46 protein-coding genes, 1 other RNA gene and 1 pseudogene are annotated in these 56,461 nt (G+C 44.1%); 18 read left to right on the top strand and 30 right to left on the bottom strand.

Annotation, left to right across the window (positions count from 1 at the left end; translation table 11 throughout):
- Nucleotides 1-2,277 (top strand): ATP-binding protein (locus tag QUB44_RS18065; RefSeq protein WP_333369695.1); only part of this gene is annotated, 2,277 nt, incomplete at its 5' end.
- Nucleotides 2,278-2,340: 63 nt separating this feature from the next.
- On the top strand, nucleotides 2,341-5,553 hold the full coding sequence (locus tag QUB44_RS18060) for a PAS domain-containing protein (protein WP_333369694.1): 3,213 nt from the start codon (nucleotides 2,341-2,343) through the stop codon (nucleotides 5,551-5,553).
- Between the two features lie 22 nt (nucleotides 5,554-5,575).
- Here QUB44_RS18060 and QUB44_RS18055 read toward each other — a convergent pair whose 3' ends face one another.
- Together QUB44_RS18055 and QUB44_RS18050 are read right to left on the bottom strand one after the other, a co-directional pair.
- Nucleotides 5,576-7,393, bottom strand: coding sequence for an EAL domain-containing protein (locus QUB44_RS18055; RefSeq protein ID WP_333369693.1), 1,818 nt, complete (start codon nucleotides 7,391-7,393; stop codon nucleotides 5,576-5,578).
- A complete protein-coding gene (locus QUB44_RS18050; RefSeq protein ID WP_333369692.1) occupies nucleotides 7,390-10,284 on the bottom strand; it encodes a histidine kinase dimerization/phospho-acceptor domain-containing protein in 2,895 nt (964 codons plus the stop codon). The genes QUB44_RS18055 and QUB44_RS18050 overlap by 4 nt, the downstream gene beginning before the upstream one ends.
- A gap of 977 nt (nucleotides 10,285-11,261) precedes the next feature.
- Here QUB44_RS18050 and QUB44_RS18045 point away from each other — a divergent pair.
- Together QUB44_RS18045 and folB are read left to right on the top strand one after the other, a co-directional pair.
- Entirely contained in the window at nucleotides 11,262-12,629 is a 1,368-nt protein-coding gene (locus QUB44_RS18045) for a serine/threonine-protein kinase (RefSeq protein WP_333369691.1), read from the top strand.
- Nucleotides 12,630-12,781: 152 nt separating this feature from the next.
- Nucleotides 12,782-13,138 carry a dihydroneopterin aldolase gene (gene folB, locus QUB44_RS18040; RefSeq protein ID WP_333070833.1) on the top strand — a complete coding sequence of 119 codons (357 nt, stop codon included), beginning with the start codon at nucleotides 12,782-12,784 and terminating at the stop codon, nucleotides 13,136-13,138.
- Between the two features lie 105 nt (nucleotides 13,139-13,243).
- On the opposite strand, the gene nuoK is transcribed toward folB, so the two are convergent.
- The 15 genes from nuoK to QUB44_RS17970 all read right to left on the bottom strand — a co-directional run bounded on the left by nuoK (nucleotide 13,244) and on the right by QUB44_RS17970 (nucleotide 25,224).
- Nucleotides 13,244-13,549, bottom strand: coding sequence for an NADH-quinone oxidoreductase subunit NuoK (gene nuoK / locus QUB44_RS18035; protein WP_199292736.1), 306 nt, complete (start codon nucleotides 13,547-13,549; stop codon nucleotides 13,244-13,246).
- 79 nt (nucleotides 13,550-13,628) lie between these two features.
- Complete coding sequence (locus QUB44_RS18030) at nucleotides 13,629-14,252, bottom strand: NADH-quinone oxidoreductase subunit J (RefSeq protein WP_333070831.1); 624 nt, start codon at nucleotides 14,250-14,252, stop codon at nucleotides 13,629-13,631.
- Nucleotides 14,253-14,368: 116 nt separating this feature from the next.
- Complete coding sequence (gene ndhI, locus QUB44_RS18025) at nucleotides 14,369-14,944, bottom strand: NAD(P)H-quinone oxidoreductase subunit I (protein WP_333160607.1); 576 nt, start codon at nucleotides 14,942-14,944, stop codon at nucleotides 14,369-14,371.
- 101 nt (nucleotides 14,945-15,045) lie between these two features.
- A complete protein-coding gene (gene nuoH / locus QUB44_RS18020; protein WP_333075256.1) occupies nucleotides 15,046-16,164 on the bottom strand; it encodes an NADH-quinone oxidoreductase subunit NuoH in 1,119 nt (372 codons plus the stop codon).
- Between the two features lie 611 nt (nucleotides 16,165-16,775).
- Nucleotides 16,776-17,166: a transfer-messenger RNA gene (ssrA, locus tag QUB44_RS18015) on the bottom strand.
- Nucleotides 17,167-17,400: 234 nt separating this feature from the next.
- Nucleotides 17,401-19,161: a serine/threonine-protein kinase gene (locus QUB44_RS18010; protein WP_333369690.1), complete on the bottom strand. Its 1,761-nt coding sequence runs from the start codon at nucleotides 19,159-19,161 to the stop codon at nucleotides 17,401-17,403.
- Entirely contained in the window at nucleotides 19,149-19,292 is a 144-nt protein-coding gene (locus tag QUB44_RS18005) for a hypothetical protein (protein WP_333369689.1), read from the bottom strand. Before QUB44_RS18005 ends, QUB44_RS18010 begins: the two co-directional genes overlap by 13 nt.
- 4 nt (nucleotides 19,293-19,296) lie before the next feature.
- The gene (locus tag QUB44_RS31215; RefSeq protein ID WP_445299904.1) at nucleotides 19,297-19,566 is read right to left on the bottom strand and encodes a type II toxin-antitoxin system RelE family toxin; all 270 of its coding nucleotides are present in this window, start codon (nucleotides 19,564-19,566) and stop codon (nucleotides 19,297-19,299) included.
- Complete coding sequence (locus tag QUB44_RS18000) at nucleotides 19,563-19,781, bottom strand: hypothetical protein (protein ID WP_333369688.1); 219 nt, start codon at nucleotides 19,779-19,781, stop codon at nucleotides 19,563-19,565. Before QUB44_RS18000 ends, QUB44_RS31215 begins: the two co-directional genes overlap by 4 nt.
- A gap of 81 nt (nucleotides 19,782-19,862) precedes the next feature.
- Entirely contained in the window at nucleotides 19,863-20,885 is a 1,023-nt protein-coding gene (locus QUB44_RS17995; RefSeq protein ID WP_333369687.1) for a ParA family protein, read from the bottom strand.
- A gap of 127 nt (nucleotides 20,886-21,012) precedes the next feature.
- Nucleotides 21,013-21,465: an HNH endonuclease signature motif containing protein gene (locus tag QUB44_RS17990; RefSeq protein ID WP_333369686.1), complete on the bottom strand. Its 453-nt coding sequence runs from the start codon at nucleotides 21,463-21,465 to the stop codon at nucleotides 21,013-21,015.
- Nucleotides 21,452-21,694, bottom strand: coding sequence for a hypothetical protein (locus QUB44_RS17985; RefSeq protein WP_333369685.1), 243 nt, complete (start codon nucleotides 21,692-21,694; stop codon nucleotides 21,452-21,454). The genes QUB44_RS17990 and QUB44_RS17985 overlap by 14 nt, the downstream gene beginning before the upstream one ends.
- A 137-nt stretch (nucleotides 21,695-21,831) precedes the next feature.
- Complete coding sequence (locus tag QUB44_RS17980) at nucleotides 21,832-22,359, bottom strand: GNAT family N-acetyltransferase (protein ID WP_333369684.1); 528 nt, start codon at nucleotides 22,357-22,359, stop codon at nucleotides 21,832-21,834.
- Nucleotides 22,360-22,401: 42 nt separating this feature from the next.
- Nucleotides 22,402-24,366: a glycosyltransferase family 39 protein gene (locus QUB44_RS17975; protein ID WP_333369683.1), complete on the bottom strand. Its 1,965-nt coding sequence runs from the start codon at nucleotides 24,364-24,366 to the stop codon at nucleotides 22,402-22,404.
- A gap of 279 nt (nucleotides 24,367-24,645) precedes the next feature.
- Nucleotides 24,646-25,224 (bottom strand): hypothetical protein, encoded by a 579-nt coding sequence (locus QUB44_RS17970; protein WP_333369682.1) that lies wholly within the window; start codon nucleotides 25,222-25,224, stop codon nucleotides 24,646-24,648.
- 361 nt (nucleotides 25,225-25,585) lie between these two features.
- Between QUB44_RS17970 and QUB44_RS17965 the strand changes: the two genes are divergently transcribed.
- Entirely contained in the window at nucleotides 25,586-25,918 is a 333-nt protein-coding gene (locus tag QUB44_RS17965; protein WP_333369681.1) for a DUF565 domain-containing protein, read from the top strand.
- 75 nt (nucleotides 25,919-25,993) lie between these two features.
- A complete protein-coding gene (locus QUB44_RS17960; RefSeq protein WP_333369680.1) occupies nucleotides 25,994-27,139 on the top strand; it encodes a glycerate kinase in 1,146 nt (381 codons plus the stop codon).
- A 246-nt stretch (nucleotides 27,140-27,385) separates the two neighbouring features.
- On the opposite strand, the gene QUB44_RS17955 is transcribed toward QUB44_RS17960, so the two are convergent.
- Nucleotides 27,386-27,751, bottom strand: coding sequence for a hypothetical protein (locus QUB44_RS17955; RefSeq protein WP_333369679.1), 366 nt, complete (start codon nucleotides 27,749-27,751; stop codon nucleotides 27,386-27,388).
- Nucleotides 27,752-28,077: 326 nt separating this feature from the next.
- Here QUB44_RS17955 and QUB44_RS17950 point away from each other — a divergent pair, with 326 nt between their 5' ends.
- On the top strand, nucleotides 28,078-28,605 hold the full coding sequence (locus QUB44_RS17950) for an orange carotenoid protein N-terminal domain-containing protein (RefSeq protein WP_333369678.1): 528 nt from the start codon (nucleotides 28,078-28,080) through the stop codon (nucleotides 28,603-28,605).
- 528 nt (nucleotides 28,606-29,133) lie between these two features.
- On the opposite strand, the gene QUB44_RS17945 is transcribed toward QUB44_RS17950, so the two are convergent.
- Complete coding sequence (locus QUB44_RS17945) at nucleotides 29,134-31,002, bottom strand: PAS domain-containing sensor histidine kinase (RefSeq protein WP_333369677.1); 1,869 nt, start codon at nucleotides 31,000-31,002, stop codon at nucleotides 29,134-29,136.
- Between the two features lie 397 nt (nucleotides 31,003-31,399).
- On the opposite strand from QUB44_RS17945, the gene QUB44_RS17940 reads away from it, so the two are divergent.
- Both QUB44_RS17940 and QUB44_RS17935 read left to right on the top strand, forming a co-directional pair.
- Nucleotides 31,400-32,119, top strand: a complete 720-nt coding sequence (locus QUB44_RS17940; RefSeq protein ID WP_333057024.1) for a response regulator transcription factor — start codon at nucleotides 31,400-31,402, stop codon at nucleotides 32,117-32,119.
- Between the two features lie 484 nt (nucleotides 32,120-32,603).
- A complete protein-coding gene (locus QUB44_RS17935; RefSeq protein WP_333369676.1) occupies nucleotides 32,604-34,256 on the top strand; it encodes an alpha-amylase family glycosyl hydrolase in 1,653 nt (550 codons plus the stop codon).
- A gap of 115 nt (nucleotides 34,257-34,371) precedes the next feature.
- Here the strand turns inward: QUB44_RS17935 and QUB44_RS17930 are convergent, their stop codons facing one another.
- Complete coding sequence (locus tag QUB44_RS17930; protein ID WP_333369675.1) at nucleotides 34,372-37,005, bottom strand: EAL domain-containing protein; 2,634 nt, start codon at nucleotides 37,003-37,005, stop codon at nucleotides 34,372-34,374.
- Nucleotides 37,006-37,408: 403 nt separating this feature from the next.
- Nucleotides 37,409-38,212 (bottom strand): DUF2267 domain-containing protein, encoded by an 804-nt coding sequence (locus tag QUB44_RS17925; RefSeq protein WP_333369674.1) that lies wholly within the window; start codon nucleotides 38,210-38,212, stop codon nucleotides 37,409-37,411.
- Nucleotides 38,213-39,230: 1,018 nt separating this feature from the next.
- On the opposite strand from QUB44_RS17925, the gene QUB44_RS17920 reads away from it, so the two are divergent.
- Nucleotides 39,231-39,689, top strand: coding sequence for a response regulator (locus QUB44_RS17920; protein WP_333369673.1), 459 nt, complete (start codon nucleotides 39,231-39,233; stop codon nucleotides 39,687-39,689).
- Here the strand turns inward: QUB44_RS17920 and QUB44_RS17915 are convergent.
- The 3 genes and pseudogenes from QUB44_RS17915 to QUB44_RS31210 all read right to left on the bottom strand — a co-directional run.
- Nucleotides 39,658-40,074, bottom strand: a complete 417-nt coding sequence (locus QUB44_RS17915) for a DUF2294 domain-containing protein (RefSeq protein WP_333369672.1) — start codon at nucleotides 40,072-40,074, stop codon at nucleotides 39,658-39,660. The two genes, QUB44_RS17920 and QUB44_RS17915, sit on opposite strands and share 32 nt — an antisense overlap.
- Nucleotides 40,075-40,183: 109 nt before the next feature.
- The gene (locus QUB44_RS17910) at nucleotides 40,184-40,561 is read right to left on the bottom strand and encodes a BON domain-containing protein (protein WP_333160649.1); all 378 of its coding nucleotides are present in this window, start codon (nucleotides 40,559-40,561) and stop codon (nucleotides 40,184-40,186) included.
- 279 nt (nucleotides 40,562-40,840) lie between these two features.
- A pseudogene (locus tag QUB44_RS31210) lies at nucleotides 40,841-42,472 on the bottom strand (alpha-amylase family glycosyl hydrolase); the annotation flags it as partial.
- Nucleotides 42,473-43,327: 855 nt separating this feature from the next.
- Between QUB44_RS31210 and QUB44_RS17895 the strand changes: the two are divergent.
- On the top strand, nucleotides 43,328-43,576 hold the full coding sequence (locus QUB44_RS17895) for a hypothetical protein (RefSeq protein ID WP_333160654.1): 249 nt from the start codon (nucleotides 43,328-43,330) through the stop codon (nucleotides 43,574-43,576).
- A 161-nt stretch (nucleotides 43,577-43,737) separates the two neighbouring features.
- Here the strand turns inward: QUB44_RS17895 and QUB44_RS17890 are convergent, their stop codons facing one another.
- From QUB44_RS17890 to QUB44_RS17880, 3 genes are all read right to left on the bottom strand, one after another.
- Nucleotides 43,738-44,583 (bottom strand): cyanophycinase, encoded by an 846-nt coding sequence (locus tag QUB44_RS17890; RefSeq protein WP_333369671.1) that lies wholly within the window; start codon nucleotides 44,581-44,583, stop codon nucleotides 43,738-43,740.
- A 233-nt stretch (nucleotides 44,584-44,816) separates the two neighbouring features.
- Nucleotides 44,817-46,004: a transposase gene (locus tag QUB44_RS17885; protein ID WP_333369670.1), complete on the bottom strand. Its 1,188-nt coding sequence runs from the start codon at nucleotides 46,002-46,004 to the stop codon at nucleotides 44,817-44,819.
- A 484-nt stretch (nucleotides 46,005-46,488) separates the two neighbouring features.
- Nucleotides 46,489-46,686, bottom strand: a complete 198-nt coding sequence (locus QUB44_RS17880) for a hypothetical protein (RefSeq protein ID WP_006632734.1) — start codon at nucleotides 46,684-46,686, stop codon at nucleotides 46,489-46,491.
- A gap of 381 nt (nucleotides 46,687-47,067) precedes the next feature.
- Here QUB44_RS17880 and QUB44_RS17875 point away from each other — a divergent pair, with 381 nt between their 5' ends.
- The 6 genes from QUB44_RS17875 (at nucleotide 47,068) to coaBC (ending at nucleotide 54,365) form a co-directional block, all read left to right on the top strand.
- Nucleotides 47,068-48,978, top strand: coding sequence for an ATP-binding protein (locus QUB44_RS17875; RefSeq protein ID WP_333369669.1), 1,911 nt, complete (start codon nucleotides 47,068-47,070; stop codon nucleotides 48,976-48,978).
- Between the two features lie 377 nt (nucleotides 48,979-49,355).
- The gene (locus QUB44_RS17870) at nucleotides 49,356-51,443 is read left to right on the top strand and encodes a CHASE domain-containing protein (RefSeq protein ID WP_333369668.1); all 2,088 of its coding nucleotides are present in this window, start codon (nucleotides 49,356-49,358) and stop codon (nucleotides 51,441-51,443) included.
- Between the two features lie 536 nt (nucleotides 51,444-51,979).
- The gene (locus tag QUB44_RS17865; RefSeq protein WP_333369667.1) at nucleotides 51,980-52,603 is read left to right on the top strand and encodes an alpha/beta hydrolase; all 624 of its coding nucleotides are present in this window, start codon (nucleotides 51,980-51,982) and stop codon (nucleotides 52,601-52,603) included.
- A 45-nt stretch (nucleotides 52,604-52,648) separates the two neighbouring features.
- Entirely contained in the window at nucleotides 52,649-52,861 is a 213-nt protein-coding gene (isiD, locus tag QUB44_RS17860) for a protein IsiD (protein WP_006632739.1), read from the top strand.
- 131 nt (nucleotides 52,862-52,992) lie between these two features.
- Nucleotides 52,993-53,136, top strand: coding sequence for a hypothetical protein (locus tag QUB44_RS17855; protein WP_333369666.1), 144 nt, complete (start codon nucleotides 52,993-52,995; stop codon nucleotides 53,134-53,136).
- 29 nt (nucleotides 53,137-53,165) lie between these two features.
- Nucleotides 53,166-54,365: a bifunctional phosphopantothenoylcysteine decarboxylase/phosphopantothenate--cysteine ligase CoaBC gene (gene coaBC, locus QUB44_RS17850; RefSeq protein WP_333369665.1), complete on the top strand. Its 1,200-nt coding sequence runs from the start codon at nucleotides 53,166-53,168 to the stop codon at nucleotides 54,363-54,365.
- A gap of 16 nt (nucleotides 54,366-54,381) precedes the next feature.
- Here coaBC and QUB44_RS17845 read toward each other — a convergent pair whose 3' ends face one another.
- Together QUB44_RS17845 and QUB44_RS17840 are read right to left on the bottom strand one after the other, a co-directional pair.
- The gene (locus tag QUB44_RS17845) at nucleotides 54,382-54,777 is read right to left on the bottom strand and encodes a transcriptional regulator (RefSeq protein ID WP_333369664.1); all 396 of its coding nucleotides are present in this window, start codon (nucleotides 54,775-54,777) and stop codon (nucleotides 54,382-54,384) included.
- Nucleotides 54,749-55,093, bottom strand: a complete 345-nt coding sequence (locus QUB44_RS17840) for a type II toxin-antitoxin system RelE/ParE family toxin (protein ID WP_333369663.1) — start codon at nucleotides 55,091-55,093, stop codon at nucleotides 54,749-54,751. The genes QUB44_RS17845 and QUB44_RS17840 overlap by 29 nt, the downstream gene beginning before the upstream one ends.
- Before the next feature lie 151 nt (nucleotides 55,094-55,244).
- Between QUB44_RS17840 and QUB44_RS17835 the strand changes: the two genes are divergently transcribed.
- On the top strand, nucleotides 55,245-55,718 hold the full coding sequence (locus QUB44_RS17835; protein WP_333369662.1) for a hypothetical protein: 474 nt from the start codon (nucleotides 55,245-55,247) through the stop codon (nucleotides 55,716-55,718).
- A 102-nt stretch (nucleotides 55,719-55,820) separates the two neighbouring features.
- Here QUB44_RS17835 and QUB44_RS17830 read toward each other — a convergent pair whose 3' ends face one another.
- Nucleotides 55,821-56,378 (bottom strand): HNH endonuclease family protein, encoded by a 558-nt coding sequence (locus tag QUB44_RS17830; RefSeq protein WP_333369661.1) that lies wholly within the window; start codon nucleotides 56,376-56,378, stop codon nucleotides 55,821-55,823.
- Nucleotides 56,379-56,461: the final 83 nt, after the last annotated feature.

Here is a 56,461-nt window from a genome sequence, read left to right as displayed (position 1 = left end):
TTTCAAGATGGTAAAGGTATTGATTGGTTAATTGTCATTGCGATTCCCGAAAATGATTTTATGGAACAAATTAACAGTAGTAGACATACGACGATTTTATTATGTCTTTTGGCACTATTTTTGGCAACGGTTTTGGGAATTTTGACTTCTGAATGGATAGCTCGACCGATTCGGCGTTTGGGTAAAGCCACAAGTGCGATCGCTGGCGGCGACTTCGAGCAAAAAGTAACGGCTTCCTCCGTTAAAGAAATCAGCGCTTTAGCGACTGCTTTCAATTTAATGAGCCAGCAACTCAAGCAGTCCTACGCACAATTAGAAGATTATTCGCACTCCTTAGAACAAAAAGTCGCAGAAAGAACTCAAGAATTAGAGCAAGAAATACGCGACCGCCAACAAATACAAGAGACCCTCCGGGAAAGCGAAGAAAGGTATCAATTAACTCTAGAAAGCGTTAATGAAGGCATCTGGGACTGGCAAGTCCAAACAAACGCCATCTATTTTTCACCCCAATGGAAAGCCATGCTAGGCTATCAAGACAGCGAAATTCCTAACGAGTTTAGTTCTTGGGAAACACTCGTTCACTCCGAGAATTCACACCCGATATTAGATTTTTTAAAAGACTATTTAAAAAGTGGAAGTAACGAATCTTATAGTTGGGAATTTCAGATGCGACACAAAAACGGTAGCTACAGGTGGATACTATCACGAGGTCGGGTTGTGGAGCGGGACGCCGAAGGCAAACCCCTACGTTTAGTCGGCTCTCACACCGATTTTACCGATCGCAAACAAACGGAAATAGAATTGCACATAGCCAAGGAAGCTGCCGACGGTGCGAACAAAGCCAAAAGCGAATTTTTGGCAAACATGAGCCACGAACTTCGCACGCCACTCAACGGTATATTGGGCTATGCTCAAATCCTCATGCGTTCAAAAAATTTAGACTCTCAAAATCTCAACGGTCTGAAAATTATTCATAAGTGTGGCTCTCATTTACTCACTTTAATTAACGACATCCTCGACTTTTCTAAAATCGAAGCTAGGAGAATAGAACTTTACCCGACGCAATTTGATTTTCGGGCATTTTTAGAAGATGTCAGCCAAATCTTTCGCCTCAGCTCGGAACAAAAAGCCATCAGTTTTATTTGTCAATTTGACTCGGGGTTACCCACCAACCTGCAAGCGGACGAAAAACGCCTAAGACAAGTGCTAATTAATCTTGTAGGTAATGCTGTAAAATTTACCGATCAAGGGGGCGTTACTTTCAAAGTTCAACTCATAAAATCAGTAGCCTTAGAACCTAACCCGAAGGAATTAAACGCCATCAACACTATCCGCTTTCAAATTGAAGATACTGGAGTTGGTATCGGCGCAGAGCAAATGCAGAAAATTTTTAAACCTTTTGAACAGGTAGGTAGTACCGATAAGATGGCTGAAGGGACAGGTTTGGGATTGGCAATTAGCTTAAAAATTATTGAAATGATGGGGGGTAGTATTCAAGTTAACAGTCAGTTAAATGCGGGTAGCCAATTTTGGTTTGATTTAGACCTTCCTTCTGCTAGTAAATGGGAATCGGCAATTCAGCTACAAGCTGCGATCGCGGGTTATCAGGGCAATAAACTGAAAATTCTCGCAGTTGATGATAAATGGGAAAATCGCTCGGTGCTGGTTAATTTGTTGACACCCCTTGGTTTTGAAGTCATAGAAGCCGCTAATGGCCAAGTCGCTTTAGAACAAATTAATTATCTCCAATTTAATGCCGTTATTACTGATTTGGTCATGCCAAAAATGGATGGTTTCGAGTTAGTGAGACGTCTCCGCTCTCAAACTAAATTTAAAGATTTAGTCATTATTGTTTCTTCAGCCAGCGTATTTGAAGCTGAACAGCAGAAGAGTTTAAATGCGGGAGCAAATGCTTGTTTAACCAAACCCGTACAAGCTGACGAGTTATTTGCATTACTCCAAAAGCACTTAAGCATATCTTGGGTATATCAAGAGTCATCTCAACTTGATAAAAATGTCAATCAATCTGTAGACTCAGATTCAGTTTCTTCTTTAGTACCACCACCTGATGAAGAACTTGCCATTTTATACGATTTGGTAATGATAGGTAATTTAAAAGCCGTTACTAAACAAGTTGAACAGTTAAAAATTTTGGATGCAAAATATATTCCCTTTGCCCAACGAGTAGGAGAATTGGCGGGAAGCTTTCAGGAAAAACAATTACGGTTATTTATCAACGATTACAAAGCCGATCACAAAAATCAAATTGATGATTGACAATAACGCGATATTATTTCAATTATCAGCCTATAAACCGCGTGACGTTATTCCTAGAAAGTTATGTGTACAAATGTTTCTAAATTTCCAAAAATTCCGTTACGCCGTGTCTTAATTGTTCCTTTTGTTTTACAAATCTTTACAGCCGTAGGGTTAACCGGATATTTTTCGTTACAAAACGGACAGAAAGCAGTTAATGATGTAGCGGCACAGTTGCGCCGTGAAATCGCCACGAGAATTGAGCAGAATTTACAGACCTATCTTGCTGCTCCCGATTTAGTTAATCAAATTAATGCTGATGCTGTTAGGTTGGGCCTATTGAGCATGGAAGATATGAGAGTGTGGGAGCGTCATATTTGGCAACAAAAAAATCGATTTAATAGCGTAAATGGCATAGTAATAGTAAATGAAAAAGGTAAAGGTGTAGCTATTCAGACTAAGGATGAAGGAAAGCTAGAAATTCATGCACAATTGCCAACAAATACAAATCAGGTATATATTTATTCTATAGGCAGTCAAGGGGAAAGACAGAAATTACTCAAAGTTTTGAATAATTTTGATACGCGAAAAATGCAAGCTTACAAACAGAGCTTAAAAGCTGGCAAACCTATCTGGAGTCCAATTCATTTTGGCGAGGCTATTCACACCCCTTTAATGGCGAGAAGTCAACCAGTTTTTGACAAAAACGGAAAACTGCTGGGCATCTTATTTACCACTCTACGTTTATCTCTGATCGGTAATTTTTTGCAAACTTTAAAAGTTGGGAAAAGTGGACAAACTTTTATTGTCGAGCGAAGTGGAATGCTAGTGGCTAGTTCTACATCAGAACAACCCTATCGAGATCAGCAAAGATTTCAAGCCATTGATAGTAAAGATATTCTCACTAAAGATACTGCGAAATATTTAATCGAGCGATTTAACAATCTTAATGAAATTAAAAGTTCTCAACAGTTAGATTTTTTATTGAACGGGCAAAAACAATTCGTACAAGTTGTTCCTTTTCAAGATGGTAAAGGTATTGATTGGTTAATTGTCATTGCGATTCCCGAAAATGATTTTATGGAACAAATTAACAGGAGTAGACATACGACGATTTTATTATGTCTTTTGGCACTATTTTTGGCAACGGTTTTGGGAATTTTGACTTCTGAATGGATAGCTCGACCGATTCGGCGTTTGGGTAAAGCCACAAGTGCGATCGCTGGCGGCGACTTCGAGCAAAAAGTAACGGCTTCCTCCGTTAAAGAAATCAGCGCTTTAGCGACTGCTTTCAATTTAATGAGCCAGCAACTCAAGCAGTCCTACGCACAATTAGAAGATTATTCGCACTCCTTAGAACAAAAAGTCGCAGAAAGAACTCAAGCATTAGAGCAAGAAATGCGCGATCGCCAACAGATACAAGAGACACTCCGACAAAGCGAAGAAAGGTATCAATTAACTCTAGAAAGCGTTAATGAAGGCATCTGGGACTGGCGAATCCAAACAAACACCATCTATTTTTCACCCCAATGGAAAGCCATGTTAGGCTATCAAGACAACGAACTTATTAACCTATTTAGCTCCTGGGAAGCACTGGTTCACCCCGATAATTTACAGCAGATATTAGAATCTTTAGAAGACTATTTAAAAAGTGGAAGTAACGAACCTTATAGTTGGGAATTTCAGATGCGGCACAAAAACGGTAGCTACAGGTGGATACTATCGCGAGGTCGGGTTGTGGAGCGGGACGCCGAAGGCAAACCCCTACGTTTAGTCGGCTCTCACACCGATTTTACCGATCGCAAACAAGCAGAAATAGAATTGCAAATAGCCAAGGAAGCTGCCGACGGTGCGAACAAAGCCAAAAGCGAATTTTTGGCAAACATGAGCCACGAACTTCGCACACCCCTCAACGGGATTTTAGGCTACGCTCAAATCCTCATGCGTTCAAAAAACTTAGACAAGCAAGAGGTAAATAGTCTAAAAATTATTTATCAATGTGGCTCTCATTTGCTCACTTTAATTAACGACATCCTCGACTTTTCTAAAATCGAAGCTAGGAGAATAGAACTTTACCCGACGCAATTTCATTTTTGGGCATTTTTAGAAGATGTCAGCCAAATCTTTCGCCTCAGATCGGAACAAAAAGCCATCAGTTTTATTTGTCAATTTGACTCGGGGTTACCCACCAACGTGCAAGGGGATGAAAAACGCTTAAGGCAGATTTTAATTAATCTCTTAGGTAATGCTGTAAAATTTACCGATCGAGGGGGCGTTACCTTCAAAGTTCAACTTATAAAATCAGTACCCTTAGAAACTAACCCTAATGAATTAAATGCCATCAACTCTATCCGCTTTCAAATTGAAGATACTGGAGTGGGGATCGGCGAAGAGAAAATGCAGAAAATATTTCAACCTTTTGAACAGGTAGGCAATACCGATAAGATGTCAGAAGGAACAGGTTTGGGATTAGCAATTACTTTAAAAATCATCGAAATGATGGGTGGCAATATTCAAGTTAACACTCAGTTAAATGCTGGCAGCCAATTTTGGTTCGATTTAGATTTACCTTCTGCTAGTAAATGGGAATCGGCAATTCAGCTACAAGCCGCGATCGCTGGCTATCAAGGAACTCAACTGAAAATTCTCGCAGTTGACGATCAGTGGGAAAATCGATCTGTGCTGGTTAATTTGTTAGCACCCCTTGGCTTTGAAGTGCTAGAAGCTACGAATGCCAAAGAAGCTTTAAAACAAGTCGATTGTGGCCATTTTAATGCTATTATTACTGATTTAGTAATGCCAGAAATGGATGGTTTCGAGTTAGTAAGCCGTCTCCGCTCTCAACCTAAGTTTAAAGATTTAGTCATTATCGTTTCTTCAGCTAGCGTGTTTGAAGCTGACCAGCATAAGAGTTTAGATATGGGCGCAAATGCTTTTTTACCCAAACCCGTACAGGCGGCTGAGTTATTTGTATTGCTACAAAAGCATTTAGGGATATCTTGGGTATATCAAGAGTCATCTCACCTCAATCAAAATGTTAATCAATTCGTACAATTAGATTCAGTTTCTTCGTTAGTACCTCCACCAGATGAAGAACTGGTCATTTTATACGATTTGGTTATGAGAGGTAATTTAAAAGCAGTGACTAAACAAGTTGAACATTTAAAAAAATTAGATGCAAAATATATTCCCTTTGCCGAACGGGTAGGTGAATTGGCTGCAAGCTTTCAGGAAAAACAATTACGGTTATTAATTAACGATTACAAAGCCAACAACAACAATCAAATTGATGATTGAAAATAACACAAAATTATTTCAATTATAAGCCTATAAACCGCGTGGCGTTATGACTATCTAAGGGGCGAGAAAAAAAGTAACCTTGTCCGAAAATACATCCTAGTTCTCGAAGAATTTGTATTTGTTCTTGAGTTTCCAATCCTTCAGCAACAATTTCCATATTTAAATTCCTACCTAATAATATTATTGTTTGAATTAAACTTGTATCGTTGGGATTTCGAGCCAAGTTTTGCAAAAAGGAACGATCAATTTTTAAAGTATCAATTGGCAACTCTTTGAGTAAACTTAATGAAGAGTAGCCAGTACAAAAATCATCGATACATATACCAACACCCATAGCTTTTAAAAATTCAAAGTTAAAACTTGTTGTTTTTAATAGACAACTTTCAGTAATTTCTATATTTAAAGTGTTTCTATTTATCCCAGTTTCTTGTAAAATTTCTGCAATTTGTTCCAAGCAATTAACTTGCTGGAATTGAATAGGAGAAAAGTTAACGTTCAGTTTCAAAGGCAGGTCAGGCAATTCCTCTTGCCAACGTTTTAACTGGCTGCAAGCTTCCCGTAAAATCCACCAACCTAAAGGATTAATTAATCCTGTTTCTTCAGCAACAGGGATAAATTGATCGGGTGAAATCATGCCTTTGGGATGATTCCAGCGGATTAAAGCTTCAAAACCTTTAATTTCTTCAGTAATGAGGGAAACAATAGGTTGATAGTACAAGCAAAATTCTTGTTGAGCGATCGCTTTTCGCAAGTCTTGCTCTAGTTCGAGGCGTGCGATCGCATCTGCTTGCATCTGTGGATCGAAAACCTGATAGTTACCACTTCCCTGCTTTTTGGCTCGATACATTGCAATATCCACATCTCTAAGGATATCCATCGGGTGTTGATAATTTATTGCACTAGAAGTTATACCAATACTCGCTTGTACGATAGCTTCATATTCATTAAAATTAAATGGTAACTTAAACTGTTCTAATAATTTTTGAGCGACTAAAGTTCCGGTTTCTGTTTCTAGTAAAATAACAAATTCATCCCCCCCCATTCGCGTTGATATTTGGCAAGGTTTTAAACACCCTTGCATCCGCTTGGCTACGCACTTAAGTAGCTCGTCTCCTGCTAAATGTCCTAGGCTATCATTTATAACTTTAAAACGATCTAAGTCAACAAACAAAACAGAATAACTTGTATTTGCTGCAATTAACTCATGCAATTTCTTAATCAACCAGTCTCGATTTGGCAAACCTGTTAAGGAGTCATGGAAGGCATTATGCTCCAATTGAGCTTGACTTCTGTACAAGTCTTGCAGCGTTTGAGACAGTTCTGCTGTTCGTTCTTTGACTCGTATTTCCAATTCTTGATTTAGCTGTTTTAAGTCTGCACGAGCCTTGGCGTGTTCCGCAATTTCTTGCAATAAATGCTGATTTTTAACTTCAATAGTTTTAGTTAAATGCCGCAAATCTAAATGTGTTTTAATTCTCGCTAAAACCTCTTCTTTTTGAAAAGGTTTAATAATATAATCTACAGCTCCTAAAGATAAACCTCTGACAACATTATCTGTTTCAGAAAGAGCCGTAATAAAAATTACAGGAATTTGACTCCATAAAGGGTTTTCTTTCAAGCGTGTATAAGTTTCAAATCCGTCTATTCCGGGCATCATTATATCTAATAAAATTAGGTCGGGAATCACATAATTTATTTTTTGAATAGCACTTTCTCCATCTTGAGCGACCAAAACCTCAAAACTAGCTTCAGTGAGGAAATCCGCTAAGATTCCTAAATTAGCAGGGACATCATCCACTACCAAAATTGTATTTGAGTAAGAATTTAAATTGTTCATAAATTTATTTCCTTGTATTGAATGAGCATTTCCAAGATTTTTTTCTCTTGAAACTCTTTAGCTAACTGCCGCAATTTTGACGCAAATGACATATATTTCGGATCGGTTTTTTCAAGAGTGTCTGTCTGTTTTATAATTTCTTTCAAATTACCTCGCAACGCTAAATCAAACAGTTTATCCAATGCTTCTGAAGGAGGAGGAACAATTTTATCGTAATTGGGTTTCCTTACTGAAGACATCAATGATACAGCTTCATAAATCCACTCTATTTGTAAATGAAGTTCTAACTTTTCTAAAAGTTCTTCAGCTTGAACTGGTTTGGCTAAAAAATCAACTTCCCCAGCTTGTAAGCTTTGATTTTGGTCTGTTTCAAAAACACTCGCAGAAGAAACAATTATTTTAATATCTTTTAATTCTAAGCTTGTTTTCCAGTATTCCATTAATTGAAATCCATCCATTTCTGGCATAACTAAATCTGTAATCACTAAATCTGGTTTAGCCTGAGTTGCTATGTTCAATCCTTGTTTACCGTTAGTCGCTTCTATTACTTCAAATCCTAGAGGAGTCAGTAAATTAACAATGACCGATCGATTTTCCCAACGATCGTCAATCACGAGAATTTTTTGGGGATTTCCTTTAAATCCAATAATTTTACCTTTGTCAGTTTGAGAACTTGTATTAACCCATTCTGTTGCTTCTAATAGCTCTAAATCAAACCCAAAAATACTGCCCATTTGTAATTGACTGGTGACTTGAATGGTACTACCCATTAATTGAATAATTTTTTGAGTGATTGCCAGTCCTAATCCCGTTCCTTCTGCTTGATTTTTGCGAGATCCAACTTGTTCAAAAGGTAAAAATATTTTGACCATTTCTTCGGGTTTAATTCCTACTCCTGTATCTTTAACACTGAAGCGAATCTTACAGCAAGTTTGATGAGAAAAATTAATAGTTTTTTCAATTACACTGACACTAAAACTTATGTCTCCTATTTTGGTAAATTTGATGGCGTTACCAATAAGGTTAATTAATGCTTGTCGCAAGCGCTTTTCGTCGGCGTGAATGGCAATGGGTAAATCGGGATCGGGTTGGTAGCTAAATTTGAGACTTTTTTGTTCGGCGCGAATGCGACAAATTTCGGCAACGGCCTGTAGAAAAGCGGGAAAATGAAATTCTGTAGGGTAGAGTTCCATTTTCTGAGCTTCTATTTTAGACAAATCGAGAATATCGTTAATCAAAGTTAGCAGGTGAGAACCGCACTGGTAGATAATTTCAATGCTATTTTGTTCGTGTTCTCCTAGTTTTACAGAACGTTTGAGAATTTGGGCATAGCCTAAGATCCCGTTGAGTGGGGTTCGCAGTTCGTGACTCATGTTAGCCAGAAACTCGCTTTTGGCGCGGTTGGCATTTTCTGCTGCTTCTTTAGCTGCATAAATTTCTTGTTCGGCACGTTTGTATTCGGTAATGTCTTCTACTGTACCTTCGTAGTAGAGAATATTGCCATTTTCATCACACATAGCGCGAGCATTTTCTGAAATCCAAATAATACTACCGTCGCGGCGATAAACTTGAGATTCAAAGTCGGCAACAGTGCCGCGATCGCTTATAATTTTTATGAATTCTTCTCGGTGGTTGGGATCTACATAAAGTTGTTGTTTAATATTGGTTAATTTGCCAATTAATTGGTCAGAAGAAGTGTAACCATAAATTTCAGCCAAGGCTGGATTAGCGCTAAGATATTCCCCTGCGGGCGTAACTTGGAAAATTCCATTAATTGAATTGTTAAAAATGCTGCGATATTTGGCTTCAGCAGCTTGTAATTCTTTTTCAAATTGCAGGCGCTTTTTGCGGTTGCTGACAAAAGCCATAAAAATGTAAGTAACTACCGTTAATACTAGCAGTGCAAACCCGATGACTTGATATTTTCTACCAACTAACTGATTCAGTCGCTGTTCCAATAAACGATCTAAAAGTGGAAAAGCTGTATCGTAAAGTTTTAATTGGGACTCTAGGGCAGTTTCCGCTGTAGCTATATATACGAATGGCTGTAACTTGATGCTGTTGGCATTAATGATATCTTTGTCGAGTAAGTCAATAAATCTTTTGATATTCTTGAAATTTTCGCGCACGCTAGTGGATAGCTGCCGCTGAATTTGCGGATTAGCATTAGCAGAAATTTGCAAGCCTCTTTCCACTGCTTGTATAGGCGGTGCAATTAAACTCCGAATAATCAAAAGTTTTGCTCGATCACTGTCTGTAATTCTTTGTTTAGCGTGTTGAGCGGCGATCTTTGCACCGATATCTTTAGCTTGAGCCGTATTCTCTATCGTTAATGGTAGTTGCGTGACAACGGTATCCATTAAATAATAACTGTCTAAAGATGGATCGAGAATGAGATTAGAAACATCTCCGATGTGGGCAATTAAATCGAGTATATCGTTAACAACAGTTGTATGTGCTTGCCAGCTTTGGGTAGGAGATAAGTTGAATTTTTTCTTTTTTAATCGCTGCCAGTTGCCATTAAGGGAAGTTTCGATCGTTAGCCATTGCGGGGTAGTTTTAAATTGGGGCGATAGCTGTTTTTCCACTGCATTGAGGTTTTGGATTGCAGTTTCTATCTTTTCTGTTGCCGTGGCGATCGCAGGGACTAAAGATTTATCTCCATTTAAATATTGATTAACTTTCGTGCGGTGTTCAATAACAGCGACTAGCAAATTTTTCAAAGGATAGTTATAAGCCAAGCCGAGTTTTTCTTTTTGAGCAAATTCAATTTTAATATCAATTTCAGCAATTAATTGATAAACTACCAGAGCAAAAGGAAATACAAAAATCAACAACAACGCCATTAAATTTATGGGTTCTGTGAGGCGCTGGTTTAGGTATTGTTTCATAATCTAATAAGTAATGGATAATGATTTATTTTTAAATTGCTATGAGGAGAATTGTTAATCTGTGTTCTAGCCTCATGGCGGAGTTTTACAATTTATTGCGTAGCTATTTGTCCATTCTGTAGAGAGACATACCCCGTTATTCCTATACCCACAAAAATATTTAGGATAAAAGGTCGAACAAAGAGCAGACCTAACGGAACTTTGGGAGTTGCAGTCATCCACTAACTGGCTGAAGCTTTTTTAGAATTGGCCCAGGTACTTGGTTAATATCAATATTACGCTGTCTTTGGCCTAGCAATACGTATTATAGTTGAACGAAGATGCTAATATATGTCATTGTTATTACATTACATTAAAATTCCTCCAAAAGACTCTAGTCCTATAACTCTTCTATCCTCTTATCTACGGAAGACTCCTACCTTTGAAAAATATTTAAATATTTAAAACCATATAATACATTTTTTGACAAGTTTATGTATAGAATTGTTGCTAATCCTCAAAAAAGACCGCTCCCCAGTATCTTACTTCTAAGACTTACGCATTGACAAAATGTTTATATTATGTATAACTGCCTCTAGAGGCGATCGCTATTTCCATAGCAGACAGAATTCAGTCAAATTACTCAAGTTGTCATTGGGCCCAGAAACATTAGACATCTCCCCAAAAGCTGAATCACCTAATGGGACACAATTGTGCAGAATATGCACAGCCAGTTGACTTCACCTCGATTTGACGACAACATCAGGATGAGAAGCAATTCTAGTTAAAAGCTAGTCCAGAAATAGCGCTTAGTTTAGTCGTTTTTTTGATAATGATGAGGGAGAGTCTACATCATCAAACGATCGCTAAAGCTATTGAGTAGAGGATTGATATTGCTGGGGCGATCGCCCTTCCTTCCCTCGCATTCAAACAAACTTAGCTACAATAAGCTATACTGTGCTCGGCGACTCCCCAACTCGAACAATTTGCCGTGGTTTATGTCTAACTCCTCCCTCCTCGCCCCAGGTTCCACTCTCGAAAAACGCTACCGCATCCTCCGCGAATTGGGCCGCGGTGGCTTCGGCCGCACTTACCTCGCCGAAGACATCAACCGCTACAACGAACATTGCGTGCTCAAAGAGTTTTCTCCGGTGGTTCACAGCCCGAAAGCTGCCGAATTGTTCGATCGCGAAGCAAGTATGCTTTACCACCTCCAACACCCGCAAATTCCCCGCTTTCGAGAACTCCTGCGAACGGATTTGGGCGGCAATCAATCTTTATTTTTAGTACAAGATTATATCAACGGTCAAACCTACGAAGAAATATTGATATCGCGTCAGCAGCAAGGTAAAAATTTTACCGAAGCCGAAGTTACTCAACTGCTATTTCAGCTTTTACCAGTTTTAGAATACATCCACTCGAAAAATTTAATTCACCGCGATATTTCCCCGGATAATATTATTCAGCATGATGCTGACAAACTACCCTTTTTAATTGATTTCGGTTCTGTTAAACAAATTGCAGCCAATGCCGTACTTCAGTTTAACGGACAATCGGATACGGCGATCGGCAAACAGGGTTATTCGCCCACGGAACAAATGCGGCTGGGAAAAGTTTCTGCTGCTAGCGATTTATACGCTTTAGCCGTCACGGCTTTGGTACTGCTAAGCGGCAAAAAGCCTCAAAAATTGTACGATATCAATAATAAAACTTGGGATTGGCGATCGCACGTCACAGTCAGTCAAAATTTCGGTACTGTATTGGATCGGATGTTATCAGAACAACCGGGCGATCGCTACCAATCTGCAAAAGCAGTCCGCGAAGCACTCAAAGATCCAAAACTCTCTCATATTGGCAGTATAATTTCCCAAATGGTGACAATGAACTTTGTCGGCCGCCCTTTCAAAAACGCCACTCAAACTGCTACCAGCAATCATAATCCTGTTAACCCAAACCCTCAAATTGTTAAAAACAACAACATTTTCCAGTTAATACCTTGGAAAACCCTAGGAAGTTTAAGTGTGATTTTGGTGCCCGGAATCTTAGCTTTTAGTGTAGTCAAATCTGGTTTCACATTGCCAAAGTTGCCTGATTTACCTAAATTTTCTTCGCGCCAGCAACCTCCTGATACATCCTTAGAGGAAGCCGAAATAATTCGTCAAGAAAAGATTGGTAAACGACGCAAAAATCTCAACATTAATCAAGATATATTCTATCAAAAAGTGGATGAATTATATTACAATAAATATCCCGAATTCCAAGGTCGTACCTTGACAGAAAAGCCAGAAGATGCTGAAATTAGGCGGAAATGGTATGAAGTTGCTGAGGATTTACTGGACAAGTTGGAGAAAGGAGAACGGTTGTGAAATTTAAGATAGAATAAGAGTGATTCAATCCCAGAGGGCGCAAAGAGCGCAGAGGGAAGCGGAAAAGGGCAAAAAAAGAGAGGGAAGAGAAAGAGAACTTTATCTGGTTTAATACAAATTGGTTAGGCAACGCACTTTTAGTTTATTGCAAAATGGATTCTATTCAACTTACAGGAATTCGCTGCTACGGATATACGGGCTATCTGCCGGAAGAGCAAGTTTTGGGCCAGTGGTTTGAAGTGGATGTTACTCTCTGGCTGGATTTATCGCAAGCTGGGAAAAGTGATGATATTCAACATACTCTTGATTACCGCAGCGCAATTACTCTGATTCAAAAGCTAGTCCAAGAGTCGAAATTTTTATTAATCGAACGCCTAGCAGATACTATTGCTCAAGCGCTTTTACAACTACCCTTAGTCGAGAAAGTTAAACTACAACTCTCGAAACCTGCGGCCCCCATCCCTGATTTCGGTGGCAGAATTACTCTAGAAATTACTAGAAGTCATTAGTTCTTAATCCTTAGTCTTTAGTCATTAGTCCTTAGTCATCAGTCTTTAATCTGCATTAGTTTGTCACTAATGACTGATGACTAATGACTGATGACTATTGATTAATTACCACTTCAGCAAGTTAAATTCTTCCATGTCTACGGTATTGCGGTTGCGATAAATCGCCAAAACAATTGCCAAACCCACCGCAGCCTCAGCCGCCGCTACCGTAACTACAAACACGGTAAATACTTGCCCCTTAACTTGTACGGGGTCGAGATAATTGGAGAAACCCATCAAATTGAGATTGACAGCATTCAGCATCAACTCGATCGACATCAACACGCGCACTGCATTTCTGCTGGTAATCAAACCGTAAATACCAATACAGAAAAGAGCGGCGGCTAATAACAGGAAATACTGGAGTTGCAGTTGCATAAATTTTGCGATTTTGTCTCAATCTAAAGTTACTACAAAACTAACACTATGGTGCGCTTAGCGCACCATAATATTACTTAGATTCTGGCGAAGACACATCTCCGGCAGAAACTAATTCGCGAGGTCTTTCCGGCAAACTCAAAGCAGGTGTTTCGGATAGCTTCTTTGACAGTTCATCCGGGAAGAAATCGCGGCGCGCCAACACAATTGCCCCTACCATTGCCATCAACAAAAACACTGATGCTAACTCGAAAGGCAGCAAAAAGTCGGTGAAGAAATGTTTGGCGATTGTGACGATCGAACTTTCGGCCGGTGCTCCTGTCGTTGCCACAATAGCCCAAGGAGTAGACACCACCATCGTACCCAACAGTGCAAACAAGCCTACGCAAACTACCGCTGTTGCTACTTGACGCACCCAAGCGTTGGGAATAGTGCGGAAATCTTCGCGCTTGTTCACCAACATAATCGCAAACAAAATCAACACGTTAACAGCGCCAACATAAATCAATACCTGCGCTGCTGCTACAAAGTCGGCATTCAGCAACAGGTACAAGCCGGCAATGCTGGTAAATACGCCGCACAGCAAAAATGCTGAGTAAACGATGTTGGAGAACAACACTACTCCTAGTGCTCCTGCAATCATCATTACGGACAATATTCCAAACGAAACAATTTGAACCCCTTCAGCTAGATTCACAATTTTTTATCCTCAATTATTAGTTTTCTCTTGTTCGTTTTTACTCATTAGTTAGCAGTCATTAATAATTGGTTACTTCACTAATAACTGATGACTGCTGACTAATGACTAATTACTTACTTTTCGATAATTTCCTCGGGACGCAGACCGGCGCGGCGATCGGTGTAGGAAACTTCATGGGGGTCGATCGCACCTTTCGGCAAATAAGCGAATTCCCGCATCGGTGTCACCATCGGATCGTCTGTAACCTTGTAGGGCAAACGTCCGAGGGCCACGTTGTCAAAATTCAATTCATGACGTTCGTAGGTGGCTAACTCGTATTCTTCTGTCATGGACAAACAATTAGTCGGACAATATTCTACGCAGTTGCCGCAGAAGATACACACTCCGAAATCGATACTGTAGTGCTTGAGTTGTTTCTTCTTAGTTTCTTTGTTAAATTCCCAATCCACCACAGGCAAATTGATCGGACACACCCGAACGCAGACTTCGCAGGAGATGCACTTGTCAAATTCAAAGTGAATTCGGCCCCGAAAACGTTCGGACGGAATCAATTTTTCGTAAGGATACTGCACCGTAATCGGGCGGCGTCTCATGTGGTCAAAAGTAACAGCTAGACCTTGACCGATATACTTAGCAGCTTGAAAACTTTCTTTGGCGTATTCGCCTACTTGATTGAGGAATTTTAGCATGGTGTTCTCTCTCTGTACTTGAGTTTTTGGTAATTGCTAATTGATAATAGGTAATTGGTTAACAGCTATTTTTTTTACTGTTGCCATTTACCTATTATGAATTAACCGCCAAAAGCAAAAGGAAAGGCAAGCTTCAAAGCTGCGGTCAATAGCAAATTAACTAAAGCAACGGGCAGCAAAAACTTCCATCCCAAATCTAGCAATTGGTCGATCCGAACTCGCGGCAGAGTCCAGCGGAGCAGAACTGCCAGAAACAGGAAAAAGTAGGCTTTCAGCATGGTCATCGTAATGCCCAGCAAGCCGGTAATTACCTGCAACCAAGGAGTCGTCTCGCTCAATCCCAGGGCATTTGTCAGCACTTCGACAGGAATCGGGCATTCCCAGCCGCCGAGGTACAAAACTGCTACTAGCAGGCAAGAAAGGACGAGGTTAACGTAGGAAGCGATATAGTACAAAGCAAATTTCATGCCTGTGTACTCAGTCTGATATCCTGCTACCAATTCTTCTTCTGCTTCCGGGAGGTCAAAGGGCAACCGTTCGCATTCTGCTAGTGCTGCAATCCAGAAAATTAGGAAACCTGCGGGTTGCCGCCAGATATTCCAGCCGACAATCCCGTAGCCGGCTTGCTGGTGTACGATGTCGATCGTACTGAGGCTGTTGGACATCATCACAACTGCCAATACTGCCAAAGCTAGGGGAATTTCGTAGCTGAGGGATTGAGCTGCGGCTCTGAGTCCTCCGAGGAGGGCGTATTTGTTGTTAGAAGCATAGCCGGACATCAGCAAGCCGATCGGCTGAATACTAGACAGGGCAATCCACAGAAATATCGCCGTCCCCATATCGGCGATCAGCATATGCTCTCCGAAGGGCACGATTAAGTAGGAGAGAAAAACTGGAATCACCACAATTACCGGGCCTAGGGTAAATAGCAGCGCGTCAGCTTTGGCCGGTACGATGTCTTCTTTGAATACCAACTTCAGACCATCAGCAACGGGTGCTAAAACTCCCAGAGGGCCGATGAATTCCGGGCCTACCCGCTGTTGAGCGGCGGCGGAAATTTTCCGTTCTAGCCAGACGCTAGTGAGTACCCCGAAAACGGCAGCGACAATCATCAGCAACATTGGCAGCGGTAGCCAAAGCACTTGGGCGATGTCCGCCGGTAAGCCCAAATTCATGAGGGCTTCTACGAAACTTCCTTGTAAGTCAATTCCTGGGTTCATTTGTCCAGCTTTTGAGCGATCAGCATATAATTTTTCACCCGTCCTTTGTAGGAGTAGGCTTAGAAATCGGGGTCTTTGTAAAGATTTTTAATGCTTTACCGCCTAATAGTATATCGCCCGACAGGCTCCAAGAACGCACAGACAAGGTGAAGTTCTAATTATATGAGCCCGCAGCGTAGCTAATGGGTGGGTAACTTATGGTTGATGGTTGACTGTTGAGTGTCCGATCGATTTTGAGTAAGAAATCAATCTGGATTTATGCACTCTCGTGTCTCAAACCTCGATCCCCCCGACTCCCTTTAATTATGGGGATGCGAGGCAGGGCTGTTTCATTCTCGCTCCGGGGCAAACCCCCCGTCGTTGCCCCGATGCTTGAAACGCGCATTCGATGATCGTCGGTGGGGGGTAGGAACGGGGAGTAGGGGTAGCACTACCCCTACAAAACCCTGATTTTCCTGAGAATGAAACAGCCCTGGGATGCGAGGGGGATCTAGACTCAGCTATAAGCCAGATTTAGGCCAAACAAAAGGGCCCAGAGTTAACTCTGAGCCCTTTTAATACTTTAAAGTAACTTTCAAATGGCTTAAACCATTGATTTTACGCTACTTTTTTTATGGAACTGGGCAGAATCGAACTGCCGTCCAAAGCGGGTATTTACCTTCCGATCGTTCACAGGTTTATCCCCTCTAATCCTCGGGGCGGGAACCATCTTTATCCTAAATGGGAGGATTTTCTAGTGATTGCTTTCCTAGCTAGCCGACTAGAAACGTTTAGCTAGGGCATCCGTTGGGGGTTGTTATGCTACCTTTAACGGAGTGAGGTGGCATACACTCTAAACCAAGCTCAAGAAGTTTTTAGGCTACAGCTACGGCTTTGCGAGCGAAAGGAACGATGTTGTTCGCATTTACTATTTTTTTTGAGCCGATATTAACGAGAGTAGACTCCCTCTCGACCTGCATCACGGAGCAGCTTTCGCCACCCTGTCGAAACCATTACAGCCCCTCGTGTGTTCTTTTATGATAGACAATATTCCGTGTTGCGTCAACTAGATTTTAGATTTTAGATTTTGGATTTTCGATTTGGGCACAAAGGTGAGTCGGGAATATTTACATCGTGCACCATTTTCTTGAACAGGCTTTCGGGCTTGTTCCACAAGAGTTGAGTTTTCCTGTGGGGTGGGCAGAAGAACCCGCCTAGGTTTATTGACAGTGGTCAAAAATGTCAGCGCTGCCAAGTTTAATGCAGGTTGTCGTCCCAGACGCCGATGTAAATCCGATCACGCTCATTGCGTTCGATCGTCCCTTCCAGCGAACCCTTCCTAAACGTAAACCGATTACTCCGGCGCTGCTGCACGTCGCCCAAACCTTGCAAAATCTCCCTGCTGGCGCCGCCCACCATCCCGTTTAACGCGGTTCGCACTACCAAATCGTCCACAGACTGGGCAAAAGAACCCTCTGTTTGTACTAGCTCGCCCGAATCGCGATCGTAAATGTAGCCGAGAGTAATCCGATTTGGCAATATTTCGTAAAGTGCGGTGCGAGTATTTGGCCAATAGCCCCGCGCTTGAGAGTCAGTCGGTTCTCCCAATTCCGATAAAATCTGACTTTCCGCCGTACCAACGGCATACCCAGGGATTGTGGGAGTCTTTCGATCGTTGGTTCCCGGTTGTTCGCTGGGTGCGGGCGATCGATCTGGCGGCAACTCTTTGTCAACCAGTTTTTCCGTTGGTGTGGGTTCGACAGCTTCGGGAGAAGGCGCTGGAGTTAGCTCTGGGGCTGGTGTTGGAGTTTCAGCAGCAGGCGCTGGAGTTTCAGCAGCAGGCGCTGGAGTTTCAGCAGCAGGCGACGGAGTTTCTCTGGGAGGCGGCGAGAAAGGCGTTGGTGTCGGCACGGGAATTGGTGCGGGGTTTGAGCGCGCGTCTGGATCAGCAGGGGCCGAATTGCGATCGTCCTGGGCCACCGGTGCGGGTTCCGAAGACGGCCGGTTGAGGAAAACCCTAGCAATTCCGACCAAACCTGCCACAATAAGTGCGATCGTCACGAACCCCAAAATCCACCAAACCTTGCGGTTGCCTTGCCCAGAAGACACCACAGCAGGCGCTGTTCTGGAACCTGCAGGCGACTGAGGCCCGTGTCCCGGAATCACCGCGACTGTCGGCCCGGTGCTCGGCGACGCTGCACCATGAGGCTGCCCGTGCAGCAGCGACAGCCACTCATCGACGCTAGCAGGGCGATTTTGAGCTTCTACCGTCATCCCCCGCATCACCGCTTGGCTGACAGCAGCACTTAGCTGAGGCTGCAAGTCGCGGGGTGAGGGCATCGGCTGACTGGTACGCAAAATTGCAGCCACAGGAACCTGTGCTGTCAGCAGAGTATAAAGCGTCGCCGCCATACCGTAAACATCTGTGGCGGGCGTATATTTTCCTTGAGCGAAATACTGTTCTGGCGGCGCGTAGCCGTCGGACACCATATTAGTGTGACTTTGAGTTGCACCGGGAGTAAACTCGCGGGCAATACCAAAATCAATCAGCACGACTTCCTGAGTACCTTGGCGCAAAAGAATGTTTTGCGGCTTGACATCTCGGTGCAGCAAACCCTTTTGATGAACAACTTTTAAAGCAGCGCCAATTTGAGTGATGTAGAGAATTGCAAGATTTTCTGGCAGCGGATTATTTGAACCGACTACATCGCCCAAATTCTGACCGGCTATGTAGTCCATCACCATGTAAGGCTGTCCGTCTTCCACAAAGAAATCGCTGACGCGGACAATATTCGGATGAACGCAGGAAGCCAACCGCCTCGCTTCGTCTTGAAACTTGCGATCGAACTCAGCAAAATTGGGTTGCTGCCGCAGAGATTCGTTGAGGGTTTTAATGACTACAGGCTGTCCTAAATAGCGGTGATTTGCCCTGAAAGTTATTCCAAAGCCGCCGCGGCCCAATTCTTGTTCGAGGGTGTACTTTCCACCCTGTAAAGTTTTGCCGATTAGCGCATCCATAGGTTCAGGCGATCGCGTACCAGAGAATATGGCTGATTATTGCACGTATGGTCGGCTCTCCTCACCACTCCAAAGGGCGATCGCAATCCTCGATCGGCGTTGCCATTCCTTCCCGAATTGATTCCCCCCATCGTGCTACAACTGCCCCAGCAATTTATCGTAGTCTGCGTGTGACCCAACCCAAAACCAGATCGCAGTGTCTCCATCCAACTGACAAACTGCTCGATAGTTTATGCTAATTCGGGCAGAATAGATGGGTAACTCTGGATGCACCTTCTTGAAACGCAGGCTTGGATGACTTGGGTTTTCCTTGAACTGGCGATACGCCGCGCGCGTCTGGTCTTTAACTTGTTCAGGTAAATTAGCAAATAATTTACGGAACTCGGTTGTAGTGCTTGACTTCACAATGTTTCTGGATCGAGTTCTTGGGTTTGGCCTGCATGATACTCAGACATTGCAGCCGCTGCGAGTTTAACAAGAGCATCTGGGGAACGGGAGAATGCTTGATCCCAGTGCCTCTCGTCTTCAAGTTCTTCCAGAATCATTGAAGCGAGGGCATCTTGCTCGCTGGCAGACAATGTTTTCAACTTGGCGATCGCACGTTCGAGTAACTCAGTCATGGCTACCACACTTTTACAATTAAAATGGCATCCTATCCATTATCCATTGTTTCAGGCAAGTTGAGCGTAGTCCAAACACGCTCATAGCTTTGAAATTAGCCTATTCATTGATTCTATACAGTTGTCTAGATACTCAGCTTTTACTTGAGTTTCCCTACCGGCATACATATTATATATACCTGGTTTCATTGCTGTAAAAGGTAGACCAAAAGCAAAAGCAACTACACCCGTTGTCTGAAAATCACGAAGCTCAACAATCCCATCACTGATGTTATTAAACGAAAATACTGAAGGCCTTGAAGACAAAATCTCTGAAATCATCTGGTCAATAGATGTCAGTACAGAGTGATATGCTGAAGCTGCACCCATGTACTGAGTAAGCCTATTTTTGGGAAACACATGAAATTGAGGAGTTGCCCTACCAGCGGAGCTTAGCCGCGACGAGAAGTTATGTTGACTATAAATAGGTGAAGGCAAATTAATACCGTGAACTAAGGAAAAGGCATTTTGCACAGCCCTTCTAGAAGAATCATCTGCCATCACGGGCAAAATGACGGAATCAACAGCCGCAAGAGCAATTTGTGTATATATTGAAAAGCTTGGATTAGCATCTACAAAGATGTAATCATAATTCTTATCCAAGCTTTTAATGAAGTCATTTAGCCAATCCACAATGTTAAGCCAAGTATCAGTCCCGGGAATTTGAGTATTGGCTAAAGTTGAGATTGCATTCGCTTGCAGTTCAACAAGCGCATCTCCAGCAAGCAGATATATATTATCAGAGATGTTCTGATTGAATTCACACGGCTTACTTATAAAAACTTGTACATCAATTTGTGGCATTTTGTACGGTGATGGCAACCGCTCTTGGAAATAGCCCCCAACTGTTTTTCTTGGGCTATAACTTTGTAATGTGAGAAGGTTCTCACTACCTTTACCTAGCAAACCACCCAAAAATAGTTCGGAGATATTAGCTTGAGGGCATAGATCCACGACCAGAATTTTAGCCTGCTTATTACGTTCAGCAAACATAGCGACAGATTGAAATGCCAAGCTAGTTTTACCTGTACCGCCTTTGTTATTCCAGTAAGCGTATTTTTTCATACCTGCTTTTTGCCTAAATAATGATTTTTTAATGCTTGTACTGGGACAAGTGTACCTCATCTATAAAAATAGTACACCAAAATAGTCTGAATTTTATTGGTTTAGTCGTCTCACAAAAATTACTACGTTAAGTTTGACACGGATCGCTGGGTGAAGGATGCAACCCAGTTTGTATCCAAAATCGCCTGGTTGCTCGAATAGAATCTTCCTCTGGATAGCGCATATCGTTCAGATCGAGACGGGTGCAAGTAGCTCGTCCTGTTGGCGTCACACCCTGAATCACTACCCCACCCTCTACCCATAAAAAGTGATCACCCCAGTGTTGACGCCGAGGATTAAAAAGAGGCACTATTTCTTGGGTTTCTGGATCAACCCCGGCCACAAAATTGTAGCGTCGCTCATTGCAACGACGACAGGCTAAGGCAAGGTTGCTAATGTCATGGGAACCTTCTAGAGAGCGTGGAATAACATGATCGATGGTAAAGCGATTCGCGCTCAGACGTTCTGGGGAATGACAGTATTCACATAAATAGCTCGCTCTTTCTCGAACCGCCTGTCTCGTCGGCTCACTGATTGACATCTTGAGCCGCCATCATTGCATTGATATGGGTAAAGATACGATCTAATTCCCCAATGGCGTCGAGTTCCGCTACCTCTTCTGCCATTAGTTGATCTGCCTTTTTCTTCTCTAACAATTGTTCCATGCGCTGTTGGAGCGATTCACTAAATTTGAACAACTTCCACCGATCGACTTTTTCAAGGCAAATCTCATGGATTAACGAGGAGGGTTTGTTGAGAATTGAAACCATTGTAGGCTCCCAGCTTCGGGTTTTAGGTAGTGACTAGATTATAGCTTTTATTCAATCTGGCAGATTTAATGCTCCAACCGAGAACCTTCAAATTACCGCCAAAACCAGTGACTTAAACAGCCAAACGGCGTTACGGTTCAAGTCGGATGATATTCATCCCTGCTTATTTGCCATCGCCATATCTTGCCTTCTTCAGGATCGTCCACCTCTGCAATGAACTTCATTCCCACTTTTTGCAACACGCTATTCGAGGCATTTTTTTCAGCTAAAGTGTGGGCGATGACTGCTTTAATCTCCTCGTGAGCGAAAGCATAATCGATCATTCCCTGGGCCACCTCAGTTGCAAATCCGCGATTCCTATATTCGGAAGCAATTTCATAACCTATCTCTATAGTCCCCGACTCATCAGGTGAGCCTTTGAAACCTCCGTTGCCTACAAGCACTTCATTTTTTGGATGAATAAACAAGTAGTTGCGCCAGTCAGTTGGAGGCGCATTGGATTCGCAAGATTCGTCAGCAGAAAGGGAAAATGCTTCCGGGAAATGAGGCCAGCTATTAGGCACTATGACATTTAAAATTGCTGCAAGCTCGCTTTTATTGCGTAATAAAGCTTCTACGTGAATCCTTTCGACGGGAAGTAGTTGAAGATTGTTAGTTTTAATCATTTTTATCCCTTGTTTAAGCATTATGAAATAACACTATAGACACTATCGAAATGCTGTTCTCGGAACCCTGGCGAGTTGGTAAGCGCCCCGACTGTCCAACAATTGGTATTGATTTGGCTGCAATCCTAATTGCACAAATTTCTCTGGATATCCCAGCAATAAAATAGAGGGAGAAGTTGGGTTTTTAGATTCCTTAATGTAGTCGATCGCCCCTCTGACAGCTCGGTAGTAAGTCACCGGCTCTTGGGTATAAAAAACCAGACTTGGTTTCCAGAAACCAACCATAATAAACTCTTCCCCTGGCAGTTTTTGTTGAACGGCAACCTGTGCTAACTCTCTCAGAGGTAACTGGCGGTTGATATCGACTACTTTGTAGGCAGGAGTAAGACCAAAGATGATAAATGCTACTAACCCGATGAAGTTAGCAACCAAAATCCAGCGCTGTTGTCGCTTCCAAAGTAAAAGTGCGATCGCCACCGCTGTAGTTATCCAAATCGCACCGCCGACAATCAGCAATCCCGACTGCTGAATTGCTTGGGGAAAATTGGGCATAGCCGGGTCATCTCCCAGCCAGTTGTAGCTGTAGAAAGTTGCTCCGGCTACAATTAATAAAAATATGACATTAAAAATGTATGTAACTAACAGCCCTCGCGGTAAAGAATTAGGTTTTTTTTCTAACTTTCCCCACCTGTTTTCGGGTCCGTTGCCCGCAATAATATCGCTCCACAGCAGCGTTACCAAAATCGCAGCGGCGGGGATTAAAGGCAATACATAACTGGGCAATTTGGTCACGGCGATCGTAAAAAAGCCAAAGATGCAGCCGAACCAAAATAAGGCAAATAAACTCAACTGAGCCGATCGCGGTTGACGACGCCAATAACTGCGCTGCCAAAAACGGGTGCGGGCGATCGCCACCGGCAAATAAATCGACCAAGGTGCAAAACCAACTAGCACTACAAAAAAGTAAAAATACCAAGGTGCCGAGTGCTTATTGACTACTCCAGTAAAACGCTGGAAATTGTGATAGCCAAAAAAGCTGTCAATATAAGTTTGACCGTTGTCTAAAATAACGAAAATGTACCAAGGCAGGGCGATCGCCAGAATAATTAAGATTCCCGACACCGGACGCATTTCGCGCCAAAGTTGCCGAAAATTTCCCAAATAAAGCCCGAAGCAGCCAACAATCAGCGCTGGCAGGACAATTCCCACAGGCCCCTTAGCCAGAATTGCTAAGGCAATTAGTACGTAAAAAGTCAGATACCACTTATTGGGAAATCGGGAAGTGGAAACGGTGGAAAATTCTGCTTTTTCTCTCTGTTCTTCTAGAGTGTAACCGAGAAAAAATGCGAGGAGTGCCGAACACATACAACTAACTAATAGCATATCTGAAACGCCAGTCCGTCCCCAGGCAATAGTTTGGGGATTTAAAGCTATTAGGGCCGCACCAATCCAAGGAGTAGAAAGAAAGAGTGGGAGACGGCGAGTTTTGAGTTTTGAGTGGTTATTCTCTGTTTCTTCTTCCTTGTTCCTGACATCCGTTAAATCCCGTACAGTGCTCGGTGCCGAACTTCCTTCTTCCTTCGATTTCGATAGGGTATAGAATCCGAGGCAAGTCAGACCGATCGCGCACAAAGCCGACGGAAGACGCACGGCCCATTCGTTAACGCCTAGAGTGCGGTAAGCCACCGCCATCAGCCAGTAAATCAACGGCGGCTTGTCAAACCTGGTTTCGCCGTTGAAAAAAGGAGTGATCCAATCTCCTGTCACCGTCATTTGACGGGCGGCTTCGGCAAACAACGGTTCGGTTTCGTCAACTAAACCGATGTTGCCGAGATTCCACAAGAAACCTACCCAGGCGATCGCGCACAGCCATAAAATCGATAGCAGCAAAGGTGCGATCCTCTTCGAGGGCTTCGCTAACGGGCGCTTCCTAAACTCTGACAAATTTTTAATAACTTCCTTCACCCAAACTTCCTGCGATTTTAGATTTAAAATTTTAGCTCGCATAGAGAGTCTACCGAAAGATTCGCATTCTCGAAACTCCCAATTCGATCGCATCCGGTTAAACTCAGATGTTACACCATTGTCAACAAGGCTTTTATGGGCGGGTTCGCGTACCCAACCCTACTCCCCACAAGAAAATTCACTCTTTGTGAAACAGGCCGGACAGCCTGTTCTTGAGAATGGTGCGGCTATGTGAGGTTAAACTCAGATGTTGCACCATTCTCAACAAGACCGGATCAATCGGCTTTCTCGACCAAAATCTCGGCACCAGCAGCTAAGCGTTCACGGCTGCAAAATTAATTGCCATTCTCCGGCTGTGCTGTTCCAAGCCGGCGAGGGTGTCTCCCCAGTGACGAAAGGCCCCCAGTAGCGGCGAGAACCATCCTGAGCAAAAACCACCAGAATGTCTCCCCGTTTAACTTTTAACTTGCCCTCCGGCAGCGATAGCATCAGTCCCTTGCCGCCGCCTTCCCCCGGCGCAAAATCCCAGTGCGCCGGTTTGCCGTAGGATTCCTTGGCTTGCCGTTTCGACAGCAGGGCCACTCGCACTGGGTGTTCGCTGCGGTTGCTGACGCGCAAAAGACCGGAGGCCTTAGCATCTACAGGGATTGAGGAAAGCAATTCCTCCTCTGCCTCTGGGGGGGTTGGTGTTGAGTCGGGTTTGGGCTCGCTGGCGGTGTCTGCTGAAGCTGTCGCAACTGGGGAAACCGGGGGTGTGCGGGGATGTGCGGTGGCTTGTGAGGGCCAATCGCTCGACTGATTTGAACCGTTGGAGATAGTGATTTCAAAACGTCCTAAAAACATTCCTGTAATTAGGACGATCCACACTCCAATTATGATCGGGTAAATTTTAAGATTCATAAATTTTAGGCTTAAAGGATAGACTGCACCCGCAATTAGTCTTAACTATTTTTAATGTAAAACCCGGGGCTGCTGTGCCACAAGATACAGTTACACTTAATTACTTGACCGTTCTCGGCTATAAGTCCGCGATCGCTTAATACCATCTTAGATGTTAAATTTTAGATTTTAGATGGCGAGATACTGACCCCGGTAAGAATTTGGAGTTGGTTGGGAGGGGCATTTGTTTACTCATCGGTATAGCTTTTAATGCCAGTTGAAAATAAGAGTACCACTATAGGCCCGTACTCCCAACCCCAATAGTCATCAGCCATTCCGCATCTCAAATCTCAAATCTCAAATCTCAAATCGTATAACTTTTATGCAGAATACCCGAATTAACAGATTAATTGATGTCCTGGGCGATCGCTTGCGGGGCTGGCTGAACAATCCTTGGCGACGGATTTCGCTCCTGCTAATTAGCCTGCTGTTCGGCACTTTTTTGGGAACTGCTATTTCGACAATCGCCGGACAATCTGCTGATTGGGATATTATCGTGGCCGGGCTGTTGGTTTTGTTGACTGAGTTTGCGAGCTGGCTGGTTTACGGCAGCCCGCGGCCTGTAGCCCGTTCTTTTTGGGTGGATATGCTCTATGCTCTGAAAATTGGCGTGACTTACAATTTATTTGTGGAGGCTTTCAAACTAGGTTCTTAAAAGGAGGGGAAATATTTGTCGGTTGTAGATAGTAATTGTACAAAACCCGCCCCCGCTAGCGAGAGTTTTTAGGATATGGATCGATCGACTGTAACCCCTGTTGAAATTTTACATCGATGGCAAGCCGGCGATCGCCCGATCGCTTCCGACTTCCATCACCTGGCTTTGTGGGAACTTGCGGATGATGTGCGATCCTCTTCGAGGGCTTCGCTAACGCGCGCTTTTGGCATTACTCCCGACAATGCAGCCGATGTTGTCCGCTGCAAAACCGATTTATTCTTTTCTATTCTTGACGAACTGCATACTTTCCCTCTCAAGTCAACTGTTTTTCTCGAAACTTTGTGGAATCTTTGGCTGCCGCTGGCAATGCAATTATCGACTACCAAACAAACTTTAAACCGTCCTTTAATTCAAGGAATTTTAGGAGGGCAAGGAACCGGAAAAACTACTTTATGCCAAGTTTTGAGGCTGATTCTGGGAAAATTGGGATATTCTACTGTCAACCTTTCTTTAGACGATCTTTACAAGACTTATGCCGATCGCCAACAACTCCAAAAAGCCGACCCGCGTTTAATTTGGCGTGGCCCCCCCGGCACTCACGATATTGACCTGGGAATCGCAGTTTTAGACAACTTGCGCGGTTCTCAAACTCGCGAATTAGCAGCAGTTGACAATCCCAAATCTGATGCCATAAAACCGGATATAATTAAAAATATAGAAATTCCCAGGTTTGACAAATCAGCCTATGGAGGTGCAGGAGATAGAAGTCAACCCGAAATTATTTCCGGTGCGGATATTGTACTTTTTGAAGGTTGGTTTGTCGGCGTGAATCCGGTGGTTGATGCCAAATTGAACGAGTTTTTGGCGGGTGCACCGTTTCCGATTTCCACAGAGGGCGACTGTCGGTTTGCGCGGGATATGAATGCGAAGCTGCACGACTATCTGCCGCTGTGGAACCGATTAGATCGGTTGATGGTTTTGTATCCCCAAGATTATCGCATTTCTCAAGTCTGGCGCAATCAGGCGGAACAAGAAATGATGGCGGCGGGGAAGTCGGGAATGTCAGAGGCCGAAATTAATAGGTTTGTCGAATATTTCTGGAAAGCGCTGCATCCCGAGTTATTTATTAAGTCGATGGTTGAAAAGGGCGATCGGGTGGATTTAGTAATTGAAATTTTGGGCGATCGCACTGTCGGCAAAATTTGTCGGCGATCAACTTAAAATTAAGCGATTAGGGAGACTTAAAATTAACGCTTTAAGCACACAACAATGTTGTCTCGCTACCGTATTGCAGCCCTTAAGGACACAACAATGTTGTGTCCCTACTGTATTGCAGCTTATCGTGCACTCACTTGAGCATTCAGGAGTTATGCAAAAAGTGGTTTGACGCGCGAATTATACGAATAAGGCGCGCCATAAGCACCCTACAATACAGAGGTTTTGCATCGAGGATGGAGAATTTCTAAATTAACTGCCGGGAGTACCACGATCGATCGCTTTCTGCATCACATCGTCGGTAACTTCGCCCGGTGTACCTGTGGGCTTAATTTCCTGAGCCATCGAACGAAAATCATCGGGCTTGCCGCTTTTATCGGCCGGCTTTGCGATATCTTTAGGAGTGGGAATAGGAAATTTAGGTGCAGTTGCAGCGGCGGCAGCTTGAGCGCCGGCACCCGTGCGATCAATTTCACTAACGCTGAATTCTTTTGAAGCTTCGTAGTCTGCTGATACATCAACGGTCGGCAACTTTTGTTCTCCAGCTTCCGCGCTTTCAGTGATCTGCTGAGCGTCAAAGCTTTCAGTGTTATTTTGTTCTGTATTGATTTGAGACATAGCCGACTCCTTGCTAGTTTTATTTAACAATGCACTGTATCAATTATTACTTATATCCCGGCTTTTTCATCTACCCGCAGATGTATCGTTGGCTTCTATCTTAAGGATGATTTATTCTGGGGTTGTGCCTTAACATTACACCACTTTCCGAAAAGAATGCAGCTTTAGACAAGCTCCTAACCCATACATACTAAGCCATTCCCCATTGTTTAATCTAAAATCTAAAATTTAAAATCTAAAATCGTATTACCTCTCGGGGATGGTGACGGGCACTTACAAATCTTGATATTTATATATTCTGGAAGCATTTTTAAGGAATTTTGTTTATGAACTCACCCGCCGCGACCAATCCTCACTCTCTCTCCAACGAGACTCAAAACATCCTTCAGACAATCAACGGGTTGGGTACAGATGAAAAGCTGGCACTGCTCTACTTTGTTTATGAAAAAATGGGAGATTCAATTACACCAGCCGCTCCCGCCGCTGCCGAACCAGAATTAGCTCCCATGCTGCTGGATGATTTTTACAAGCTTTCCCATGACCAACAACTGAATATAATGCGAGGGATTGTCAACCGCGACGACACGCCCTATTCTCACGCTTATGGAGCTTTAACTGCTAACAATCAGTTGGTGGTTTGGTATGCTTGGGCTATTGATATGGGGGAAAAAATTGTCGATATCCCCGAAGGATATGAGGCAACTGAGGCTGTCAATGGCGTGTTGGGTCAAATTGAAGGTCTTGATTTTGAACAGCAAATTTCGGTGCTGCGCGACGTAGCTAATAATATGGGCTACACCGATGTTAAACCAATTTCTACTCAGGCGGAAGTAGGGAAAACTTCTAGTCTTTAGATAAGAGTCTGCTGTTGCAACCTATCCTACACAAACTCTCCTCCTAGTAGAGAGGGACTCATATCAATTCCGGTTATACTCCTTATGATGGGGAGTGGGGAGTGGGGAGTGGGGGAATGTGGAATTGCGCGACCTTGACTTGATCATTCCCATGCAACCGGAAACGATATCAAGAATAAAGGAATTACCCAAAACCTCTATAGGGTGCGTCGAGGCGCACCCTACCGCTATAATTAGTAGGTAATATTATGTCCGGTCGATTACCCCTAATACGGTAGGAGATTCCCTCACGAAAAATATCTGCCAATAATTGACAATCTCAAAAACCCGCCCTTTTAATCGCGGTCACTCGATCGGACATGATATAAAACCTTTTTTTACTCTTAGTCCTATTTATTCTTTCGTGTCTTAGAGAGGGAAGAAAGTTCTTGTATGAACAGTTTTATTCTTTCGTGTCTTAGAGAGGGACGAAAGTTTTTGTATGAGCAGTTAAAACCAGCTCATCTGAGAAATATAAAAAGGCTTTAGTCAGCCAGTGAGTTTTTTAGGGTAAATTTTTCGTGGGAATTCCATCCGAAAAGTCGAACCTTTTTTGAGTTGACTTTCGGCAGTAATTGTACCGTCGATCATCTTGACTAAAGAAGCACAAATAGCTAGTCCTAAACCCGTGCCTGGATATTGGCGAGTTGTGGTTTGGTCGGCTTGATGGAATTTGTCGAAAACGTGGGGGAGATCCTTTTCACAGATGCCGATTCCTGTATCCCGAACGGTGATAATTAGCCGATCGCGATTAAATTCCCGCACCTCAATGTAGATGCTGCCCTGATGTGTGAATTTAACCGCGTTGGAAACGAGATTGACCAAAATTTGCCGCAGGCGCAACTTGTCATTAACTATAAGCTGATTCTGCAAGCAGACGCTGACGGACATTGCCACGTTCTTATCGGTGGCTTGATTTCCGAATTCCAGGGCGACATCCATTACTAAATGCGCTAAATCAAATTTTTCAATTTTTAATTCTGTGCGGCCACTCTCGATTTTGGAGAGGTCGAGGATATCGTTAATCAGCAGTAGCAGATTTTTGCCGTTATCTAAAATGCGCCCCACCATTTGTCTTTGCTGGGCGGTCAGCAGTTGTTTGTGCTGGCGCAGCAGCAATTGGGAAAAGCCGATAATCGCATTCATGGGAGTTCGCAATTCGTGGGACATAATGCCCAAAAATTGCGATTTTAACTTGGCTGCTTCTAGCAGTTCCAATTTTTGCTGTTGAATGCGTCGCCCCTGATTTTCTAGTTCTTCCTGCTGGCGAATTAGCAGCTCGTTTTGCAAGTCTAAAAGCTGTTCCTGCTTTTTTAATTTTTTGATCGCCAGCGCGTTGTTAATTGCGATCGCAGCTTGTTTTCCCATCACCGCCAGCAGTTGCTGAGTATGCCTGTCCATCGCCATGCTGTCTTTCCCGTTGCCGATGGCTAACACACCCAAACGCCCGCTTTCCCCCGAATCGATCGCCACTGCACAAGCCGCCGCCGGCAGCAAGCCTTTGCGGCACTCCGACCGCCACAGTACAGACTCTCCCGTGGCAAATGCTTTCCACAACAGCTTGTTTTGCACGTGCGGGGTTTTGCCCCCACCAAAGTTTTCCGTGCCCCCGACAGCGCTGAGTTTGAGGCCGCTGCAATCGGACTCCAAGAGAGCAACTAGGCAAAATTCCGCTCCTGCGATCGCCTCTACAGTCGCATCCGCGATGGCTTGCAACAACTGGCACAAGCTACCCGCGCGCTGGCTCAATATATTTGTAAACTGCTCTATCACCTGTAACTCCTGCCCAGCCTCTATTACCGTCCGGGCTTCGCACCATTTTTCATCTTTGAAGTTAGCTTCCGAGCGCGCTTGATGGCGCCAAAACTCTGGTTCTGCTTGGGGCTCGGCTTGAGTTTGTTTGATCGGCTCCATATCTATATAGGTTCCCACCCACTCCAAAACTTCCTGACTGTCTAGATTAGCCGGCGTTCCTCTGGCCAGGTTCCAGCGGTAAGTGCCCTCTCGCGTCTGCAGACGAAATAGAATTTCGTAGCTTGGCGGCGGAAACTCACCAATGCGCGAGCTCGCCAACAGACGAGGACGGTCTTCTGGGTGGACCTGCGCCAGATAGCCGAAACCCAAAGCTGCTACTGCTGATACCCCCGTATATTCCTCCCAGCGCTGACCTAAATAAGTCACCCAGCCGTCGGCATTTGTTTTCCAAACTATGTGAGGAATTGCCGACCACAGGCGATCGTCCTGAGTTTCGCAGTCGCAAACTTGCGGTTGGGGGGATGTTATTTCAGATACTTTGTGTAAGATTTCCGAGTCGGAAAACTCCGACTGAAAAGACTTATTGCCGTGATACTGAGTCATAACAGGTTATATAAATAAGCATTGGACTAGAGCCCTAACACCGGCTAAAGACTCGTGCTGCTAGCTTTATTGATTTTGACGAGCCAAGTGCATCAAAATTTTTTATACTTTAAATCTATCTGGGTAGTGGTATCTTTACCTCTATCAACGGGCGGACAATGAGATAATTCAGTTAAACTGTTAAAACATTGAGAGCTTACCTGTCCCGATCGGGCTCCTGCAGGCATCGCCGCAAAATAACTTAAAAATTAACTTGCATTCTTGGCGGCTGCATGAGTATGCTTTAAAATGATGTGCGACCTGTAAAACCCTAAATCAGGACACATTCTCAAATTTTCTCAGTTTAGCTGAGTCAGTTGACGATATTTTAAAAGTTTAGCGGACTATTGGAAGAAAGATGAGTAAAATTCGCGTTGCTTTGGTAGAAGACCATGACCTGACAAGAGTCGGCATCCGCACAGCTTTACAACAGCGTGACACGATAGAAGTTGTCGGCGATGCAGCTAACGCTACAGAGGGATTGAAACTGCTTCAGTCTTCAAAACCTGACGTGGCAATTGTAGATATTGGCTTGCCGGATTTTGATGGCATTGAACTTACACAAAAGTTCAAAAAATCGGTAGCGGAGTCCGATCCTGATACAAAAATTTTGATTCTGACTTTTCAAGACAATGAAGAAGAAGTTCTGGCAGCTTTTGCCGCCGGAGCTGACTCTTACTGCATGAAAGATATTAGCTTCGATCAGTTATTAGATGTAGTAAAAGTAACTCACGAAGGTAACTCTTGGATCGATCCGGCGATCGCCCGCATCGTCCTGAAACAAGCTCGCACTCAGGAACCCGCGCCGGAAGAACCGAAGGCTGAGGGCAAAAGAGTCACAATTAAGGCTGCCGAACCCGAGTTTAGTCACATCATTGAGACTTACCCTTTAACCGAGCGGGAATTAGAGGTTTTGGAACTGATCGTGCAGGGTTACAGCAATGCTGCAATCGCCGAAAAGCTGTACATTACTGTCGGTACAGTCAAGACTCACGTCCGCAATATTTTGAACAAGTTGTGCGCTGATGACCGCACTCAGGCAGCCGTTCTCGCCCTGCGTTCTGGCTTGGTTGGATGAAGCCTTATCATCAGGCAAAATCAAGTTAAAAGTAGGGTGCGCTGGGCGCACCTTACGGCCACTGATTTAGGGTGTGCAGTGCACACCGACTGACTAATTGTTACCAAAAAATTAGGGCAGGCAGTGTGCACCAGCCGAGCAATTGTTTGTTGTTAAAAAAGGAGAAAGTTTAAAGCCGCATCTATCCCAGTACAGATATTTTTTTAAATATTGAAAAAAGTAAATCTACCTTAAGATAGATGCTAAAAAAGTATCATATTACTAATATTTATTGTTGATATATCCCCAGTTAGATAAATTTCGCTCGCACTGCCAATATTGCGGGATTTCACTTCATAAAAGGCGCAGGCAGAGACCAGATTACGATACTTTTAGGAATAGTTAAGCCTTAAATAAATTATATCCGTAGAGTGATGCTGAGTTCGCTTAAATTTGCGAGATTAAAAGTATCAACTGCTACTGAAATATTTTAGAAAGAGGTATTATGGTCGCTCCAATTGAATTCAAGTTATTTGCTCCATACAACAAAGGAGCTGCCTTGATGGGCTCTTTTTCTAATTGGGAAGAGATTCCGATGGAAAAGGACGAAGAAGGTTATTTCCGCACGCGAGTTAAGTTGGAAGATGGCGTTTATCAATACAAATTCCGCGTTCAGTCGAAAAGCTGGTTTGTGGAAGCAGATCAGTGGGTAGATGTGGTCGATCCCTACGCGACTGACATCGACAATCCCACTCAAAACGGCGTTGTTCGGATCAAAGATGGCGATCGCATTGTCGATACCTACGTCTGGAAACACGACGATAAGCCGCTACCGGCCGATCGGGAATTAGTGATTTATGAAATGCACATTGCTGACTTTTCCGGCGGCGAAGATGATCCTTTCGCCCGCGGCAAGTACAAGCACGTCGTCGAAAAACTCGATTACCTAGTCGAACTCGGCATCAATGCGATCGAACTCATGCCCCTCAAAGAATACCCAGGCGACTACAGTTGGGGCTACAACCCCCGTTACTTCTTCGCTACCGAGTCCAGCTACGGAACCACAGAAGAACTCAAAAACCTGATAGACGAGTGTCACGGCCGCGGTATTCGCATCATCATGGACGGGATTTACAACCACTCGGAAGCATCGAGCCCCCTCACTCAAATCGATCACGATTATTGGTACCACCACGAACCCCGCGATCCTGACAACAATTGGGGCCCGGAATTTAACTACGAATTCTACGACGAAAACTTAGGCACTTTCCCGGCGCGCAAATTTGTTGGCGATACAGTCCGCTTCTGGATTCAAGAATATCATCTCGACGGCATTCGTTTCGATGCGGCGCGACAAATTGCTAACTACGATTTCATGCACTGGATAGTTCAAGAAGCCAAAAACGCCGCCGGCCCAAAACCGTTTTATACCGTTGCCGAATACATTCCCGAAAATCCCAGCATCACGAATCAAGACGGGCCGATGGACGGCTGCTGGCACGACAGTTTCTATCACTCCATAATTCCACAACTCTGCGGGGACAATTTTGATTTAGAACTGCTCAAAGAGGTAATCGACTGCAAGCGGCAAGGTTTCTTGGGTGCTACGAATGTAGTCAATTATTTGAGTAATCACGACCACGATCGCGTTTTTGCCGAATTGGGCGATCGCGGGATTTTGGATGAAGCCGCCTTCAAGCGGGCGAAGTTGGGAACGGTGGTGTTAATGACAGCAGTTGGCGTGCCGCTGATTTGGATGGGCGAAGAATTTGGCGAATACAAAGCCAAAACAATTGAGCAAGCTAAAATTGACTGGACGCTGCTAGGAAATGACCTGAATAAAGGTTTGTGGGAATACTACAAAGGCTTGATTCACCTGCGTAAAAATAACCAAGCACTTTACACAGAAAACATCGACTTTTTCCACGAAGACCCCGACTCTAAAGTTTTTGCTTACACTCGCTGGAACGATGAAGGTTCGAGAGTTGTAGTAGTGGTTAATTGGTCGGAAAATTATCTAGCGGGTTACACCGTTCCCAACTTCCCGGCAAACGGAAATTGGCACGAATGGACGGGCAATTATGATATTGAATCTGGCGATAACAATATTATGATTGACTTGCCGGAATACGAAGCGAAAGTGTTTGTTTGGCAGTAATATCATTTCCGGTTACACCGGAATGATGTTGAATGTTGACTGTTGACTGTTCACTGTTGACTGTTCACTGTGAGTCAACAGTCAACAATCACGGACGGTGCAAGCGGAATCGATATTATTTCCCAGATTGATTTTCTAGGCACAATTGGGTTATAGCCGCCGCCGGTATTGGTTTGCTAAAGAAGTAACCCTGGCCCATATCGCACTGATGCGAGTGCAAAAACGCCAACTGTTCTGCTGTTTCCACTCCCTCAGCAATCACCTGTAAATTCAGGCCCTGTCCCAAGGCGATCGCCAGTTTCACAATAGTAGCACCGCTGCTGCCGGTCACCAAATCTGCCACGAAAGATTTGTCTATTTTTAAGTTATTGAGGGGAAAGTTTTTCAGAGACCACAGCGAAGAATAACCGGTGCCAAAATCGTCCAGAGAAATGTGAATTCCCATGTCCTGCAACTGCTGCAATACCGACACCGTAAAGCTCACATCTGTCATGGCAATGCTCTCGGTAATTTCTATTTCTAAATACTCGGGATTTAACTTGGTTTCTGATAAAATTTCCGCGATGATTTGTACCGTGTGAGGTTGCAGAAACTGCCGGGCTGATAAATTTACCGCTATCCGCATCGGCGGCAATCCCAGTAACTGCCACGCTCGATTTTGCAAGCAAGCAGTCCGCATCACCCATTCGTCAATTTGGCAGATTAATCCTGTTTCCTCAGCTAAGGGAATAAATCGATCGGGAGAAATCAAACCGCGTTCGGGATGCTCCCAGCGAATCAGAGCTTCCATCCCCACTATTTTGCCAGTCTTTAAGTTTATTTGCGGTTGATAGTGCAGGACAAACTCTGAGTTTTTTAGAGCTTTGTAAAGATGATTTTCTAAGTTAAGAGCCTCGGAGACTTTACTGCCGATCGCCTGCGTGTAAAACTGATAATTATTGCGGCCTTTCTGTTTAGCTTTGTACATCGCAGCATCAGCATTTTTTAGCAAAGTTTCTGCATCTTCTCCGTCGTAAGGAGCCAAAGCAATTCCCAAGCTAGCCTTAATATAAAGTTCCAGGCCCTCAAAATCAAAAGGACTGCTTAAACTCTGGATAATTAGCTGGCAAATCTTAGTTGCTTCCTCTGGGGTGTTGATATTGTACAGCAGCACAGTAAATTCATCTCCGCCCCAACGAGCCATCGAATCCCCGACGCGCAAACAGTTAGTCAAACGCCGAGATACACTTTGCAGCAACAAATCGCCCACTGGGTGACCGAGAGTATCGTTAACATTTTTAAATCTATCCAAATCTAGAAAGATTACCGCCAGCATTTCTCCATTTTGGTGAGCGCTAGCTAAAGCTAAAGACAGCCTTTCGTTAAAGAGTAATCTATTAGGTAAACCGGTTAATGGGTCGTGAGAAGCTTGATGTCGGATCATCGCCTCGACGCGCCTCTGCATTGCAGCCATGTACAGGTGAGTTCCTAAAGATTGTGCTAGCTTCTGTTCCTCGCTGGTCCACTTTTGAGCTTCGGCTTTTTTGATTTCTTTCCAAGCTGCAAAGGACTGTCGGGGACGATCGTGCCGGGCGTCCGAACTGCAACGGCCCGCCCACAAAATTTCGGTTTCTATAGGGCTGCGAAAAACGGTGAGACAGCCGATGCACTGTTGGCGATATTGCAGCGGTACTGCCAAAAATGATCGAATGGAAGCTGCGACTAAATTGGCAGATACAGATTTAAGTTTAGATTCTTTAGAAATATCAGAAATTGCGTACAAGTGCGGTACGAGAAAACTGGAAACATTGCTGTCAATTGAACTGTGATGCTGGGAATATAGATTTTCAAAAATACCTAATTGGCTGGTATGATTAGCAGTTTGTGTTTGATCGCCTTGGTTGTCAAACCACATGATCTGCTGCCAAAACGGGCTGAGTTCAAGGTCGATGTCCGTGGGCTGTTGGCCACAGGTATAAAGCAAAGCCGGCCGATCGCCAAACTCGGCTGCAATGTAGAGTCGCCCTCCCGAACCATGCAAATGCTTGACTGTTTGTTCCAGAACTGCTTTCCGAATTTCGTTGATTTCCAGAGGAGAATGCAGCAAACTGGTAATTTGGTTGATAACGGCTTCGTCGCGCGCTTGCTGTCTAGCTTGAGTGAGTAGAAAAGATTGGGCGATCGCAATTGAAAGTTGATCCACAAGCAACTGCACCATTTTCAATTCTCGATCGCTAAACCGTTTTGGTTGGCTATGGTGAGACACCAACAGTCCCCAAAGGTGATTTTGATGCACGATCGGCACCGTCAGAGAAGAACGTGCCCCCATAGCCTTTAGATATTCAGCATGACAGGGGTCTACAGGACGATAGCTAATATCTTCAACTGCTAAAGTTTTGCCGGTTTCGGGACAATCTAACCGATTAATTGTTTGATGCTTCAATTCCACATCTACAATCACTCGCTGCCGCGCTTTGAGAAACATTTCCCGAGCACTATAGGGAATGTCGCCTGGTGGAAAGCGCAAACCCAGCATAGATGGCAATTTGTCGCCGTTGATGGACTCAGCAATGACCTCACCGCTACCGTCTGCCTCAAAGCGATAAACTTTTACTCGATCGCTTTCTAAAAAGCTGCGGATTTCTCGCGCAGTTGTCGTCAAAATCTCTTGCAGTTCTAAAGAGTTGCGAATGCGATTGGTAATTCGATTGAGTAAAATCTCTTGTTTTAAAGTCGATCGTGACATTTGTCTAACTTTGGTGCGGGTCATCGCTTTTGATCTCCCGGGCTGTTGACAGCATTTTTGCGAGCCACAGTCTTAACTTGCCCTGTATTATACATTACAACACTTTCGCTCCCTCTAGAGACTTGACCCAACCCAAGAGCCAGAAACTCGGTTTATAGGGATATTTCGGGTTTTTCGACATATTTCGGTGATAAACCGGGTGTTTCACAGCACTTACAAGGCAAGGAAAGAGCGATCTGACAATTAGTGAGGACGAAAGTCCGATCGAGTTTGATCGGGACTCAAGTCCTCATTACAAAGCAATTACACAGCTACAAGACACAACGTAATAGAGAAACCGGCTTGACCAACGAGTATTCTGCCCTCGGGAGGGAGAATACTCGTTGGTCAAGCCGGCTGGTAAGTATTTATACTTTAAAAGGTCTCGTTAAGCCGACTCCCAAATTCCCCGAATTCTGTCCGGCAAAAAGCCAGCTATTTCCTGAATTCGCTCCTCGGACAGCTCATCCTTCGTTGCCGAAAATACAGCCGCGATCGCAGTTTCCGGTTTTACTCCTGAAGGAAGTGCGCCTTCTAATTCCACCCTCCGTGCAAACAAATTGCCATCGATCCCCAAAGGTGCAGGCGCGCCGGTCAAAGGCTGACGTATCCGGCTCAGCAATCCCACCAGCGGATTGGTATCTTTCCAGAGGTCTGCTATTTCTTGTTGCAGGGTTTTGTCATCCGTAGGCAAAACTTCTTTGTGCAATTCAGATTCCACGTGCTCGATGGCGTCTTTTGTCATCACGTCGCGCATGACCCGGTACACTACTTCGGTAATGTCGCGGGCATCAAAAATATCCTCCAAGTGACCGTTTACCATCACTTTTTCCAAAAACGGCATATCCTTTGAAGCGATAGGAACTGCCGATCCTTCCTGGTGGAGCGAGGTCGGAGGATTCGTCTCCATTTTGTGTAACAGTTTGCGGCCTTTTTCTGTTAACTCAGCTTCTTGAAATGCCACTAAAGGCGGCGCTAACTCAGCTCCTCCATAAGGCTCGCCACTAAACTGAGCTTTGATAAATTCCCTTTGGTTGAGGTAGTCCAAATGACCGAGCAATTCCGCTTCCGCCACCGGGTGACCGACATATTCTTCCGCTGCGTTCCTAATTTCTGACTCTCCCCTGCCGTTGCCGCTGGCAATCTTTTTGAGCAAAATGTAAGTCAGGTCGTCTCTGATTGGAATTGTCATTAAAACCTCCTAGGTTAATATCCGGTAAATCTCAAGTAAAAACTGATTTTTTTTACTTGCTTAAATTGTGATGATTACTACGTGAAATACCCAAACTAAACGGAGTACCGTTATAATTCGGGCTTCGTGTCTCGTTTGCCGTCGCTCTATTGGGGATATTCATTGCTGAATATTCGTCATCAAAGACGATCGGAGTCTTACACAGCATCTCTGGGTTTTTACGCCCTTTATCCCCTCGTAGGGAACCCACGCAGAAGTCCTATTTCCTAAGACCAAAAACTCTTTTCGTACAACAAACATGGGTTATTTTTTACAGCAGGGCATACCATACTAACCAGCGGTCTGCCTTTTCCTCCTTTCTCTCGCAGTTTCCCGGTAAGCATATTACTGCTACTATGACCGTTTTGTTATTACAGCCGAGTGAGTGGGTCGCAACCATCTATATATTAACTCAAATCAACTCTATATGCCCACTCTTTCTATATTTTTGTTTGGCTTATATCCCAACACCGAACCGGGTAGAGTTACGGTGTGGGACTTACGCCAATTGAGTTAAAAACATTGAAGCCTAAACTAGAGTAATCAAGTATCTCTCAGCAGGTGGAAGTTATTAAAATTAAGTATCGGTTAGAATCTTCCTTTAGGTAGATCCCTGTATGGGAACCCATGTCTAATGTAGTTAATATCCTAAAAAGCTGTCGCCACTCTTCAATGCTATTAAGCGAGGATGCTTTATTGGTAAGATTTTTCGTAGTTATTGCGTATTTTTACCAAGGCTGACGCACCAAGACAGCCTCACCTGGTAATGGGCGCTGGGAGATGTAGAATTAAGCAGATGCTATGGGGTTAATCAACTGCGGTCTTTTTGCCTGCAGCTTGTAGCGATATTGTATCGGCTTAGTAGACCAAACACTGGTCATGGGAGAGCTAGAAATACGAGCCAATCTGTGTCAAGTGCCGCAGCGCCACTTGAAGAATGCCTCGGTAACAAATTTTTTGAGCGTTTCGATCGGCATTTATGAACTACCCTAACTGGAGCAATGAATTGGAATCCTCGTCTTTCAGTAGCGGTCAACCCCCGGTTGACAAGCGTCCTGTAATTTTGGCTGTAGACGACAATCCGGACAACTTAGAGCTGCTGACACAAATACTCGATTTATTCGGCTGCGACTGCGTGGGAGCAGTTGACGGGTACGCGGCTCTTTCAGCAGCAGTCGATCGACCTCCCGACCTAATCGTACTCGACATTTGCCTGCCGGATATAGACGGTATGGAAGTCGTAAAGCGCGTCCAACAAAACCCCGATCTCAGACATATTCCGATTGTTGCTGTCACAGCACTAGCAAAACCAGAAGACCGCGCTCGAATTCTCCAAGCAGGCTGCACGGAATACCTTTCCAAACCTTTTAACATCAAAGATTTAGAAACAGTTATCCGCCAGCACATCAACTCTCCACTGGTTTTGGTTGAGTTTTAGATTTATAATTAGAATCACGAACTTGAGGTGCAGAGTCCAAAATTGCGATCGTTCCAGTGCGGCCTGTCTCCAAGGTCGCATCGCGGAGCAAATCAGTGACTCCCACGCCCAAAACCTTTTGGATTAATTCTTTCAGTGGCAATTCCAGAAGAGATTCTAATTCTGTCCGCACCTGCAAAGCCAAATCTTCCTGACCGTTCTGAGCCAGCAGTTTTTCCGGTTGAGTAAGCCCATTTTCGACAACAATTATCAATTTGTTATCCAAAAGATTGCAGAGCGCCTGACTCGTTGGGTGTCCGAGTTGAGAGCGGTACAAAGCTTGAATTCCCTGCGAAAGAGTCCGTTCTAATTTACCCCGAGTAGGTTCTAAGGTTTCCCCTGTCATATATTTTATTGAAACCATGATAGATAAAAAAAGACAGTTAACAGTTAACAGTTAGCAGTTAAGTTAACTGTTAACTGCTAACAGCTAACTATTAGAAATAACCGTCGCGTTAGCCGACAGTAACTTCATTAGTTTCCACCCCAGTTGCACCCTTCACACCTTTAGCAATTGTCACCAACTTGTTGACAATTTCCTGACTGGGAACTGTACCTTTGAGAACCACCGTAGTGCCAAGTTGAGCCACATAAACAGTCTCAATATCCGCCACATCTGGATTTGCATCGAAAGCCTGAGCCACCCGTTTAGCTAAACCGCTTTGATCATATTCTCCGTTCAATCCCATGCGTTCCGGCGGGATTGTCTGAGCGCTCGCAGCAGGTTGAGCTTGAGCTTGAGCTTGAGCAACAGGTGCTTGGTAAGCAGGAGCGTCAACAGTTTCTTGATTTTCTAGTTTTTCTAAACCAAACAATCTTTTTAACCAGCCCATAGAGTTTGTCCTCCGACAAAGTTTGTGTTAATTGACGTGTTAATTGACGTGTTAATTCACGGTTGGCAAATCGCCCTGTAATTGTTATTCTCAATACCAGGAATTACGATCGCACTTTTGGATGCAGAAACCGAGTTTTTTACAAAAAAGTATCCTTACAGCCATCCACCTAGGTATAAAAACCCGGTTTGTTGAGTTTGGTGCGCCCGTTCTCAATACAATTTACTGTTGTACAACTACGCCGATCATCTGCCTGGAGACATAATTCTCCGGCTCTCAAACAAATACTTGGGCTGACCATTCCGGCAAATCAAACTTAAACCCTTCCTCCCCAACTTCTACTATTTTGTTAGACATCCACTCGTGCCAAGTTCCCCCAGCCGGAAACTTAGGAATGCTGTTACCAGATAGATAAGTATCCGAAAAATTAGCGACAACTACTGCTCGCGTTCCCTCATCGCTCCAGCGGTAATAAGCCAGCACTTTGGCTTCGGGATTTTCGTGGATGAATTCAATATTTTCGGTATAAAGTGCCGGCAAATGTTGCCGCAGCCGAATCACGTGTTTGTAGTATTCCAACAACTCATGATTGGGCTGATTTTTCAACAAAGACCATTGCAGTTTATTCGGCTGGTTGGGAGTTTGCTGAGTAGATTGCCCCAACTCTTCGCCCATCCACAGCATCGGTATTCCTACTGCTGTCACTAACAAAACCGCTGCCAATTTAGCGCGTTTAAAAGCCGCTTCTGGGTCTAGAGTCCGAAAGCTTTCTTCTGCCAGCAAGTGGTCGCGGTCATGACTGGCTAAATAATTGATAACATTAGTTGTGTTTTTATAGCCTTGTTGTTTGGGTTCCAGAACTTGCTTGAGCTTTTCGATATCGAAAGTATCCCCCGCGAGATTTTCTATGGCAAAAATGCGAAAACTTTCGTGCCAGCACCCGTCCATCGGCCCGTCCGCAGCCACGAGTTCGGGAAGTTCGGGAATGTGTTCTGCTATGTTGTAAAATGGCTTGTCGCCTGCGGTTTTTTTCGCTTCACGAGTTATCCAGTGTAGGAAATCTCGATTGTCCAACTGCCGCACAGCATCGTAGCGAATGCCGTCGATATGATATTCTTGAATCCAGAAATTAACGACATCGCCGATGAATTTCCAAGCAGGACGAATGCCGAGTTTGGGGTCGAAGTTTTCGTAGTTAAACTCCGGGCCCCAGTAGTTAGCGGGATCTTCGGGATAGTGTTTGTCGCGGTAGTACCAATAATTGCGATCGATTAGCAATAAGGGACATTCTTCATCGCAGTGGTTGTAAATCCCGTCCAGAATCACCCGAATGCCCCGTCCGTGGCACTCGTCAATCAATTGCTTCAAATCTGCCCACCGTAGCTGGACTCTACGGCAAAGAAATCGCGGACTTTGTAGCCCCAGCTATAATCGCCCGGATATTCATTAACTGGCATTAGTTCGATCGCATTTATTCCCAAATCGCACAGATAATTTAATTTCTCCCTCACATCCTGGAATTTACCGCGACTGTCGGAACCATCCGACCCGGAAAAATCAGCAACGTGCATTTCGTAAACGACTAATTCTTCATTATTGGGGAGCTTTTTGTCGTCGTGCTGCCAAACATAGGTATCAATAATTCGTTCCCCGGCTTTGATACGAACTGTACTTGTATCAGTAGTGCGGTCAATTTCAGTCGCGTAGGGGTCATTGACTTCTACCCATTCGTCCGGTTCAAAACATGGACTTTGCGACTGAACTCGGAATTTGTATTGATAAATACCGTCTTCTAACTTAATGTTAGTGCAGAAATAACCTTTATCATCTTTTTCTAAGGGAATTTCTGCCCATTTGGAAAAGGAGCCGAGCAGTGTAGCTGCTTTGTTGTTCGGAGCGAAGAGTTTGAATTCAATTGCAGCGGCCATGAATACCTTGTTTGCAGAACTTATAAGTGTGATTAGTATTGATTTTTACAATTTTGCAAATCTGCCGCCATCGTTCTTAAGAGTTAAACCTCTAACTCTTATGTTGTAACGTGCTTGGGGGCGCACCCGGAGGATTTAGTAGTGCGAACTCTAGCGAGTAAGGTGCGCCCCTAGTCACTCGGAAACCTGATTTTAATCAAAAATGTAGTTAAAGTAACTAAAAATTATTAAGTGCTATTTATGAAAAATAGTCCAGACTGTTTTGAGTTCGTAGTCTGAAACCCTAGATTTTCCGTTGGTAGCGAACTTGCCTTGGAGCCTTGAAACCCTTATTCTACGGTTGGGTATCAAAAACTGTCCGAAGTATTGTATGAAAAGTAATTTAACTTTTGATAACTAAATAAATCGTGGTGAACATTTAACATTTGTAACTAAAGAAACATTTTTTAGCCTACAGGGGTAATACCGTAGAAAGATGTCATTTTATGCGGAAAGAGCGAGGATCGACGTGTAATTATAAGGCAAGGGAAACCAGAAACATGAATCCTTTATTCTACTGGTTTTTCCCCTGACTTTAAGCCAAGTTTGAGCCGAGAATAGCAATGATTATTTTTGCTTATGTCTTGGCAGCACTTGTTTTATAGTTTGTGACTGGCAAACTTTGTAGAACCTTTCATCAGCTTTAACGACTGCTGCTACCTCAGTAATTGGTAATTGGTGAAAATCTCATTCGTCCCTCTTACCCGTTAGATATTCCGAGCAGTGGCTCTAAGGCTCTAAAAGTTTAATGTGGGATGTTGGCGAATTACCGTTACTGTAAAACTCTGGAGTGTTAAAAATGCTAAAACAAATGTGTTGGTTGCCCAGACTCGGAGGCAATGGAGAAAAGATATTGCACTTGCGTACCGATGCCCGTCAGGCGTGGCGGCCTTATACAGCTTTTCCGCAGTGGGCTGTAGCCGACTACCGGGAACCGGGTGGTTCTAATGGATGGGCAACATTTCAGAAGCTGAGAACTCAAGGGTGGAATTTAATATCGACTGAAGAAGGGCAGCAGTCGAGTTTTGGCGAACAGAAAAGTGCTTAAAAAAACCGAAACCGTAGCAATAAAAGAAGAGGTAAAATCCTCTTCTTTTTATTATTTTTGGATACAGAAACTGGGTTTTTAAGCATCCTACTTGGTAAAATGGATAAGGTGTGTAGTGCTCACCTTACATAATTTTAAGAGGTTTGCCAGTTGCAAGTAAATTAGGCGATCGCCCTTTCTGTCTGTGCTGTAGTTGCTACGTTATGCAGCACCGGCTGGCGAGTTTTCAAGTTAAACCGGTATCCGTGGGGGAGGATGTGCAACTTGGCGCCGCAAATCGCTAAAGCCTCATCCTTCAACAGTCCATCTATATTGTCGTGGAGTTTTTCCGACTCGTCGATGACAGTTACAGCGTTTTCGCCAATGACTTCCAACTCGTCACCGTGGACTAAAATAGCTGTATTTTCGTCAATACCAAATCCCAACACGGCAGGTTGCAGCAAGAGTGCCGAAACTAAGCGTCCCAGACGACCTCGCTGGGCGAAATGCTGGTCGATGACAACTCCTGGAAGGAAACCCATTCCCGGGCCCATTGCTACCACATCAACGCGGGGATTTGTCTCCGAGTCTCCTTCAATAATCATCATGTCTGGCATCATGGCCGCGCCGGCACTGGTGCCCCCAATGATAATCCCTTCAGAGAAGCGTTTGTGCATTGCTGCGTCGAGTTTGGTGTCTTTCAAGCAGCTAATAATCCGCGATTGATCTCCGCCGGTAAAGAATATGCCGGTCGCTTGTTCGATCGCTTCTAAATACTCTGGATTGCGGGCCTCTTCGGGTCTCTGGGTGTCAACAACTCGCACATCTTCAGCGCCAAGCCGCTCAAACACTCGGATGTAATTATCTCCCACTTCTCCCGGCAGGCTTGTCGCAGCCGTCATGACAACAATGTGAGCTTTAGTGCCTCCGGCGCAGCGCAAGAATTCCCGCAGAATTTTGCAATCCCCCTCTTTGTCTTCGGCACCACCAATAATTAGCAACTTCCCCTGAATTTCGTTGCTCGCCATATTATCTCCACTGTTAATTTATTAATAATTTCACTAAAACACAAACTTCTTTTTTCCGAAAACGGCCAAAAGGTATATCTAGATACCAAAAACATCTCAGACTTCTACCCCTCCAGGGCGCATACAGCTATAGCGTTCTGGTGTTTTTTTACTCTGGCGCAGGGCTGTAACGATGGTTTTTTGACACTCCCCGGCATTGAATGCGCGGGGATTCTTGGATCAATCAGTCGAACTTATCTCTGTTTTGCTGCCATCAAAGAGTAGAGATCGGTCTGTCCCCAAGCGTTGATTTCGGTGTGCCCCACCGTATTTAAATTCAAATTAATTCCTGCTTGCTTCAACCCTTTAACCAAAATATTGCGAGCTGCGTTGTAGTCACGATCTAACGTCGCACCGCAATCGCAAATATGGGTTCTGGTTGATAGCGTTTTCTTGACAGTATTGCCACAACTTGAACAATCTTGCGATGTGTATTGAGGTGGAACAGCAATTACTGTTTTGCCGTACACATTTCCAAAATACTCTAACCATTGAGCAAATTGTGACCACGCTGCATCGCTAATCGACTTAGCAAGTTTATGGTTTTTGACCATATTCCGTACTTGAAGGTCTTCGTAGGCTACAAAATCGCTAGATTTTACCGCGCACAACGCCGTCTTTATGGCGAAGTATTTACGCTGCCGACTAACCTTCAGGTGCTTTCTTCCTAACTTGTTGATCGCTTTTTTTCGATTGCCAGAGCCTTTCTTCTTTCGAGAAACTCGCTTTTGCAATCTCTTCAAAGCTTTTTCACTTTTTCGGAGGTGGCGAGGGTTCGCGACTGTTTCACCATCGCTATCGGTATAGAAATGGTTCAATCCCAGGTCTATTCCAATAGCTTTACCAGTCGGAATAAGTTCCTCTTTTCGCTCCACATTGATGCAAAGTTGTGCGTAATATCCGTCGGCACGACGCACAACTCTGATTCGCTTAATCTCCTCGGGTGCATAGAAATGCAAATCCCGACTACCGACTAATTTGAACTTTCCAGCAGCAAAGCCGTCCTTAAATGTCAAACATCTTTTGTCGGCAGAAAGGAGCCATCCTGATGTTTTGTATTCGACAGAGCGAGTATGCTTCTTAAACTTTGGGTAGCCTTTTTTGCCTGGTGTTTTTGCTTTACAATTAGCGAAAAAACGTTGGATAGCAAAAATGGCACGTTCGGCAGAAGCCTGACGTGCCATTGAGTTAAGCTTGCCTGCCCATTCCAACTCTTTTGCCATAATGGCGCATTGTTTGTAGAGATCAATTAGCTTAACTCCTTGATTGTCTATCCAATATCTAAGAGTTTTGTTTCGGACAAATTGAGCTGTTCTGATCATCTCGTCGATGACCCGATATTGCTCGGCTTTGCCTTTTAACTTAAACTCTAGAACTATCATGACAAAATCATATCACTTTTGCGAAAGCTTTTAGTTACAAAATACGTAGATTTAACAATTATTTGCAATAAGGGGAAATTAAAGCCGTCCTAGAAGGACGGGGCTTTAGACCCAATTTTTTGGTAAACAGTCCTGGAGGCACTAGATTAAAGAAACCGGAAATAGGAACGAAAATTCTGCGTGTGAGCGGAAAACCTTAACTGAGAAACCCCGGTTTTTGAGAGAGCTTTTGCGTCCGGGACTGGTAAAAAATACCGGTTTCTGCGTCTAGGACTATCTATTTAACTCATCCTCGATGATCGAGAAAACAAACTTACCCCCCCTAACAGGAGATAGGAGGGGTCAAGAAATGAGCTTAAATTACAGGGCCCACGCGCGCGCGGTGATCAATCCGGTTTCTGATCCGATTCTTTGCTAATCCTCCTCTGATTGCTCGTAGAAATCGGATTGATGAGCGTAAGTCCTCAATTAGTCCGATCGCCCCTTAGTGCGATCGCTCGATCAAATTGCTCAATATGGTACTCGCCCGTTCTAAAGGGAGGTGCCTGGGTTTGCCGTTCCAGACAATCTGATATTCGTTGCTGTTTTGACCATCGCCGTAGCCAGAAATTAGCTTCCGGTGAAAGGCTTCCTCGGCTAAGTGGTGAACTTTGTCCCTGAGAGCAGTTTGTGCGATTTTCATAATTTGCTGCCTCTTAAATTTTCTTTCACTGTCATAAACAATTATAAGTACAGAGTGTACCTCTCAAAAGTTATAGCTTTTTTCGGGAGGGGGGGAAGGAAGTAGTAATTAGTCATAAGTGCTTAGTTATCAATGCTTAGTCATCAATACTTAGTAATCAATGCTTAGTCAGATTTTGAAGGAAGAAGGAATATTTTCCCACTCTCACCATCTCCCCCTCTACCCATCTCCCCCACTCTCCCACTCCCCCTTTCGGGCAATACTGAAGGCAGAATTGGTCGGAGTATTTATCTCACTGCTGGAATATCTATGCCCGCAGGTAGTATCCCATGCACCGACTATAAAGTTACCGTATAAAATTAGCTCAAAGGAGGTTAGAAAATGCTGCAAGAAAAAACCACTGAAATAGCCCGTGTCAATGCTCGAAAAACCGATATTTTTGATGTTTTCAACTTCAAACACTATATCGGGCCCAACCCTTATTTAGACACCGCGGCTTTAGTTTTTGATTTAGCGGTAACGGGCGCGAGCGAACCTTTGCCGATCGCACATTACCACGAAATTATTAGCGATCGCTACCCGCAACTGCTGCACGAAACTTTCTCGAACCATGCCCAACTGTTCGGTCGTACCGCCTCAGAAGTAGCAAAACTAGACATGGGTTTGCACTTCCAACACTGGAACATCAAGCCGTTTTCTCACTTTAACAGAATCAGCATAGAAGCACTTCATGCCCGCACCGCCAGAGCAGTAGTTTACGCAGTTTGGGACTGGTTTGAAGCCATCAATCAAAATCAAGACTTTCCCTTGGAATCACAAATTGGCGCGCTGCAAAATATGTTCCGGCAGTCTGTTTACGGAGGCCCGACAGTTTATTCGTTAATGCGATCGGCATCCCAAAAAGGCATTCCCGCATTTTATTTGTGGGATGAAGGACTAATGCAATATGGGTATGGTAAAAAACTGGTTCGTGGCTCTGCAACTACTTTTGATTCTGACAGCCATTTAGACTCAGATTTTACCACGCGCAAAGACGATTGTAAAGCTTTTCTCGCTACATTAGGATTTCCTGTTCCCAAAGGCGATATCATCTCCACAGAAAACGGAGCTCTGGCAGTTGCTAGAGAAATTGGCTACCCAGTTGCTATCAAACCAGTAGTCGGTCATAAAGGAATTGGCGTAACAGCAGATGTCCGAGATGGTGAGGAATTGCAGGCAGCTTTTAAAAGAGCAGTTAAGGCCATTCCCGAAACAGACCCGGTGCGAGTAATTGTGGAAAACAGCATCAAAGGATCGGATTTTAGGCTGCTGTGCGTTGACGGCAAATTTGTTTCTGCAACTGAACGCCGGCCCGCTTCGGTAACAGGTGATGGCGACTCAACAATTCGCGAATTGATCCGCCGTGAAAACCGCAAACCAGAACGTTTGGATACGCCAACTTCGGCGATGAGCAAAATTCAATCCGACGAAGCGATGGAAATGTATCTGGAAGAACAAGGGCTGTCATTGGATAGTGTGCTAAGTCGCGATCGCACTGTGTCTCTACGCAAAGTCGCTAATCTTTCCGCAGGCGGCGTCAGCATCGATGCTACCCGCAATATTCACCCGGATAACATTGTTTTGGCTCAAGATATCGCCCTACATTTTCGGTTAACTTGTTTGGGAATTGATGTGGTAACAGAAACTCTCGCTAAATCTTGGAAAACCGGGAATTTTGGGATTATCGAGATCAATGCCGCGCCGGGAATTTTTATGCACCTTAACCCTGCTGTCGGCGAAGGAGTTGATGTACCTTCGCATATTATCGAAACTTTCTTTGAATCGGGAAAATTAGCCAGAATTCCGATTATTACTTTCAACAGAATTTCGGTACATGACCTACAAGAAACTATCGACCATATTTTGTTGCAGCATCCCGATTGGACAATCGGTGCTGTTTGTCGCGGTGGACTTTTTGTTAACCGTTCTGAAAAAGTTTTGAATAAGAATTACCATCTGAACTTGCAAAGTTTGCTGCGGAATCCCAAGCTCGATTTGTTAATTGCTGAATATCCCGAAGATATTTTGGAAGCTGAGGGAATGTTTTATCGGGGCAGCAATATGGTGGTGCTGGACAATCCGGGGGAAACTGAGATGATGTTGGTCAGAGAAAGCACTGATGACGATACTGTTGTGATGAGGGAAGGAAATAGTATTTCTATTCGCCGCCAAGGATTGATCGAACAGTATACTCTGGGGGATGATGAACCGTTTACACGGGTTTATTTGAAGGAAATAGGGACTGTTTTGTAAGCGCTTCCACATTTAAGTTGGCTTTGTAGGGTGGGTATTGAGTACCCGCCCCACCCGATCAAGGCTTTTTCTAGTTCCCCGGTTCTTCCGGGGAAATAACTTGGGGATCGCCCAGATTTTAACTCGCTTCGTTACACTTAGTTACAATTGGTGGCAATCCCTCAGTCGTGGATGCACTATTGCTAAGAAACCCGGTTTCTCCCCAGATTTCTCGTTACCACACCAATATTTTCGTAGAAATTGGGTTTCTCAAGGTAAGTTCTATTGCTGTGATCATAAGTTTTTAGACAATCTCGTTTATGCGCTGTCGATCGTGCTATCAAGGAACTTCACAAGTCTTTAAACAATTGCACTCCGGTGGCAGAAGGTGTGGAAATATGAATTTTGCGAGCAATTGGTTTAATTCGCTGACCGAAAGTTTACAGTCGCACCGTCACTACATTCCAGCAGCGCTGACTCTTTGCACAGGTACGAGTTTGTCATTGGCAGCCGCAGCCGTTGTGTGGCATTCGGAAAATCAACGAATGCAAGCTGAATTTCATCAGCAAGCCGATCGCCTGAATGTGGCATTGCAGCAAAGCATCAATAAAAATTTAGAATTTCTGTACTCACTTGAAGGATTATACAGGGCGTCTACTAAAGTTAGCCGACAAGATTTTAAGCAATTCGCTCAACCTGCACTTGCCCGAAATACTGCTATACATTCTGTTAACTGGATTCGGCGCGTGCCGGCTTCCCAAAAAACAGCTTACGAACGGACAATTCGAGCCGAAGGTTTTCCGACATTTCAAATTTACGAACGAACTCCTGACAAAAAGCAGGTCAAAGCAAAAGTGCGATCGGAATACTTTCCCATTATTTACAGAGAAGCATTAGAAGAAGATAACAAAGTGATCGGTTTTGATGTTGCCTCCAGCCCCGATCGCAAAGCAGCTTTAGAGAAATCGGTGAATACCGGGAAAATAGCGGCTTCCGCGCGGATTAGATTAGTCAGCAACAATCAACCGGGATTGCAAGTATTTCTACCAGTAGCCCGCCGCACAACTTCTGCAGATAACTCGGTCAACGACAGCCAAAACCTCATGGGAGTTATTGCGGGTCTGTTTCAGATCACCAGTATGGTCGATTCCTCTTTAGAATCGCTAAATTTAGACAACATTAATTTTTACCTCTATGACAACTCTGCTATAGAGAAAGAACGCTTTCTGGTTCGCTACGACTCACAATCTAAGCAGTTGATAGATAACCCAAAACACGAAAAGCCAGAGTTAACTAATTTGCGGGGAAAAATCTGTCAAAATCCTAGTGCTTGCACTCGCTTATTTAACGTAGCAGACCGCCAGTGGAAGCTGCTAGTTTTGCCTGGGAAGGGGTACAACAGTATGAGGACGCATCAGGGTTCGCTGGCAATTGGCGCGATCGGGCTATTGATGACTGGCAGCTTGACGATTTACCTGTTGATGTCTCTAGAACGTACTGCAAAAGTAGAACAGCAAGTGTACGATCGTACAATTCAACTAAAACAGCGCACCGCTGAACTAGAAACAGCACTAAAAAATTTGCAGGAAGCTCAATTTAAACTAATCCAAACTGAAAAAATGTCCAGTCTGGGGCAGTTGGTGGCTGGAGTTGCCCACGAAATTAACAATCCTGTCAACTTCATCTCTGGCAACCTGATCCATACAGGCGCATATACTCGAGACTTGCTGGAACTTGTGAAAATATACCAGCAGCAATATCCGAACCCAACGCCAGAAGTGAAAGCGAAACTAAAAGATATTGATTTGGAGTTTATCAGTGAAGACTTGCCTAAAATCCTAAAATCTATGAATATGGGAGCTGAACGGATCAGCCAGATCGTGCTTTCTCTGAGGAATTTTTCGCGCTTGGATGAAGCTGAAATGAAGTCTGTTGACATTCACCAAGGCATTGACAGCACCTTGATGATTTTGGATAGTCGGCTGAAACCAAAAGCAGATTTTTCGGGCATTAAAATTATCAAAGAATACGGAAACTTGCCATTAGTGGAGTGCTGGGCGGGACAATTGAATCAGGTATTTATGAATGTCTTGAGCAATGCTATTGATGTTTTATCTGATGCAGACACTCAAAAAAGTATCGAGAACAACGCCTCGCATTCTGGATTTTTACCTACTATTCGGATTCGCACTGAACCTTTAAGTTCTAATTGTGTATGCGTGCGAATTGCTGACAATGGAACGGGCATGACGGAGAATGTCAAGAAACGTTTGTTTGATCCGTTTTTTACTACCAAGCCTATAGGCAAAGGTACTGGCTTGGGATTGTCGATCTGCTATCAAATAGTGGACAAACATCAAGGTTCGCTTAGGTGCGTATCGGCTCCGGGAGAGGGAACTGAATTCTGCATTGAGGTGCCGGTGCGCCAACAGTCTAAGCAATCTGTTTCTAAGGTTTCACCTGCGGTAGGTGCCAGTTGGAATTAGGGGAAGAAATCTCGCTTCTAGCTGAGTCTTACTGGGAGCATCTCATATCAATTCCGGTTGCACCGTCCGTGATTGTTAACTGTAGACTGTAGACTGTAGAAGGAGGGGTGGAAAAACTCAATGGTTGAGTGTTAACTGTTGACTCGATTTTATTATTCCGATGCAACCGGAAACGATATCACTTTTCCAGCCAAGCTAGAAATTGGAGTTTGGAGGCAGGAGACAGGAGGAAAGAGTCAGAATAAAGGAGGAAGAAGGAAGGAGCCAGAAGAAGTGTTTTTACAAATATGAGATGCTCCCTAATTCCTATTTAGAAAAGGTGAACAATCTGCACTTTACTTGGGAAAGTTTCGCAGTTCGTACTCTACTTTCAACAGTCTACTGTTAACTGTTAACTGTCAACTGTCAACGGTTATAGTTATTGGCAAGCGCGTGCTAATTTCCAGTGGAATATTGCCGGAAGCAAATATCTGGGGTTTTACCCGTCGTAACAATTTATAATTGTAGCAAGACCAGATTACCAATTATTAACTACGATGTCTTTACAATCTATTAGCATTCCGCCTACAACCGATCGCAAGCCTGTCGCTTTGATTGTAGCTTTGCATGGATGGGGTGCTAATGCTCGGGATTTGACTTCCTTAGCACCCTTTTTCAATTTGCCGGATTATCAGTTTATATTTCCCCATGCCCCATTTCCCCATCCCCAGGTAACAAGCGGCAAAGCGTGGTATAACCTTCAAACCAAAGATGCTCAGGGATTGGTAGAAAGCAGGCAATTGCTGAGGGAATTTTTGCTGTCTTTGGAAAGCAGCACGGGCGTGCCTTTGTCTCGCACGATTTTAAGTGGCTTTTCTCAAGGCGGAGCGATGACTCTAGATGTGGGATTGACTTTGCCCTTAGCTGGTTTAATTTGTCTGAGTGGTTATTTACACCAGATTTCACCAGTTGCTGGGAGTGTTTTGCCACCTGTTTTAATCGTACACGGTACTCAAGATACTATTGTGCCTGTTAGCGCTGCTGTGCGATCGCGCGAGAGTTTGACGGCTTGGGGATCTGCGGTGCAGTATCGAGAATTTAACATGGGACACGAGATTCTGCCGGAAGTTATAGAGGTAATACGAAGTTTTGTTGTAGAAACTGTGTCGAAATCTGATTAAAGGTTTAGTATATAGTATGGCGGAAGTCTCGGGCAGGGGAAAAAAATGAAAACTTTAACCAAAGCATCGCGCGATATAGCTGTACTTACTTCTCAGGACGTGGCAGAATTGGCTGTCCGTTTGGAAGTTGACGATTATACAGATCCTTTTGAGGGATTGAATGATTGGCATTTGTTGCGATCGCTTGCCTTTCAGCGGCCGGAGCTAGTTGAACCTTATCTCCACCTTCTGGATATGGAAGCCTACGACGAAGCATAGACTGAAAAATCTAGCTCAAAATTTTCGACGGAATTGAGGAAGAAGTTAGCAGCATATTTTGTTGCAGATTAAACAGATGAATTAGGGATTTTAGTCTGTTTTTATCTTGATTTCTTTCTTGATTCTTTTTTATGGCTGAAGGAAGAAGGAAGAAGGAAGAAGGAAGAAGGAAGAAGGAAGAAGGAAGAAGGAAGAAGGAAGAAGGAAGAAGGAATGAGGAGATGCGATCGGGCAATTCTCCGCAATGGTTTCAGGAATTCATTAAGTTCTCATAACCTCGAAGGTTGCTGTATTACCAAAAATCATGAAGGGCAGACGAATTTTAATCGGCGTTAGTGGCGGGATTGCAGCTTACAAAGTTTGCGAAGTAGTTTCAACTTTAGCGAAAGCTGGAGCGGAAGTTAAAGCTATTCTTACTGATGCGGCTGGGGAGTTTGTAACGCCTTTGACTTTTGCTACTCTGTGCCGCCATCCTGCTTTTACTGACAAAGATTTTTGGCAACCAAGTCACGGCCGCCCTTTGCACATTCAATTGGGAGAATGGGCGGAAGTTTTTGTGATTGCTCCCCTGACGGCTAATACTTTGGCTAAGTTGGCGGGGGGTTTTGCTGATAATTTGCTGACTAATACTGTCTTAGCTTCTAATTGCCCAATTTTGCTGGCACCGGCGATGAATACGGATATGTGGGAACAGCCGACGGTGCAGCGGAATTGGCGTGAAGTGTTGAGTTATCGGCGCTATCATGCTGCGAATCCGGGGGCGGGTATGCTGGCGTGCGATCGCGCGGGTGTCGGCCGGATGGCAGAACCTTATGAGCTTTTGCCTCATATTGAATCGCTGTTGTATGCCAAGGGCGATCGAGATTTAGCGGGCATTAGGGTGTTGATCAGTGCGGGAGGAACGCGGGAACACCTCGATCCGGTGCGGTTTATCGGCAATCCTTCCAGTGGGAAAATGGGTATAGCTTTGGCGCAAGCTGCACAGCACCGCGGCGCGACAGTGACGCTGGTACACAGTATAACTGGCGAGTTGCCGCTCTCAGGTGTGCGGGCGATCGCAGTAGCGAGTGCAGAAGAAATGCGGCAGGCGATGCTGCAATGCTTTCACGATGCGGATTTGACGGTGATGGCTGCAGCAGTAGCGGATGTGAAACCTGCCGAGTACAGTAGTGAGAAATTGCCGAAGCGATCGCTCCCGAATTGTTTGCCTTTGACACCAGTAGCGGATATTGTGGCAGAGTTGGGAAAATTGAAACAGCCGCACCAAAAATTAATCGGGTTTGCAGCACAAACTGGGGATATTGTCAAGCCTGCTGTGGAGAAATTGCGAGCGAAGAAACTGGATGTAATTGCCGCAAACCCGATCGATCAAATAGGTGCAGGTTTCGGCAGCAATACCAATCAAGCAATATTAATTAATGCCACCGGGAAGCAAGTAGAAATTGCACCTTGCAGCAAGCTAGAAATGGCTCACCGATTGTTAGATTTTGTGATGAAAGGGTGAGGTCGCAATTTACTCATTAACTGGGATTAATTACTGCTGGTTCGGGCGAGAATTCTGATTCCCCAAAATCCGTTGATTTCGAGTCAGTGGGCAAATCAGTATCTGCGACAGTAATTTCTAGTTTAAATCCTAATGCTTCGAGCAGTGCTACCAAACTATAAATTTCCGAACCGCCGCTTTCTGTCAACATCTTGTCAAGCTTTTCCCATTGAAGTTGAGCTGACTCTGATAAATTGTTGAACTTTAGCCGAGAATCTACAACGTCTTTGAGTACCATTTGGAGCAATTTAGGTTCATCGCTGGCTTCTGTCAATGTCACCTCGATATAACCTGCTGCTTCTTCGGCATTTCTCAGAGATTCGATCAGAAATTCTTGATAACTCCTACTCGTTGGTGCTTTCACGTCTTTCATAGTCTCTCCAATATTGAATAGCTTTGCCAATATCTCGCTCTTGAGTGCTCTTATCTCCACCTATTAGCAGAAGTATAATTGTCAGCCCGACTTGTCCAAAGTAAAGCCGATATCCAGGGCCAGAGTCAATTTTGAGTTCAAAAACTCCTTCTCCGACGGACTTACAATCTCCTAGATTACCAGTCATGACTCGCTTCAGCCTTAACCGAATCCTATTTTTGCCTGTGGTATCCCGGAGCGAGTTATACCAATCTTCAAAAGGATTTGTCCCATCTGCTCTCAGGTAGTTGCGAATTTCCCTGGGTTGTACTTCCATGATTTTATCGTACTTGATTAACAATTTCTCTCGTAAGTGCGATCGACAGTCCATTCTACAAGCAAATCATACTTAAGATAGAGGCATTCGAGCGACAAAATAGTAAACCTTGTTTGAGGAAACAAAGTTTAAATCAAACAGGGCATTGTGAATGAATTTTAAATCGATCGCAAAAACCAATCTACTATTCGGCAGCCTGATAATTAGCCTCGGATTGCAATCACTTCCAGCCACAGCGCAAGCAGTCACCGACGCGCAAGTTTCCGCCCTCGTAGAAGCGCTGCGACAAGCCGCCCCGCCACAAGCCGCAAATGACGGAATGTACAGTCAGTGGCAAGTTTTACCGAACAATATTTCCCGCTGGGCAAAATTCTGTACCAAACAAGATTTAACACCGCAACAGTTTGAGGCCGACGCGACAAAAGCCAAATCAATTGTTACCTGTATCGTGGGCGATTTGCTGCGCGACGAATACAAAGCTAGCAGCAACAATGAAACAGCCGCTGTACGCCGCGCCGCTTGCTGGTGGATGACTGGCGAATCCGCAGCTTGCAAAAGTGGCGCAACTGCTACTTATGCCGATAAAGTTGTCAGCGTTTACCAGCAGCAGCGGGCTAAAAAGTAAAGTTTGTGCTGGCGGAATTTAGATTTTTTTGACCGCTGATGGACGCAGATGGTTTTGTGCTGATGGACAGATAAGAGCGATTTGATATCAAATTCAATTATCCTATAAGCGCCAAAGATTCTTGAGAACATTAATCAGCTCTTTCTGCCGTCGAGCCATTACTTCTGGCGTCCATTCCTGTTCCCGCAGCACTTGGGTAGTAAGTGCAAAGGGTGAAACACCTGTCTTAGTGGTGAAATACTTCTGTTTTTTCACATCAAAATCATAATTTTGTGCCAGAGTATTTTTCGCACAAGATAGCAAAACTAAGTTGCCAAGACGATGTACATATTGAGTGTGATCTTCCTGACTAGGAAACCACTTCATCCACTCACTATTAGCCCCGGGATTTTGGGGAAGTACGTGCTCGACAGTCATGTTGGAGAAGTTGTAAGATGCTTCACCTTCTGACAGAGCAGCATCTAAGCGCAGCAAAACATAACGACGAATTTTTTGAATTAGGTAAAGGTCACTATCGAGGACTCTAAGGATATTGTTTGACTCTTCCGGAGTAAACTGGAGCGGTGAATAGGAATTGAATAAATCTTCCTCTTGTTCAATAGCAGTAAGCAATCTACTGTAACGTTCAATGCGCTCATTGATATTGGCGCGGACAATCATTAAACCGGGTGCATCTCAGTTTGGCAAATACATCAAATTGAAAGTTGACCGTTGAGATAAGCACAGCGAAGAGCAAGGATAGA

Source organism: Microcoleus sp. AT3-D2, from assembly GCF_036705715.1.
Classification (GTDB): Bacteria; Cyanobacteriota; Cyanobacteriia; order Cyanobacteriales; family Microcoleaceae; genus Microcoleus.
This window is presented reverse-complemented; position numbering and strand designations above follow the sequence as displayed.

Excerpts from the sequence above, each read along its gene's own strand:
- QUB44_RS18060 (WP_333369694.1), top strand. The coding sequence starts at position 2,341 with ATGTGTACAAATGTTTCTAAATTTCCAAAAATTCCGTTACGCCGTGTC.
- QUB44_RS18055 (WP_333369693.1), bottom strand. The coding sequence starts at position 7,393 with ATGAACAATTTAAATTCTTACTCAAATACAATTTTGGTAGTGGATGAT.
- QUB44_RS18050 (WP_333369692.1), bottom strand. The coding sequence starts at position 10,284 with ATGAAACAATACCTAAACCAGCGCCTCACAGAACCCATAAATTTAATG.
- QUB44_RS18045 (WP_333369691.1), top strand. The coding sequence starts at position 11,262 with ATGTCTAACTCCTCCCTCCTCGCCCCAGGTTCCACTCTCGAAAAACGC.
- folB (WP_333070833.1), top strand. The coding sequence starts at position 12,782 with ATGGATTCTATTCAACTTACAGGAATTCGCTGCTACGGATATACGGGC.
- ndhI (WP_333160607.1), bottom strand. The coding sequence starts at position 14,944 with ATGCTAAAATTCCTCAATCAAGTAGGCGAATACGCCAAAGAAAGTTTT.
- nuoH (WP_333075256.1), bottom strand. The coding sequence starts at position 16,164 with ATGAACCCAGGAATTGACTTACAAGGAAGTTTCGTAGAAGCCCTCATG.
- QUB44_RS18010 (WP_333369690.1), bottom strand. The coding sequence starts at position 19,161 with ATGGATGCGCTAATCGGCAAAACTTTACAGGGTGGAAAGTACACCCTC.
- QUB44_RS18005 (WP_333369689.1), bottom strand. The coding sequence starts at position 19,292 with ATGGGGGGAATCAATTCGGGAAGGAATGGCAACGCCGATCGAGGATTG.
- QUB44_RS18000 (WP_333369688.1), bottom strand. The coding sequence starts at position 19,781 with ATGACTGAGTTACTCGAACGTGCGATCGCCAAGTTGAAAACATTGTCT.
- QUB44_RS17995 (WP_333369687.1), bottom strand. The coding sequence starts at position 20,885 with ATGAAAAAATACGCTTACTGGAATAACAAAGGCGGTACAGGTAAAACT.
- QUB44_RS17990 (WP_333369686.1), bottom strand. The coding sequence starts at position 21,465 with ATGTCAATCAGTGAGCCGACGAGACAGGCGGTTCGAGAAAGAGCGAGC.
- QUB44_RS17985 (WP_333369685.1), bottom strand. The coding sequence starts at position 21,694 with ATGGTTTCAATTCTCAACAAACCCTCCTCGTTAATCCATGAGATTTGC.
- QUB44_RS17980 (WP_333369684.1), bottom strand. The coding sequence starts at position 22,359 with ATGATTAAAACTAACAATCTTCAACTACTTCCCGTCGAAAGGATTCAC.
- QUB44_RS17975 (WP_333369683.1), bottom strand. The coding sequence starts at position 24,366 with ATGCGAGCTAAAATTTTAAATCTAAAATCGCAGGAAGTTTGGGTGAAG.
- QUB44_RS17970 (WP_333369682.1), bottom strand. The coding sequence starts at position 25,224 with ATGAATCTTAAAATTTACCCGATCATAATTGGAGTGTGGATCGTCCTA.
- QUB44_RS17965 (WP_333369681.1), top strand. The coding sequence starts at position 25,586 with ATGCAGAATACCCGAATTAACAGATTAATTGATGTCCTGGGCGATCGC.
- QUB44_RS17960 (WP_333369680.1), top strand. The coding sequence starts at position 25,994 with ATGGATCGATCGACTGTAACCCCTGTTGAAATTTTACATCGATGGCAA.
- QUB44_RS17955 (WP_333369679.1), bottom strand. The coding sequence starts at position 27,751 with ATGTCTCAAATCAATACAGAACAAAATAACACTGAAAGCTTTGACGCT.
- QUB44_RS17950 (WP_333369678.1), top strand. The coding sequence starts at position 28,078 with ATGAACTCACCCGCCGCGACCAATCCTCACTCTCTCTCCAACGAGACT.
- QUB44_RS17945 (WP_333369677.1), bottom strand. The coding sequence starts at position 31,002 with ATGACTCAGTATCACGGCAATAAGTCTTTTCAGTCGGAGTTTTCCGAC.
- QUB44_RS17940 (WP_333057024.1), top strand. The coding sequence starts at position 31,400 with ATGAGTAAAATTCGCGTTGCTTTGGTAGAAGACCATGACCTGACAAGA.
- QUB44_RS17935 (WP_333369676.1), top strand. The coding sequence starts at position 32,604 with ATGGTCGCTCCAATTGAATTCAAGTTATTTGCTCCATACAACAAAGGA.
- QUB44_RS17930 (WP_333369675.1), bottom strand. The coding sequence starts at position 37,005 with ATGACCCGCACCAAAGTTAGACAAATGTCACGATCGACTTTAAAACAA.
- QUB44_RS17925 (WP_333369674.1), bottom strand. The coding sequence starts at position 38,212 with ATGACAATTCCAATCAGAGACGACCTGACTTACATTTTGCTCAAAAAG.
- QUB44_RS17920 (WP_333369673.1), top strand. The coding sequence starts at position 39,231 with ATGAACTACCCTAACTGGAGCAATGAATTGGAATCCTCGTCTTTCAGT.
- QUB44_RS17915 (WP_333369672.1), bottom strand. The coding sequence starts at position 40,074 with ATGACAGGGGAAACCTTAGAACCTACTCGGGGTAAATTAGAACGGACT.
- QUB44_RS17910 (WP_333160649.1), bottom strand. The coding sequence starts at position 40,561 with ATGGGCTGGTTAAAAAGATTGTTTGGTTTAGAAAAACTAGAAAATCAA.
- QUB44_RS17895 (WP_333160654.1), top strand. The coding sequence starts at position 43,328 with ATGCTAAAACAAATGTGTTGGTTGCCCAGACTCGGAGGCAATGGAGAA.
- QUB44_RS17890 (WP_333369671.1), bottom strand. The coding sequence starts at position 44,583 with ATGGCGAGCAACGAAATTCAGGGGAAGTTGCTAATTATTGGTGGTGCC.
- QUB44_RS17885 (WP_333369670.1), bottom strand. The coding sequence starts at position 46,004 with ATGATAGTTCTAGAGTTTAAGTTAAAAGGCAAAGCCGAGCAATATCGG.
- QUB44_RS17880 (WP_006632734.1), bottom strand. The coding sequence starts at position 46,686 with ATGAAAATCGCACAAACTGCTCTCAGGGACAAAGTTCACCACTTAGCC.
- QUB44_RS17875 (WP_333369669.1), top strand. The coding sequence starts at position 47,068 with ATGCTGCAAGAAAAAACCACTGAAATAGCCCGTGTCAATGCTCGAAAA.
- QUB44_RS17870 (WP_333369668.1), top strand. The coding sequence starts at position 49,356 with ATGAATTTTGCGAGCAATTGGTTTAATTCGCTGACCGAAAGTTTACAG.
- QUB44_RS17865 (WP_333369667.1), top strand. The coding sequence starts at position 51,980 with ATGTCTTTACAATCTATTAGCATTCCGCCTACAACCGATCGCAAGCCT.
- isiD (WP_006632739.1), top strand. The coding sequence starts at position 52,649 with ATGAAAACTTTAACCAAAGCATCGCGCGATATAGCTGTACTTACTTCT.
- QUB44_RS17855 (WP_333369666.1), top strand. The coding sequence starts at position 52,993 with ATGGCTGAAGGAAGAAGGAAGAAGGAAGAAGGAAGAAGGAAGAAGGAA.
- coaBC (WP_333369665.1), top strand. The coding sequence starts at position 53,166 with ATGAAGGGCAGACGAATTTTAATCGGCGTTAGTGGCGGGATTGCAGCT.
- QUB44_RS17845 (WP_333369664.1), bottom strand. The coding sequence starts at position 54,777 with ATGAAAGACGTGAAAGCACCAACGAGTAGGAGTTATCAAGAATTTCTG.
- QUB44_RS17840 (WP_333369663.1), bottom strand. The coding sequence starts at position 55,093 with ATGGAAGTACAACCCAGGGAAATTCGCAACTACCTGAGAGCAGATGGG.
- QUB44_RS17835 (WP_333369662.1), top strand. The coding sequence starts at position 55,245 with ATGAATTTTAAATCGATCGCAAAAACCAATCTACTATTCGGCAGCCTG.
- QUB44_RS17830 (WP_333369661.1), bottom strand. The coding sequence starts at position 56,378 with ATGATTGTCCGCGCCAATATCAATGAGCGCATTGAACGTTACAGTAGA.